This window comes from Streptomyces sp. NPDC096311, from assembly GCF_044763085.1.
Classification (GTDB): Bacteria; Actinomycetota; Actinomycetes; order Streptomycetales; family Streptomycetaceae; genus Streptomyces.
This window is the reverse complement of the sequence record NZ_JBIWFN010000031.1, coordinates 3523-60578: the sequence shown is the minus strand read 5'-3', so window position 1 is coordinate 60578 and position 57056 is coordinate 3523. Positions and strand designations below refer to the sequence as shown.

General features: G+C 69.9%; 50 protein-coding genes, 2 tRNA genes, 3 pseudogenes and 1 riboswitch (1 of these 56 running past the window's edge). Of the genes and pseudogenes, 38 read left to right on the top strand and 17 right to left on the bottom strand.

What is annotated here, in order from left to right; genetic code table 11:
* Together ACIRA5_RS48255 and ACIRA5_RS48250 are read left to right on the top strand one after the other, a co-directional pair.
* Positions 1–672, top strand: partial view of a sulfite exporter TauE/SafE family protein gene (locus ACIRA5_RS48255; RefSeq protein ID WP_403703438.1) — the 3' portion only. Its footprint begins 102 nt before the window's first position; only the last 672 of its 774 coding nucleotides appear in the window; its start codon lies off the left edge, out of view; the stop codon is at positions 670–672.
* Between the two features lie 21 nt (positions 673–693).
* Positions 694–1440: a cobalt-precorrin-6A reductase gene (locus ACIRA5_RS48250; protein WP_403703436.1), complete on the top strand. Its 747-nt coding sequence runs from the start codon at positions 694–696 to the stop codon at positions 1438–1440.
* A 79-nt stretch (positions 1441–1519) separates the two neighbouring features.
* Here the strand turns inward: ACIRA5_RS48250 and cobF are convergent, their stop codons facing one another.
* Both cobF and ACIRA5_RS48240 read right to left on the bottom strand, forming a co-directional pair.
* Complete coding sequence (cobF, locus tag ACIRA5_RS48245; RefSeq protein WP_352051196.1) at positions 1520–2290, bottom strand: precorrin-6A synthase (deacetylating); 771 nt, start codon at positions 2288–2290, stop codon at positions 1520–1522.
* 89 nt (positions 2291–2379) lie between these two features.
* The gene (locus ACIRA5_RS48240; RefSeq protein ID WP_403703432.1) at positions 2380–2907 is read right to left on the bottom strand and encodes a DUF309 domain-containing protein; all 528 of its coding nucleotides are present in this window, start codon (positions 2905–2907) and stop codon (positions 2380–2382) included.
* A 100-nt stretch (positions 2908–3007) separates the two neighbouring features.
* Here ACIRA5_RS48240 and ACIRA5_RS48235 point away from each other — a divergent pair.
* A tRNA-Pro gene (locus tag ACIRA5_RS48235) sits at positions 3008–3081 on the top strand.
* A 79-nt stretch (positions 3082–3160) separates the two neighbouring features.
* On the opposite strand, the gene ACIRA5_RS48230 is transcribed toward ACIRA5_RS48235, so the two are convergent.
* Complete coding sequence (locus tag ACIRA5_RS48230; RefSeq protein WP_403703429.1) at positions 3161–3853, bottom strand: class I SAM-dependent methyltransferase; 693 nt, start codon at positions 3851–3853, stop codon at positions 3161–3163.
* A gap of 240 nt (positions 3854–4093) precedes the next feature.
* Between ACIRA5_RS48230 and ACIRA5_RS48225 the strand changes: the two genes are divergently transcribed.
* The 19 genes and pseudogenes from ACIRA5_RS48225 to ACIRA5_RS48135 all read left to right on the top strand — a co-directional run.
* Positions 4094–4441 (top strand): SH3 domain-containing protein, encoded by a 348-nt coding sequence (locus tag ACIRA5_RS48225; protein ID WP_352051199.1) that lies wholly within the window; start codon positions 4094–4096, stop codon positions 4439–4441.
* A 511-nt stretch (positions 4442–4952) separates the two neighbouring features.
* A complete protein-coding gene (locus ACIRA5_RS48220) occupies positions 4953–6185 on the top strand; it encodes an alanine racemase (RefSeq protein WP_403703426.1) in 1233 nt (410 codons plus the stop codon).
* A 16-nt stretch (positions 6186–6201) separates the two neighbouring features.
* Complete coding sequence (locus ACIRA5_RS48215; RefSeq protein ID WP_403703423.1) at positions 6202–7101, top strand: dioxygenase; 900 nt, start codon at positions 6202–6204, stop codon at positions 7099–7101.
* A 5-nt stretch (positions 7102–7106) separates the two neighbouring features.
* A complete protein-coding gene (locus tag ACIRA5_RS48210) occupies positions 7107–8198 on the top strand; it encodes a maleylacetate reductase (RefSeq protein WP_403703559.1) in 1092 nt (363 codons plus the stop codon).
* Between the two features lie 73 nt (positions 8199–8271).
* A riboswitch (TPP riboswitch) is annotated at positions 8272–8366 on the top strand.
* The gene (locus ACIRA5_RS48205) at positions 8356–9759 is read left to right on the top strand and encodes a purine-cytosine permease family protein (RefSeq protein ID WP_403703420.1); all 1404 of its coding nucleotides are present in this window, start codon (positions 8356–8358) and stop codon (positions 9757–9759) included. It overlaps the preceding riboswitch by 11 nt.
* Before the next feature lie 43 nt (positions 9760–9802).
* On the top strand, positions 9803–10609 hold the full coding sequence (gene thiD, locus ACIRA5_RS48200) for a bifunctional hydroxymethylpyrimidine kinase/phosphomethylpyrimidine kinase (RefSeq protein WP_403703417.1): 807 nt from the start codon (positions 9803–9805) through the stop codon (positions 10607–10609).
* Positions 10610–10692: 83 nt separating this feature from the next.
* The gene (locus ACIRA5_RS48195) at positions 10693–11316 is read left to right on the top strand and encodes a TetR/AcrR family transcriptional regulator (protein WP_403703415.1); all 624 of its coding nucleotides are present in this window, start codon (positions 10693–10695) and stop codon (positions 11314–11316) included.
* Between the two features lie 167 nt (positions 11317–11483).
* Positions 11484–11816, top strand: coding sequence for an SCO0607 family lipoprotein (locus ACIRA5_RS48190; protein WP_403703412.1), 333 nt, complete (start codon positions 11484–11486; stop codon positions 11814–11816).
* 353 nt (positions 11817–12169) lie between these two features.
* Complete coding sequence (locus ACIRA5_RS48185; protein WP_075030296.1) at positions 12170–12394, top strand: hypothetical protein; 225 nt, start codon at positions 12170–12172, stop codon at positions 12392–12394.
* A 143-nt stretch (positions 12395–12537) separates the two neighbouring features.
* Positions 12538–12810, top strand: a complete 273-nt coding sequence (locus ACIRA5_RS48180; protein ID WP_403703408.1) for a hypothetical protein — start codon at positions 12538–12540, stop codon at positions 12808–12810.
* Positions 12811–13120: 310 nt separating this feature from the next.
* The gene (locus tag ACIRA5_RS48175; protein ID WP_403703405.1) at positions 13121–13888 is read left to right on the top strand and encodes an NPP1 family protein; all 768 of its coding nucleotides are present in this window, start codon (positions 13121–13123) and stop codon (positions 13886–13888) included.
* A 201-nt stretch (positions 13889–14089) separates the two neighbouring features.
* Positions 14090–15547, top strand: coding sequence for a hypothetical protein (locus ACIRA5_RS48170; protein WP_403703556.1), 1458 nt, complete (start codon positions 14090–14092; stop codon positions 15545–15547).
* A gap of 134 nt (positions 15548–15681) precedes the next feature.
* Positions 15682–15755, top strand: a tRNA-Pro gene (locus ACIRA5_RS48165).
* Positions 15756–15918: 163 nt separating this feature from the next.
* Positions 15919–17274 carry an NAD(P)/FAD-dependent oxidoreductase gene (locus tag ACIRA5_RS48160; RefSeq protein WP_403703402.1) on the top strand — a complete coding sequence of 452 codons (1356 nt, stop codon included), beginning with the start codon at positions 15919–15921 and terminating at the stop codon, positions 17272–17274.
* Between the two features lie 121 nt (positions 17275–17395).
* Positions 17396–17740 carry a hypothetical protein gene (locus ACIRA5_RS48155; protein WP_403703399.1) on the top strand — a complete coding sequence of 115 codons (345 nt, stop codon included), beginning with the start codon at positions 17396–17398 and terminating at the stop codon, positions 17738–17740.
* Positions 17741–18102: 362 nt separating this feature from the next.
* Positions 18103–19038 carry an RNA polymerase sigma-70 factor gene (locus tag ACIRA5_RS48150; RefSeq protein ID WP_403703396.1) on the top strand — a complete coding sequence of 312 codons (936 nt, stop codon included), beginning with the start codon at positions 18103–18105 and terminating at the stop codon, positions 19036–19038.
* A gap of 379 nt (positions 19039–19417) precedes the next feature.
* Complete coding sequence (locus tag ACIRA5_RS48145) at positions 19418–19681, top strand: WhiB family transcriptional regulator (RefSeq protein ID WP_403703393.1); 264 nt, start codon at positions 19418–19420, stop codon at positions 19679–19681.
* Positions 19682–19876: 195 nt separating this feature from the next.
* The gene (locus ACIRA5_RS48140; protein WP_403703391.1) at positions 19877–21361 is read left to right on the top strand and encodes a cytochrome bc complex cytochrome b subunit; all 1485 of its coding nucleotides are present in this window, start codon (positions 19877–19879) and stop codon (positions 21359–21361) included.
* Between the two features lie 38 nt (positions 21362–21399).
* Positions 21400–22299, top strand: a pseudogene (locus ACIRA5_RS48135) (alpha/beta hydrolase fold domain-containing protein); the annotation flags it as partial.
* Here the strand turns inward: ACIRA5_RS48135 and ACIRA5_RS48130 are convergent.
* The 3 genes from ACIRA5_RS48130 to ACIRA5_RS48120 form a co-directional block, all read right to left on the bottom strand.
* Positions 22296–22892 (bottom strand): YceI family protein, encoded by a 597-nt coding sequence (locus tag ACIRA5_RS48130; RefSeq protein WP_403703388.1) that lies wholly within the window; start codon positions 22890–22892, stop codon positions 22296–22298. The pseudogene ACIRA5_RS48135 and the gene ACIRA5_RS48130 overlap by 4 nt on opposite strands.
* 189 nt (positions 22893–23081) lie before the next feature.
* Positions 23082–23828 (bottom strand): SDR family oxidoreductase, encoded by a 747-nt coding sequence (locus ACIRA5_RS48125; RefSeq protein WP_403703385.1) that lies wholly within the window; start codon positions 23826–23828, stop codon positions 23082–23084.
* A 185-nt stretch (positions 23829–24013) separates the two neighbouring features.
* The gene (locus tag ACIRA5_RS48120) at positions 24014–25714 is read right to left on the bottom strand and encodes an L-aspartate oxidase (protein ID WP_403703553.1); all 1701 of its coding nucleotides are present in this window, start codon (positions 25712–25714) and stop codon (positions 24014–24016) included.
* Positions 25715–26001: 287 nt separating this feature from the next.
* On the opposite strand from ACIRA5_RS48120, the gene fdxA reads away from it, so the two are divergent.
* Entirely contained in the window at positions 26002–26388 is a 387-nt protein-coding gene (gene fdxA / locus ACIRA5_RS48115) for a ferredoxin (protein WP_403703382.1), read from the top strand.
* Positions 26389–26512: 124 nt separating this feature from the next.
* Here the strand turns inward: fdxA and ACIRA5_RS48110 are convergent, their stop codons facing one another.
* A complete protein-coding gene (locus ACIRA5_RS48110; protein ID WP_403703379.1) occupies positions 26513–27409 on the bottom strand; it encodes an RNA polymerase sigma-70 factor in 897 nt (298 codons plus the stop codon).
* A 537-nt stretch (positions 27410–27946) separates the two neighbouring features.
* Here ACIRA5_RS48110 and ACIRA5_RS48105 point away from each other — a divergent pair.
* Complete coding sequence (locus ACIRA5_RS48105) at positions 27947–28498, top strand: DUF5134 domain-containing protein (protein ID WP_403703376.1); 552 nt, start codon at positions 27947–27949, stop codon at positions 28496–28498.
* A gap of 75 nt (positions 28499–28573) precedes the next feature.
* Here ACIRA5_RS48105 and ACIRA5_RS48100 read toward each other — a convergent pair.
* Positions 28574–29108 (bottom strand): annotated as a pseudogene (locus ACIRA5_RS48100) (PIG-L deacetylase family protein).
* Positions 29109–29306: 198 nt separating this feature from the next.
* Between ACIRA5_RS48100 and ACIRA5_RS48095 the strand changes: the two are divergent.
* The gene (locus ACIRA5_RS48095; protein WP_403703373.1) at positions 29307–29807 is read left to right on the top strand and encodes an SRPBCC family protein; all 501 of its coding nucleotides are present in this window, start codon (positions 29307–29309) and stop codon (positions 29805–29807) included.
* 77 nt (positions 29808–29884) lie between these two features.
* Here ACIRA5_RS48095 and ACIRA5_RS48090 read toward each other — a convergent pair whose 3' ends face one another.
* Positions 29885–31534, bottom strand: a complete 1650-nt coding sequence (locus tag ACIRA5_RS48090; RefSeq protein WP_403703370.1) for an FAD-dependent oxidoreductase — start codon at positions 31532–31534, stop codon at positions 29885–29887.
* A gap of 254 nt (positions 31535–31788) precedes the next feature.
* Between ACIRA5_RS48090 and ACIRA5_RS48085 the strand changes: the two genes are divergently transcribed.
* The 7 genes from ACIRA5_RS48085 (at position 31789) to ACIRA5_RS48055 (ending at position 37105) form a co-directional block, all read left to right on the top strand.
* The gene (locus tag ACIRA5_RS48085) at positions 31789–32910 is read left to right on the top strand and encodes a SchA/CurD-like domain-containing protein (RefSeq protein WP_403703367.1); all 1122 of its coding nucleotides are present in this window, start codon (positions 31789–31791) and stop codon (positions 32908–32910) included.
* 69 nt (positions 32911–32979) lie between these two features.
* A complete protein-coding gene (locus ACIRA5_RS48080; RefSeq protein WP_352049951.1) occupies positions 32980–33462 on the top strand; it encodes a cupin domain-containing protein in 483 nt (160 codons plus the stop codon).
* Entirely contained in the window at positions 33459–34727 is a 1269-nt protein-coding gene (locus tag ACIRA5_RS48075) for a beta-ketoacyl-[acyl-carrier-protein] synthase family protein (protein ID WP_403703364.1), read from the top strand. The genes ACIRA5_RS48080 and ACIRA5_RS48075 overlap by 4 nt, the downstream gene beginning before the upstream one ends.
* Positions 34724–35980 carry a ketosynthase chain-length factor gene (locus tag ACIRA5_RS48070; protein WP_403703361.1) on the top strand — a complete coding sequence of 419 codons (1257 nt, stop codon included), beginning with the start codon at positions 34724–34726 and terminating at the stop codon, positions 35978–35980. The genes ACIRA5_RS48075 and ACIRA5_RS48070 overlap by 4 nt, the downstream gene beginning before the upstream one ends.
* Positions 35981–36006: 26 nt before the next feature.
* On the top strand, positions 36007–36267 hold the full coding sequence (locus tag ACIRA5_RS48065; protein WP_403703358.1) for a phosphopantetheine-binding protein: 261 nt from the start codon (positions 36007–36009) through the stop codon (positions 36265–36267).
* A gap of 2 nt (positions 36268–36269) precedes the next feature.
* The gene (locus ACIRA5_RS48060; RefSeq protein WP_352049947.1) at positions 36270–36746 is read left to right on the top strand and encodes an SRPBCC family protein; all 477 of its coding nucleotides are present in this window, start codon (positions 36270–36272) and stop codon (positions 36744–36746) included.
* A gap of 26 nt (positions 36747–36772) precedes the next feature.
* Positions 36773–37105, top strand: coding sequence for a TcmI family type II polyketide cyclase (locus ACIRA5_RS48055; protein WP_054232638.1), 333 nt, complete (start codon positions 36773–36775; stop codon positions 37103–37105).
* Between the two features lie 93 nt (positions 37106–37198).
* Here ACIRA5_RS48055 and ACIRA5_RS48050 read toward each other — a convergent pair whose 3' ends face one another.
* From ACIRA5_RS48050 to ACIRA5_RS48025, 6 genes are all read right to left on the bottom strand, one after another.
* Positions 37199–38254, bottom strand: coding sequence for a methyltransferase (locus ACIRA5_RS48050; RefSeq protein WP_403703353.1), 1056 nt, complete (start codon positions 38252–38254; stop codon positions 37199–37201).
* 47 nt (positions 38255–38301) lie between these two features.
* Positions 38302–39366, bottom strand: coding sequence for a nitrous oxide reductase family maturation protein NosD (locus ACIRA5_RS48045; protein ID WP_403703350.1), 1065 nt, complete (start codon positions 39364–39366; stop codon positions 38302–38304).
* Positions 39367–39553: 187 nt separating this feature from the next.
* Positions 39554–41773 (bottom strand): NADP-dependent isocitrate dehydrogenase, encoded by a 2220-nt coding sequence (locus ACIRA5_RS48040; protein ID WP_403703347.1) that lies wholly within the window; start codon positions 41771–41773, stop codon positions 39554–39556.
* 299 nt (positions 41774–42072) lie between these two features.
* Positions 42073–43158, bottom strand: a complete 1086-nt coding sequence (locus ACIRA5_RS48035) for a mechanosensitive ion channel family protein (protein WP_403703344.1) — start codon at positions 43156–43158, stop codon at positions 42073–42075.
* Positions 43159–43477: 319 nt separating this feature from the next.
* The gene (locus tag ACIRA5_RS48030; protein WP_403703341.1) at positions 43478–44242 is read right to left on the bottom strand and encodes a crotonase/enoyl-CoA hydratase family protein; all 765 of its coding nucleotides are present in this window, start codon (positions 44240–44242) and stop codon (positions 43478–43480) included.
* Positions 44243–44336: 94 nt separating this feature from the next.
* A complete protein-coding gene (locus ACIRA5_RS48025) occupies positions 44337–45320 on the bottom strand; it encodes a YbhN family protein (protein WP_403703338.1) in 984 nt (327 codons plus the stop codon).
* 217 nt (positions 45321–45537) lie between these two features.
* Here ACIRA5_RS48025 and ACIRA5_RS48020 point away from each other — a divergent pair, with 217 nt between their 5' ends.
* The 3 genes from ACIRA5_RS48020 (at position 45538) to ACIRA5_RS48010 (ending at position 50401) form a co-directional block, all read left to right on the top strand.
* Positions 45538–47457, top strand: a complete 1920-nt coding sequence (locus ACIRA5_RS48020; protein ID WP_403703549.1) for an ABC transporter ATP-binding protein — start codon at positions 45538–45540, stop codon at positions 47455–47457.
* Positions 47458–47604: 147 nt separating this feature from the next.
* Entirely contained in the window at positions 47605–48033 is a 429-nt protein-coding gene (locus tag ACIRA5_RS48015) for an alpha/beta hydrolase (RefSeq protein WP_403703336.1), read from the top strand.
* A gap of 250 nt (positions 48034–48283) precedes the next feature.
* Positions 48284–50401: an FUSC family protein gene (locus ACIRA5_RS48010; protein ID WP_403703333.1), complete on the top strand. Its 2118-nt coding sequence runs from the start codon at positions 48284–48286 to the stop codon at positions 50399–50401.
* A 91-nt stretch (positions 50402–50492) separates the two neighbouring features.
* Here ACIRA5_RS48010 and ACIRA5_RS48005 read toward each other — a convergent pair whose 3' ends face one another.
* A complete protein-coding gene (locus ACIRA5_RS48005) occupies positions 50493–52451 on the bottom strand; it encodes a glycoside hydrolase family 15 protein (protein WP_403703330.1) in 1959 nt (652 codons plus the stop codon).
* Positions 52452–53351: 900 nt separating this feature from the next.
* Between ACIRA5_RS48005 and ACIRA5_RS48000 the strand changes: the two genes are divergently transcribed.
* The 3 genes and pseudogenes from ACIRA5_RS48000 to ACIRA5_RS47990 all read left to right on the top strand — a co-directional run.
* The gene (locus ACIRA5_RS48000; protein WP_403703328.1) at positions 53352–53765 is read left to right on the top strand and encodes a hypothetical protein; all 414 of its coding nucleotides are present in this window, start codon (positions 53352–53354) and stop codon (positions 53763–53765) included.
* Entirely contained in the window at positions 53753–54040 is a 288-nt protein-coding gene (locus ACIRA5_RS47995; protein ID WP_403703325.1) for a hypothetical protein, read from the top strand. Before ACIRA5_RS48000 ends, ACIRA5_RS47995 begins: the two co-directional genes overlap by 13 nt.
* Before the next feature lie 127 nt (positions 54041–54167).
* Positions 54168–56010, top strand: a pseudogene (locus ACIRA5_RS47990) (trypsin-like serine protease); the annotation flags it as partial.
* 203 nt (positions 56011–56213) lie between these two features.
* On the opposite strand, the gene ACIRA5_RS47985 reads toward ACIRA5_RS47990, so the two are convergent.
* On the bottom strand, positions 56214–57056 hold an 843-nt coding region (locus tag ACIRA5_RS47985), incomplete at its 5' end, for a WD40 repeat domain-containing protein (RefSeq protein ID WP_403703322.1).

The window sequence follows — 57056 nt, the reverse complement described above, 5'->3', positions numbered from 1 at the left end:
AACACGGTCAGCCTGGCGATTTTCGCCGCCGTGCTGCCCGCCCGCGCCTCGACCGGCGTGCTCCTGCCCCTCCTCATCGTCGGGGACGTGCTCGCCGTGCTCACCTACCGGCGGCACGCTCACTGGCCCACGCTGTGGCGGCTGTTCCCGGCGGTCGCCGCGGGCGTCGTGTTCGGCACGCTGTTCCTGGTGTGGGCCGACGACGGGATGGTACGGACCTCCATCGGCGCGATCCTGCTGCTGATGGCGGCCGTGACGATGTGGCGCCGCCGGGCCGCCGCCCAGAACGAGGAACCCGACTCGGTCTCGACCCGGGCCGGCCGGGTCAAGGCCCGTTCGTACGGCGTCCTCGGCGGCTTCACCACGATGGTCGCCAACGCGGGCGGCCCGGTGATGTCGATGTACCTCCTGTCGGCCGGCTTCCGCAAACTCGGCTTCCTGGGCACCTCGGCCTTCTTCTTCCTGATCGTGAACGTCTCCAAGGTGCCCTTCAGCGTGGGCCTGGGGCTCATCGACTGGCGTTCGCTGCTCCTGGACGCGGCACTCGCGATCTTCGTCGTACCGGGGGCGTTCCTCGGGAAATGGGCCGTGCACCGCATCAACCAGATCCTCTTCGAGCGGCTGGTCATCGCGGCGACGGTGGTGGGCGGGGTGCAGCTCCTGCTGCGCTGACCACCTCGTAGGCTCGACGCCATGTCCCCCCACGTCCTGGTCCTCGGCGGCACCACCGAGGCACGCCGACTCGCCGCCGAACTGGCGGCGCGACCCGGTGTCCGCGTGACGACCTCCCTGGCGGGACGCGTCTCCCGGCCGGGGGCACTCGACGGGGACGTCCGCGTCGGGGGCTTCGGCGGGGCGGACGGGCTGGCGCGGTGGCTGAGCGAGCACCGGGTGGACGCCGTGGTCGACGCCACCCACCCCTTCGCCGCCGCCATCACGGCGAACGCGGCGCGCGCCGCCGCGGCCACGGGAATCCCGGCCGTGGTGCTGCGCCGCCCCGGCTGGACGCCCGGCCCCGACGACCGCTGGCACTGGGTCGGCTCCCTCCCCGAAGCCGCCGCGCTCCTCCCGTCTCTGGGCCGCCGTGTCTTCCTCACCACGGGCCGCCTGGGCCTTGCGGCCTTCGCCCACCTCTCCGAGCTCCACTTCCTCGTCCGTACGGTGGAGCCCCCCGAGCCGCCGATGCCCCAGGACATGGAAGTGCTGCTCACCCGGGGCCCCTTCACACCGGACGACGAGCTGGCCCTGCTGCGCGCACACCGGGTCGACGTGCTGGTGACCAAGGACAGTGGAGGAGAGGCGACAGCCGCCAAACTGACCGCCGCACGCGACCTCGCCCTCCCCGTGGTCGTCGTACGCCGCCCCCCGCTCCCGGCGGACGTGACCACCGCGCCGGACGTGCCGTCGGCCCTGGCCCTGCTGGATCTCGGCCCTCGATGACGGAGGGACCGGTCAGCTCGCCTCGCCGGACTCCACTTCCCGGGTCCGGTCGGTGGGGCGACCCGCCTGACCGGTGCCGCTAGCCGCGCGGATGTCTGCGCAGCAGATACGTGTCCATGATCCAGCCCTTGCGATCCCGTGCCTCGGCCCGCAGGCGCTCGATGCGCGGGGCCGTCTCGGCGATCGGACCGGAGGCCAGGATCTCGTCGGGCGTACCGATGTAGGCGCCCCAGTAGATGTCGATGTCCTCGTCGGCGTACTGCCGGAAGGTCTGATGGGCGTCGAGCATCACGACCACGTCGTCGACACCCTCGGGGAAGCCCTCCGCGAGCCGCCGCCCGGTGGTGATCTGGACGGGACGTGCCACCCGGTTCAGTCCGGTCCGATGGCGGGCGACCAGCGCGGAGACGCTGCTGATGCCGGGCACGACCTCGTACGTGAACGCCACCGCGCCCCGCTCCAGGATCTCCTCCAGGATCCCGAGCGTGCTGTCGTACAGCGCGGGATCCCCCCAGACCAGGAACGCGCCGCTCTCGTCCTCGCCCAGCTCCTGCGTGATCAGCCGCTGGTAGATGTCGGCGCGGGCACTGCGCCAGTCCCCGACGGCGGGGGAGTAGGCGGCGCCCCCGGCGGCCCGGTCGCGGTCCGGGTCGCGCGCCTCGACCAGGCGGTAGGACCCCTCCGGTATGTGCGCGTCGAGGATGTCACGGCGCAGCTGGACGAGGTCCGACTTCACCTCGCCCTTGTCCAGGATGAAGAACACGTCCGTGCTCCTCAGCGCCTTGACCGCCTGCAAGGTGAGCTGGTCGGGGTCGCCCGCGCCGATGCCGATGACATGAATCTTTCGCACACCCCGAGTCTGCCGCACGCCACTGACAGCGGACGCACCGCACCCGGGTGACGCCGCGCACCGCACGCCGATCGGCGCCGCCGACCCCGTCACTCCCGGCGCCCCCGCAGCCGGGGTGCCCAGGCCACCGCGCTGATCGCGGTGCCCTCGCGCTCCACGACCGTCGCCAGCTCGCGTGCCCAGGAGGCGAGTTCGGTGAGGTCCAGCTCATGCGGACGGGCCCGGACTGCCGCCCCCGCCGCCCACTCCTCGACCGCCCCGGCCCCGCGCCGCAGCAGCCGGGCGCCGCCCGTCGTGTTCCCACGGGCCGCGTGGGTGAGCCCCACCGCGAGCTGCGCCAGCCCGCGCCAGAGCGTGCGCTCACCCTCGGGGCCCGACTTCCAGGCGTCCTCGAAGACCTCGTGCGCGTGGAACGGCTTCCCCGCGTCCAACAGCGCCTGCGCCTCGGTGACCGTCTCCTCGGGGCTGCGGACGACGCCCTCCGGCTGCCGCTCCACGCCGTCGGCGCCGTACGGCAGCGGCCGTCCCAGTCCGTCCCGCGGCCGGGCGTTCCGCGCCCGCCCCGTCGTGTCCCGATCCCGCCCGTCGCCCCGCCGATCTCCGGATGTTGCGTTCATGCCCCGATTGTCGCGCGCCCCGCGCCCCCTTCGGAGCAGCCCCCGACGTGGGGTAAAGTTCTGTTCGCACGATCACGCGGAACACCGCGGGTGAACGCACCGGGACGTGGCGCAGCTTGGTAGCGCACTTGACTGGGGGTCAAGGGGTCGCAGGTTCAAATCCTGTCGTCCCGACTTTTGAAGTCGCGGGTCAGAGGCTGTATCGGACATATCGATACGGCCTCTTCCTCGTTTCCGGGAGTCGGCCCGGGGCTCAGCGGTAGTACGAGGCGACGGCCGGCTGGCCCGTGTAGTTCGGGTCGGCGTGCGGGTCGGCGCCGAGGTAGGCGAAGGGCAGCGTGACGGGGCGGCCGCCCCGCAGGCTGAGACGGTGATGGCGGGCCGAGTACTGGAAGCCGGCGGCCCGCAGTGCCGCCAGGACCGGGCGGGACGCGTCGCTGCCGTCCGGGCGCCGCAGCGTCGAGGGATCGAGATGGGCGACCAGCAGACCGGTGCCGGTGAGCCAGGAGGCGGCCCGCTCCAGCAGGGCGAGCCGGTCGCCGATGTAGTGCAGTCCGTGGACACAGGTGATGAGGTCGTAGCGGCGGTCCGGTGACCACCGGCCGAGGTCCGCGGTGACGAGTTCGAGGCCGTCGGGCAGTGCCGTCCGCAGCAGCGGGCCGACCAGGTCCACGCCCGTGATGACGGCCTGGGGAAGTCGCCGCGCCGCCTCGCGGAGGGCGAGTCCCTCTCCGCTGCACAGGTCCAGCCAGGACGGGGCGGGTCCGTGGTCGTTGAGGAACTCGGCGGGGGAGAAGCCGAGTTCGCGGGCGTAGCTGTTGACGCCTGCCAGGACGCGTGCGCGGTTCATGGTGCTGTTGGCCACCACGGCATGGCCGGTCAGTTCGTCGTCCTTGACCAACTCGGTTGGCGGTGGGGCTGTTGTCGGCGAAGTACCGTCGATCACCGCCCCATTGTACGCCAGGTTCGGACGCGCCGTGCGGCCGCGCGGAGGGACGCGACGGCTTCGGACTCCGGGCCACCGGCGCGTGCCGGCCCGTCATGGCCGGACGTTTCGAGCGTCGTCGAAAGAAGTTCCGCCGCCGGGCGTCGACCCGGCAGGGTGGGCCAGGGCGTGACCGGGTGGGCCGCACGGTCCGGCCCGGGAACACGCCCGGACTCCACCACGGGGAAGGACCGTATGACCATGAGGATGAGGACCAAGGCGTTCGCCACGGCGGGCGTCGGCGCGCTGGCCACCGGACTGCTGCTGACCGGCGCGGCCGGGGCGCAGGCCGCGGCGGCGGGGCTGCCGTACGCCGTCACGCCGTATGTGAACGTCAACGTCCGCTCCGGGCCCTCGACCACCACCGGCATCACCGGGCACGTCACCGCCGGGCAGCCGCGTGGCGCCTCCTGCTGGACCCATGGCGAGACCATCCGCGACAACGGCTACGTGAACGACGTCTGGGTGCGACTGGCCGAGGGCTATGTGAGCGCCGTCTATCTCAAGGGCGACCAGTACGGCGGCCTCCCGGCCTCCGCCACCTGCTGACCGACCCACACGCGGTGCCCGACCCCGACCCGGGGTCGGGCACCGCGTCGTGTTCCGGTAGACCGCCGACCGCTCGAGGTGCCGAAGGATCTCCCGCCGGGTAGAGATCGTGTGGGGCCTCGGGTATGGAGTCGCGGATCAGCATGATGGTGGGATGCCACAGGGCGCGGGCCCTGCGAGCGCAGGCGTCGGCGTGCGGGAGCACGGCGCCGCCGGTCTCCCGGCTCCCGGCCACCGCGCCGAACCGGACGCTCGGTCGGTACGCCCGTGGTGCCCCGCCGGAACCGACCGGCCCCGCACGGAGAGCGTGTGGATCCGGCCCCGCAGGGAGAGCGTGTGGATCCGGCCCGGCACGGGGAGCGCGTCGATCCGGCTCCGTCGATTTCGGCGGCTGCCGTGGCACGTGTCATGTTCCCGACCGTCTCCGTCCGCCGGGCCGTCACTCCGGGCCCCGTCCGCCGCCTTCGTCGCGTGCCGACGGTATCCTGCGCCACACGACCCGGAGTGCCCCATGAACACACCCTCACTCGCGGTGCGCGACCGCATCCTGACCCTGCCGCCCACCGAACTTCCCGCTTATGTGTACGACTTGGCGGCACTGCGCGCACACGCCGCGTCGGTGCGGGCCGCGCTGCCCGAGTGCGTCGAGCTGTACTACGCGACCCAGGCCAACCGGGAGCCGGAGATCCTGACCGCACTCGCCCCGTACGTCGACGGCTACAAGGTCTCCATCGCCGGCGAACTGGACCACGTCTCCCGGGCGGCGCCGGACCATCCACTGGCCTTCGGCGGCCAGGACAAGACCCCGACGGAGCTCCTGGACGCGCTGGAGCGGGGCGTGACCCGCTTCCTCGTGGAGAGCGAGTACGAGCTGTACATGCTGGCCGGGCTGGCCCAGCGGCACGCTCCGGACGGCCGGGTGGCGGTCCTGCCGCGCTTCGACCTCCCGGTGGCCGACCATCTGCTCGCCGACGGCGGCCGTGGCCGCAGGACCTCCGGCCTCGCCCCGGCACAGGCGGACACGATCGTCGGCCTGCTCACCGACGGCAGCTACCCGAACCTCGAACTGCGCGGCGTCTACGCCCACTTGGCCACCGGCCTGCACGCCCCCGAACACCTCGCGGTGGCCGAGAGCGTCGTCGCCTGGACGGCGGAACTCGCCGCGCGGCACGGCCTGCGCCTCACCGAGGTGAACGTCGGGGGCGGCATGGCGGTGGACTACGAACACCCCGAACGCCGTTTCGACTGGCAGTCGTACGGCGAGGGACTCGCCCGACTCGTCGCCGCGCACCCGGAACTGACGCTGAGTATCGAGCCCGGTCGCGCGCTGACCGCGTACTGCGGCTGGTACGCGAGCGAGGTGCTGGACGTCGAGCACGGCGCGAGCGAGGACTTCGCCGTCGTCCGCGGTGGCGGGGTGAACCTGCGCACGTCGGCGTCCAGGAGGCCCGACCAGCCGTGGCCCGACCAGCCCTGGTCCGTACTCGAAGTGGACGCGTGGCCCTACTCCTGGCCGCGGCCCGTGGTACGCCGTGAACGGGTCACGCTCACCGGCCAGTTGAGCACCTCCAGGGACGTCCTGGTCCGCGACGTCCGGGCGCCGGGGCTGCGGGCCGGCGACCGTGTGGTGTTCTCCCTCGCGGGTGCCTACACCTCGTCCGTGCCCCACCGGGCGTTCGCCAGGTTTCCCGAGCCCGGCTTCCACTTCGTGGACCCGGGCACCGCCGGCGACCAGTCCCGATAGCGCCACGAGGAGCGGCATGACAGACGAACCGAACCGTCCGACGACGGCCGATGCCACAGCGGAGGCCACGACCGACTTCACGCACGGCATCACCGACGCCGTCGTCGACAGCCTGCGGGGCACGGCCGATCCGCGGCTGGGTGAACTGCTCGGCGCGCTCACCCGTCATCTGCACGACTTCGTGCGCGAGACGGAGCCGACGATGGCGGAATGGGAACGCGCGATCGGATTCCTCACCGCGACCGGGCAACAGTGCACCGACACCCGCCAGGAGTTCATCCTGCTGTCGGACGTGCTCGGCGTGTCCATGCTCCTGGAGACGCTGGGCGGCCACCGCGGCCCGGGTGCCACCGAGTCGACGGTCCTCGGCCCGTTCCACCTGACCAGATCGCCGATCCGCGCACTCGGCGCGAACATCGACCTGGTGGGCAGGGGCGAGCCGTGCGTGGTCAGCGGCCGGGTACTGGGCAAGGGCGGCACCCCGCTGCCGGGCGCGGTGCTCGACGTGTGGCAGGCCGACTCCGAGGGCTACTACGACGTACAGCAGCCGGCCGGCAACGGGCGGGGACTGTTCACCGCCGACGCCGAAGGCCGCTTCTGGTTCCGCACCTGCGTACCGAGCCCGTACCCGATCCCCACCGACGGCCCGGTCGGCGAACTGCTGCGCGCCACGGCCCGGCACCCCTACCGCCCGGCCCACATCCACTTCATCGCCTCGGCCGAGGGCCACACCCCGGTCACCACGCACATCTTCGTCGCGGGCAGCGACTACCTGGACTCCGACGCGGTGTTCGCCGTCAAGAAGAGCCTGGTCCAGGACTTCACAGAGACCGACGACCCGTCCCTGGCACGGGAGTTCGGCGTCCCGAACCCCTTCCGCCACGCCCGCTTCGACCTCGTACTGGAACCGGAATGAGCACCATGGCCGACAGGAACACCCCGCTCGACTTCTCCTACGAGACCCGGCCCGCGCGGATCGTCTTCCGGCCCGGCGCCGCCGTCTCCGCGACCCCCGACGAGGCCGCCAGGCTCGGGCTGCGCAGGGTGCTGGTGGTCTGCGGCAGCAGGGGCGAGGACACGGCACGCGCGGTCGCGGACGCCCTGGGCGAGGCCTGCGCGGGGCTGCACGCCGAGGCCCGGATGCACGTACCCGTCGAGGTCGCCGACCGGGCCGTCGAGGCGGCGCGCGCGGCCGGCGCCGACGGGTGTGTCGCGGTCGGCGGCGGCTCGGCGATCGGCCTGGGCAAGGCGATCGCGCTGCGCACCGGTCTGCCCCTGATCGCCGTGCCCTCCACCTACTCCGGCTCCGAGATGACCCCGGTCTGGGGACTCACCGAGCACGGCGCCAAGCGCACCGGACGCGACTTCGCCGTCCAGCCCCGCAGCGTCGTCTACGACCCCGAACTCACCCTCTCGCTCCCCGTCCCCCTCACCGTCACCAGCGGCGTCAACGCGCTCGCCCACGCCGTCGAGGCCCTCTACGCGCCCGACGCCTCGCCCCTCGTCTCGCTCATGGCCGAGGAGGGCGTACGGGCGATGACGCAGGCCCTGCCGCTGGTGGCCGCCGCCCCCGGTGACCTCGACGCGCGCGGCCGGGCCCTGTACGGCGCCTGGCTCTGCGGCGCCTGTCTCGGCGCCACCACCATGGGCCTGCACCACAAGCTGTGCCACGTCCTCGGTGGGACCTTCGGCCTGCCGCACGCCGAGACGCACACGGTCGTCCTCCCGTACGCCCTCGCCTACAACGCGCCCGCCGCACCCCGGGCTGTCGCGGCGCTCTCGCGCGCCCTGGGCGGCGCCGACGACGTCCCCCACGCCCTGTGGGCCCTGGCCGGAAGCCTCGGCGCCCCCCGGAGCCTCGCCGAACTCGGCCTCAAGGAGACCGACCTGGCGGTGGCCGCCGAGCAGGCCGCCGGACAGCCGTACCCGAACCCGCGCGAGGTCACCGTGGACGGTGTACTGGCGCTGCTGACCGCGGCGTACCAGGGCAAGGAGCCGCGCGTCGACGCGTAGCCGCGGGGGCGTACGGCCCGCGCGGGCACCTCCCCCTGGGGCAGACCGCGCCCGCCGGGCTATCCTGACCGCCGAACCGGACACGGGGTGCCCCGCACGAGGGCTGAGATCACACCCGTCGAACCTGAACCAGTTAGGACTGGCGGAGGGATGTCTCATGTCGTTGCCGTATGCCCGTAACGCTCGCGGTGAGGTGGCCGTCGGAGGCCCGCAGGGCGTGTTCGACGGGCGGATGCCCACCGCCCCGGGGGATCTGCACGTCGAGGCGCGCGGAATCGCCCCGGTCCCGGAGGACCACCGCTACGGCGGCCCCGGCCGCCTGTTCACCGTGTGGTTCGCCCCCAACCTGACCATGACCGGCGTGTTCACCGGCACCGTCGGCATCGCGCTCGGCCTGGACTTCTCCACCGCGCTCGCCGCCGTCGTGCTGGGCACCCTTCTGGGGGCGGTACCGACCGCGTACCTCGGCACCTGGGGGAGCCAGACCGGCGCCGGACAGCTGCCCCTCGCCCGCCTCGCGTTCGGCCGGGCGGTGGTCGTCCCCGGCGCCCTGCAGTGGCTCTCGTCCATCGCCTGGGACGCGCTGATCGGCCTCTTCGGAGGGGACGCGCTGGCCCAGCTGTGCGGCTGGCCGTTCTGGCTGGGCGTGCTCGTCATGATGGCGGCGCAGGGGGCGCTCGGCGTCCTCGGCTACGAGGTGATCCACCGGCTCCAGACCGTGATGACCTTCGCCCTCGCCGCCGCGTTCGTGGCCCTGACCGTCAAGCTCCTGAGCGGCGCCCACACCACCCCCGCCGCCACCGCCCACGGCGCCGACCGGGCCGGGGCCTTCGTCCTGACCTGCACGATCGCGCTCAGCCTCGCGCTGTCGTGGGCCCCGTACGCGAGCGACTTCAGCCGCTATCTGCCGCGTACGGCGTCCCGCCCGCGCATGTTCTGGTACACCCTGGCCGGCATCGCCGTGTCCTTCGTGGCCGTCCAGGCGCTCGGACTGTGGGGCGCGGCCGTCTTCACCGACCAGACCGCCCGCGGCGTCGACACCCTGCTCGGCGGCGGCGCCCTCGGCGCGTTCGGCCTGCTCGCCGTGGCGCTCGCCGCGCTGAGCAGCAACGCCATGAACGACTACAGCGGCTCGCTCGCCCTGCAGACCATGGGTGTACGGCTACCGCGTCCGGCCGCCGCCGCGCTGGCCGCCGTCCTCGGCTTCCCGCTCGTGCTGTGGATGCACGCCGCCGACACCACGGCCCGCTTCCAGAACGTCCTGCTGTTCGTCGGCTACTGGATTCCCGGGTTCGTCGCGATCGTCGTCGTCGACTGGCTCGCCCGGGCCAGGGCCCGCGGCGGCGCCCCCGTCGACCTGGCCGTCGAGAGCGCCCGCCCGCGCCCGTGGTGGCCCGCGCTCGTGGCGTTCGCCGCCGCCTTCGCCGCCGCGGTGCCCTTCATGAGCACCAGCCTGTACGTCGGCCCGGTCGCGCATGCCCTGCACGGCGCCGACACCGCCTACGGGGTGGCGTTCGTCGCGGCCCTGCTGGTCTACGCCCCGCTGCGCCTGCGCCGCTGACCCCGACCCCCTCTCACCCCCTTCGTACGGAGTGACACCCACCATGCCCGCGAACACGCCGACCGCCCCGCCCCGTGTCCTGACCATCGCCGGATCGGACTCCGGGGGCGGCGCCGGTATCCAGGCCGACCTGAAGACCATGCTCGCGCTGGGCGCGCACGGGATGAGCGTGCTCACCGCCGTCACCGCGCAGAACTCCCTCGGCGTCCAGGGAGCCTGGGAGCTTCCCGCCGAGGCGGTGCGCGCGCAGTACCGCAGCGTCGTGTACGACATCGGTGTGCAGGCCGTGAAGACCGGCATGCTCGCCTCGCCCCTGCTCGTCGAGACCGTCGCCGAACTGCTCTCGGACGTCGGCGCACCCGTGGTGGTGGACCCCGTGAGCGTCTCCAAGCACGGCGACCGGCTGCTGGCGGACGACGCGCTGGACGCCGTACGGACCGCCCTGCTGCCGCTCGCGACGGTGGCCACCCCGAATCTCGACGAGACCGCCGAGCTGACCGGGATCAAGGCCACCGGCGAGCGCGACATGTGCCGGGCCGCGGAACAGCTGCTGTCGTACGGGCCCCGCTGGGTCCTGGTGAAGGGCGGCCACCTGCCCGGCGAGGCCGTCGACCTGCTGACCGACGGCACCGAACAACACTGGTTCCGGGCCCCACGCCACGACAACCGTCATACGCACGGCACCGGTTGCACCCTGGCCTCGGCCATCGCGGTGGGGCTGGCGCAGGGGCGGGCGGTGCCGGAGGCGGTGCGGCTGGCGAAGGAGTACGTCACCGGCGCGATCGCCGCGGGATTCGCCCTGGGCGCGGGCCTCGGACCGGTCGACCACGGCTGGCGCACGCGCGCCTGAACGCCGCGGATCCGTCCGCACGGCGGACGACGCCGCCGTCCCGCGCGGCGACCGAAGGGGAACCCGGACGTCAGTCGGTCGGCGTGATCGTTGTCTCGACCCGGGCGGTGAGCGCCGCGGCGGGCGTGCATCCGCCGACCGTCTACCGCCTCTTCGGCGACAAAGAGGGCCTGCTCGACGCGGTCGTCGCCGACGGCTTCACCGCGTACCTGACCAGCAGGGCCGCCCGGAAGCCCACCGACGACCCGGTCGAGGACCTTCGCGCCGGCGGGGATCCGCACGTAGGCCTCGGCCTGGCCAACCCGGCGCTGTACACCCTGATGTACGGCCGGTACCGCCCCGGTACGCCCTCGCCCGTGGCGCTGGCCGCCTTCGAGGTCCTCGCCGAGCACATGCGGCGCATCGCCGAGGCGGGCCGGCCGCGCGTCCCCGAGGACCGCGCCGCGGACCTCGTCCACGCGGCCGGCTGCGGTACGACGCTCACGCTCATCGCCACCCCTGGGGACCGCCGGGATCCGGAGCCGGCCCGCACCGCCCGCGAGGCGGTCATCGCGGCGATCGCCATGGACGCCCCTGTCGCGCCCGCACCCGGGCCCGTCGCGGCCGCCGTCACCCTCCGGGCCGTACTCCCGCAGACCGACGCCCTGACGGCGCCGGAACGCGGCCTCGTGCAGGAGTGGCTCAACCGAATCGCCGATCCGGGCTGAGGGCGGCTCGGGCTGAGGCCGGTTCGGCTGGGTGGGGGCGGCCGCCCCCGTGCCTACGCGGAACCGGGTACGACGGCCCACCGCATCCGAGTACGCGTACTCACGATCGATTTCCTTGCCTCGCGCAAGCTGGTCGCACAAGCCGTCCAGAGGGAGCCATCGTGCGTATGACAAGCCGAGTTCACCGACCGTCGTCCGTGATCAGCAGGGGCCCGGCGCGGTCCGCCCTGGGCCTCGCGCTGGCCTGCGTGACCCTCGCGCTGCTGACCGGATGCTCCGCCGAGGACGCGAGCTGCGGCGGTGGCGAGTACCCGGTCATGACGGTGGGCGGCACCGGCAGCGCCTGCGTGTCCAACGGCGACGAGCCGCCGAAGGGGTACGTCCGCTACCCCGAAGGGAAAGTCCCCGAGCACGTCGGCGACACGTGGGACACCTACTGGAGCACCCACACCATCGACGAGAACGGCAAGATCATCAAGGCTCCCGACGCCGGAGTGTGACCACCGGCTGCACAGCGATGCCTGTCGAGGGCGCGAGCGCGGTACACACCGATGGCCCAAGCCGAACGGCTGTCCCTGCGGATGATCCGCTGTCCGGATGCTCTGGCAGAAGTCGTCGCAGCAGCCAGGTCCGGGATGGCATCGCGAACGAGGGGATGGTCCTGATTGTTCCGTGCGGGGAGGGCAGCCGCGGCCGCCAACCGGCGCCGAGTACGGCCATCTGTCCCTGAACGTCACACGAGTGACGCGTGGCCGTGCGCTGGAAATCGAACACGTGCTTGAATTCGGGTATGACGTACCCACACTTCCAGGGCCGGGATGCAGGCCGGGACCGGAGAGGCGAGGCTGGATCCATGTCCGAACCGTTGCCTGTCATCGTGGCTCCGCCGAGTGACACCGGTGGCCGCCGAGTCCGAGTGCACGGCGAGAACCTCGGGTTGGCCTACAACCTGGAGGACCTGTCCGAATTCCTGCGACGCGCGGGTCTCGACGTGGACCCCGTGACCGCGGCGGTGTCCCCCCTCATCGACTGGCGCGGTGTGGGCCCGGAGTACTGGGGGCCCGAGACCCGCGGATGAGGGCAGCGCCCCTGTGGCCGTCCCCTGTGGCCGCGCCGCGCGGACGTCCGCTCGTGCAGCCGTCGTACGTCCGTCCGGCGGCGCTCGGCGGTGCCGTTGATCGCGGGTCCTGTCGTGCCGATCGGTGACGGTACGACGGGAGCGTGACCGACCCGTTCGCGCCACCCCCGGAGACGGGGTCCACCACTGTCATGTCGGGTCGGCGGCGGTGGACCAAGGAGTCGGCCGGGGGCTTCTTCGCGGCCACCGCCGCCTTCGTGGTCGTGTGGGCCCTGGTCTTCGAACCCGTCGGCCGGTTGCGTCCCGACTGCGTGCACCGTGTCACCGTCCTGGCGGCAATCCCGGCCGCGACGCTCGCCCACCCACTCGCCACCCGGTGGCTCACACGCCTGCCCTCGTCGGCTCCGCCGAAGTGACGTCCGGGGCGTAGCCGTCTCCTCGCGACGCCATCGAGGAGGACGTGCCGGGTGGGGCCGATGTGGTGCTGGCCGGCCGGTCGGAGGGGTGCACTCGCCACGCCGATTCCTCGCGCGCCCCATGTCTTGGCGGCCGGGGGGCGGCGCCCAACTCCGCCTGCGTATCCGTTGGTTGGCCCTTCATCATTCATCACTCAGACACCCCCTGACGCTTGCGTTGTCGACGGGAGGGGGAATGGTGATCTGGGCATGCCAACTCGACCGGGTGTGTCCGGCACACCCCCACATCGCGGTCGATCAGGAGGACGCAGTGAAGCGAAGCTCGCGCATCCGCAAGGTCTCACTCATCCTCGGCAGTGCGGTCGCCCTGGTCGTGGCCTTCCCCGGCAGCGCCCTCGCCGCCCCGCCCCAGGCCCTGCCCGCCAACGCGGACGGCCTGGAGCAGACGTTCCAGCCGGCCTTCGACTACGACACGGACGGCTGCTACCCCACCCCCGCCATCGGCCCCGACGGGACGATCAACCCCGGCCTCAACCCGTCTGGTGCCCTCAACGGCCAGTGCCACGACGCTTCGGACCTCGACAACACCAACGGCTACTCGCGCGAGAAGTGCAACAACGGCTGGTGCGCCATCATGTACGGCCTCTACTTCGAGAAGGACCAGGCCGTGCTCGGCAGCGGCCTCGGCGGGCACCGCAACGACTGGGAACATGTCGTGGTGTGGGTGCAGAACGACGAAGCCAAATACGTCTCCACCTCCGCCCACGGCAACTTCCACATCTACGGTCGTGACCAGATCCGTTGGGACGGGAGTCACCCCAAGGTCGTCTATCACAAGGACGGTCTGAGCACCCACTGCTTCCGCCCCGCGAACTCGAACGACGAACCGCCGGAGAACCACTACCACGCCTGGCAGTTCCCCGACCTGGTCGGCTGGAACGGCTACCCCGCCGGTCTGCGCGACAAGCTGAGTGCCTACAACTTCGGCAGTGCCGTCTTCGGCCTCAAGGACGGCAACTTCAACTACCACCTGGAGAAGGCGAAGCCGGCCGGCATCCCGTTCGACCCCCATGCATGATGCACCGTCAAATAACCCAGTGCTCAAGTGAGTTGATGGGGTTGTTGACGCCTCTCGACGCGTGATCGTGGCGTACATCACCCTGGAGGGGGTGGAAACGTGAAGCAGAGCTTCGCGTCTTCATGGCATGCTCACATCTAGTTACTCGCTGGTAATCACATGCCACCCTCACCCCCACCCCCCTCAGGACTGATCTTGCGCATCCGCAAGCGGCCCTCGCGCGCCCTCGTGCCCGCGCTCGCCGCCTCCGCCCTCTTCCTCGCCGTCGGCTGCTCCGCGGACCCCGGCCAGAGCTCCGCCGCCGCACGGACCCCGGACGCCGGCACATCCGCGACCGCGACCGGGACCGCGAACAGCGACCAACCGCTCGCTGTCGCCGCTGCCCCCGCGGCGGCGGCCACCTCGACCGCCGTCGCGCGCCCCGGTACGGCCGGCGGGAAGGCTCGCAAGACCTCGCTCAAGGTGAAGTCGTACGACAGCCACACCCGACGAGCCGTCATATCCACGGTTGCCAAGGGGACTTCATCGTCGTCCCCGACCGGGACCCCGACCCCCGCGGGCACCGCGACGCCGGGCCGCACCGCCGTCGGCGACGTCATCGCCAGTGCCCCCGCGCCCGGCGCCCCGCACGGACTCCTCGCCAAGGTCACCAAGGTGATCGGTGAGACGGCCGACGGCACCGAGGTCCAGACCGCGCCGACGACCCTGGACACGCTGCTGGGCGACGACGACGCGAAGGGCACCGTCCCGGTCGACCCGGCCTCCTTCGACGTCGAGCGGCTGCTGCCCGACGTGAAGGTTTCCTGGGCGAAGACGGGAGACATCCACTCCGGTCCCGAGGGGACGAAGGTCCCGCTCGGCAGCCTGCGGGTCGATGTCGCGACAAAGGTCGCCACGGCCGAGGGCGCACCGGCCTCGGCGGACGCGTCCGTGTCCGGCTTCGTCCAGGTCAAGCCCGAGGTGGACTTCTCCTACGGAGGCGGCGCCTCCACCGCCTCCAACGGTTCCAACGTTTCCGGACCGGGGGCGGCCTACCTCGGCGTCTCCGGCGACTGGACCTCGCAGTGGGCGCTCAAGGGGCGCGCCGGCGCCACCGCCAAGCCGGTCCGGCTGCCGTTCGCGAAGCTGCACGCCGACCCGGTCCTCCAGGTCGGCCCCGTCCCCGTCGTCGTGAACCTCGACCTGACCTGCTATTTCGAGATCAGCGGTGACGGCCGGGTCACCGTCGACGTCGAACAGGACCTCAAGGGCGACTTCAAGGCGGGCGGCACCTTCGGCACGGCGGCCGGCTGGACACCGGTCAACGAGTCCCACATGGACAGCTCTCCGGTCCGTACGTCCGTCACGACCGCCGGAAGCGTGAAGGCGGCCCTCGGCGCACAGGCCACCGTCGGCCTGTACGGCGCCGTGGGCGTCACCGCCGACCTGGCCCCGTACCTGCGCGGTGAGGCCGCGGGCACGGTCACCGCGACCACCCCGGTCGGCTCCGGAGCCAAGTCCGACGTCGCGGCGAGTGGTTCCTGGGCCCTCTACGGCGGCCTCGATCTGAGCGGCACCCTCCAGATCCAGCTGGCCGTCTTCGGTACCCCCGTCATCCAGCACGCCATCCCCCTGGGCACACTGCACCGGGAGTGGAATCTCGCCGACGGCAAGATGTAGGTCCGGCGAACACGGCTCGCGCCGCGCCGTGACCAGCCCCCGCACCCGCCGTGCCTCCACGTGTGCGGGCCCGCCCCCTCACGTGGGGTAGTGTTTACCTGCACGATCACGCGAAACACCGCGGGTGATCGCACCGGGACGTGGCGCAGCTTGGTAGCGCACTTGACTGGGGGTCAAGGGGTCGCAGGTTCAAATCCTGTCGTCCCGACGGTGCGAAGGGTCTTCGCAGGCGAGAGCCTGCGGGGGCCCTTTTCGCGTGGAACTGTGTTGCGCCCCGATGTGGATCCACGCCGGTTTTTCGCCACCGCCGTCTGTCACACGAGCCTGCCCCGCCCTGTCTATGTGATGTCGACCAACAGGCAGAGGGAATCATGCGTGAGATTGTGATCATCGGTGGCGGCTACGCGGGCTTCTACGCGGCATGGGGCCTCGAGAAGAGGCTGCGTGCGGGCGAGGCGCGGGTGACGGTTGTCGATCCCCGTCCCTACATGACCTATCAGCCCTTTCTGCCGGAGGTGACGGCCGGATCGGTCGAGGCGCGTCATGCCGCGGTGTCCTTGCGTCGGCATCTGCGCCACACCCGGCTGATCGCGGGGAGCGCGATCGAGATCCGTGACGCGGACCGGAGGGTCGTCGTCCGACCTGTGAACGGAGCCGACTACGAACTGAGTTACGACACCCTCGTGGTCACCGCCGGCGCCGTGACCCGCACCTTCCCCATCCCCGGGCTTGCACAGCAGGCGATCGGCCTGAAGCACGTGGAGGAGGCGGTGGCCATCCGTGATCGCCTCATGACGGCATTCGATCAAGCAGCGTCACTGCCGCCCGGCGCCGAGCGGCGGAGGCTGCTCACCGTCACCTTCGTGGGCGGCGGGTTCTCCGGCGTCGAAGGCTTCGGTGAACTGCTGTCCCTGGCGACCGCGATGCTCACGTCATATCCGGAGCTGAGCATGGACGACCTGTCCTTCCACTTGGTCGAGGCTCGCGGCCGCATCCTCCCCGAGGTTGGCGACAAGCCCGGTGCTTGGGTGGTGCGCTCCCTGGAACGCCGTAGCGCGCACGTCCACCTGAACACACAGCTCCTCTCCGCCGCAGACGGGCACGTCGTGCTCTCCAACGGAGAGGAGTTCGACTCGGCGCTGATCGTCTGGGCTGCCGGCAACGCCTCGAATCCCACCGTGCACAACCACACCGATCTCCCGGTCGACGAGAGGGGCCTGCTCGTGGTCCGGCCCGACCTTCGAGTCGGCACCGACAGCGAGCCGGTGGCGGATGTGTGGGCGGCCGGTGACGACGCGGCCGTTCCGGATCTGGCTTCGTCCGTGCCGGAGGCTCGCACGGTACCGAACGCCCAGCATGCCGTGCGGCAGGGCAGGCTCCTTGCCAAGAACATCGTGGCCGACCTGCGCGGGCGAAGGATCCGAAACTACCGCCACAGCAGTCTCGGAGTGGTGGCGACACTGGGGCTGGGGCAGGGCGTCTTCCAGTACAAGAGCCTTGTCATCAAGGGATTTCCCGCCTGGCTGATGCACCGGGGCTATCACGTCCTGGCCGTGCCTTCCTGGGAGCGCAAGATCCGGGTTCTCACGGTCTGGCTCACCGCGGCCGTGTTCGGGCGGGATCTTGTCTCCCTCGCCTCTGTGCAGCACCCCCGGGACGCGTTCGTCACGAGCGCGAATCCGGAGCGTTCCGGCGAGAGCCGGGCGAGTGACAACGCGGCTGCGTGATCGACAACAGGCCGGCGGCTTCACCGAATGCCGTCGGCCCCCAACGGCGGATGTCACAGACGGACGAGCTGTCCCGTCCATGGGAGAGGCCGCCGGCACAGAGGACCTGTGGAGGTACACCATGGACGCGAGCAAGGAGGCCGCACGCGGCCTGAACGACATCGAAGACTTCCTGTACAAGGAGGCGCATCTCGAAGCGGCACATCGGCGCGTGGCGGATTTCACCGCGCGAACGGTGGGGCTGACCGATGGGCAGAAGAGGGATATCGAGCGGTGGTATCTCGAAGAGCAGAGCTACGTCGCCGGCATGGTGACCGATCACATCGCCGCTCGCATCAGCCGGGTGGAAGGTCAGCATCACATCCGCTTCGGCCGGTGGCTGCGGGGAACGCTGATAGCGATGGTCCTGATCACCGCGGCACTGATCATGGTGTGCGTCGCCGTGATCCTGGGGACGTCGGGCTGACCCACCGTGTGCTCAACTTGCTCGGCATGCGACCGGCTCACTCGACCAGCCACCGCCACCCGGGCGCTCCGACCGGCGGGATACCGCTCAGGAACGCGGGACGCGGTAGAGGGCTGATCTCGATGTTCTGCGCCGCGTGGGTTACGGAGACCATGCGTTCCTCTCATCCTCAACCTTCGACATCGCAGGCGGCTCGATCACACGGTTGTGTCAGGGACCGCAAAAACACCGTGTGTCCACCCGAGGCCGGCTCCTCCGACATCAGTCGGCCGGTATCTCTCCGCCAGTCCTGTCACAGGGACGGGCCCACCCCGGTCTATGACAGTGGACAGCCGCAAGCGGAGGAACGGAGACCGAGGATCATGCAGGACGAGCCGTCCCCCACGGCAAGTGACCTTGACGAGGCTGTTTCGGTCTTTGTGCAGCACAGGGCACGACTCTTCGGTATCGCCTACCGCGTACTCGGCAGCGCGGCCGAGGCTGAGGACGTGGTCCAGGAAGTGTGGCTGCGCTGGCAGAGGACCGAGCGCTCCGTCGTGGTCAGCCCGGTGGCCTTCCTGTCGAGCACCGCGACCCGACTGGCCATCAACGTCGCGCAGTCGGCGCGCGTGCGGCGGGAGACGTACATCGGACCGTGGCTGCCGGAGCCCGTCGACACGAGCGCGGACCCGGAGGTGGGCGCGCAGCGCGCCGAAGCCCTGGAACTGGCTCTGCTGCTGGTGTTGGAGAGGCTGAGCCCCACCGAGCGTGCCGCATACGTACTGCGCGAGGCATTCGACTACAGCTATGCCGAGATCGCTCACATGCTTCAGCTCAGCCTCGTCAATGTACGGAAGATCGTGAGCCGTGCCCGCAAGCATCTGTCGGACGAGCAGCGCAAGAGCGTGGACACGGTCGAGCACCGACGCCTTCTGACCGCCTTCGTCTCAGCGGCTCGAACGGGGGACGTGGCGTCACTGGAAGCCCTGCTCACCCCCGATGCCGTCAGCCTGTCGGACGGCAACGGGGTCCGGGGCGCCGCTCGTACTCCCGTGCTGGGCCGTGCCCGCGTCGCTAATCTGGCGACCGCGTATCCGCGGTTCTGGGGGAGCGTGGGCGTCGAGTTCGTCGCTGCCAACGGCCGTACGGGCGCGATGATCTACCGAGATGGCGAGCCTTCCACGTTCATGACCATAGCGGCGGACAGGGAAGGCATCTACAAGGTGATGTGGGTGTTCAACCCACAGAAGATCGCCGCGTTCCTCGCTTCACGGTCCCGCTCCACGACCGCCCTCAGGCCCGCGCCGAGTGGCGCGTGAGGTTCCCGTGCACCGGCCTGGTCAACGCCCGCAACTTGCCACCCCGCCGTCGAAGAACGCCGTGACGTCCGGACACAACGGCGACACCACATGCCCGGCATCCCCGCCCAGGCAGGGCCGGCCCACCGCGCGAACCAGGGCATCGTGCACCCGGCAACCCGTACCACCGGCGGTGGACCTCATCGACCACGCACTCTGTCTCACCGGCACTGCCCAACATTCAGCAAGCCCCTGTGGATCACGGCCGGCAGTGACGCACTGAACTCGGCGGCGTGTCACACACGCGCCGGTTGCCCGGTCTTATGTAACAGCGTCCGGTACCTGTCTTCACGTACTCGGAGGTGTGTTTTCCCATGACCGCTGAACAAGGAGGCCCACCGTGTATTGGCGTGAACGGGCAGCTTGCCTACGTGCGGACCCTGATCTGTTCTTCCCCGTAGGAAACAGCGGCCCGGCGCTCGTACAGATCGACGAGGCCAAGGCTGTCTGTGGCCGTTGTCCTGTCGCGCAGCAGTGCCTCAGCTGGGCCGTGGAGGCGGGACAGGTGGACGGCATCTGGGGTGGCATGACGGAGAGCGAACGCCGGGCCGTGAGCCGACGCAAGGTCCGTCGGACGAAGGACACGGTCGTCACGGCGGCATGACAGGGGCGGACCGAAGCGGCTCTTTCGGACAGTTCAAGGAATGGTGGTGGGGGTGTGGGTGGCTCGAGTCAGGAAAACGAAGTGCGACCACGGCATAACGGCGAGCGGATAGCGGAATGGGCTGATGGGCGCCTGGGTCTCTACAGCCTGGCGAGGGCAAAGGCGCGAAGAGCGTTTCCGGACCACTGGTCCTTCATGCTGGGGGAGATCAGCCTCTACAGCTTCGTCATCATCATCGTCACCGGCGTATATCTGACGCTGTTCTTCCACCCGTCCATGAACGCGGTGGAGTACAACGGCAGCTACTCACCACTGCGCGGTCACATGGTGTCGGAGGCGTTCGATTCGACGATGCGCATCTCCTTCGATGTCCGTGGCGGCCTCCTGATTCGGCAGGCCCACCACTGGGCCGCGCTGGTCTTTGTCGCCGCCATGCTCGTCCATATGATGCGCGTGTTCTTCACCGGTGCCTTCCGTAAGCCTCGCGAACTCAACTGGATCTTCGGTTTCCTGCTGTTGATCCTCGGGATGTTCGGTGGTCTGACGGGGTATGACCTTCCGGATGACCTGTTGTCCGGGACCGGACTCGCGGTCGTGAACGGAACGATCCTTTCCATCCCGATCGTCGGAACCTACCTCTCCATGTTCCTTTTCGGAGGCGAGTTCCCGGGCGAGGATCTGGTGGCGCGCTTCAACACGATCCACGTGCTGCTCATACCCGCCCTCATGGTGGGACTGCTCACTGCTCACCTGATCCTGGCCCTCCGCCACAGGCACACGCAGTATCCAGGTGCGGGGCGGAGCAACCAGAACGTCGTGGGTCTGCCGTTCAAGGTGCGTGCCGTGAAGTCCGCAGGATTCTTCTGCCTGGTCGCCGGCGTCATCTTCGCCATGGCGGCGGTCGCACAGATCAACCCCGTCTGGCGGTACGGCCCCTACCGGGCCGACCAGGTTTCGGCCGGATCGCAGCCCGACTGGTACATGGGCGTTGCGGACGGACTCCTGCGGGTCATGCCCGGCTGGGAAATAGCTTTCTGGGGTCACACCCTGGCCCTGGACAACCTGATCCCGCTGTTGGCGGGCGTTGGTCTCTTCCTCGCCATGGGCGTGTACCCGTTCGTCGAGGCCTGGGTGACCGGTGACGACCGCGCGCAGCACCTTCTCGACCGACCGCGCAACCGCCCGGTGCGAACGGCACTCGGTGTCTCGTGGATCAGTTTCTATCTGGTGGCTCTGATCGGCGCTGCGAACGACATCATCGCCATCCGCTTCCACGTGTCGGTCGAATCAGTGACATGGGCCGTGCGCGTCAGCCTTTTCATCGTGCCTCCCACGGCCTATGCCATCACGAAGCGGTGGGCACTCGGCCTGCAGCGGCAAGACCGGGACAAAGTGCTGCACGGCCGTGAGACCGGCATCATCAAGCGCTTGCCGAACGGTGCATTCATCGAGGTGCACGAGCCGCTCGGCCAAGACCGGCTCCACGTTCTCACACAGCACGAGCAATACCGGGCGATCGATCCCGATCCCGCGGCCAACGGAGAAGGCCCGGACGGCGGATTCCGCTGTGCGCGCCGCCTGCGTGCCGTGCTCAGCCGGAACTTCTACGGCGAGGGCACGCAGATCACCAAGCCGACCGCACGTGAGTACCAGGAGATCACCAGCAGACACCGGCGCTGATACGCGTACGGGTGTGGTCGGCGCGTTTACTGAGCCTGAGGAAGGTCCTGGACGACCTGCAGGCGGCGCCCGTGGAGAAGCCCGACGTGGACGAGAAGTGGATCACGGTGACCGCCGAGGTCGGCGATGTGCGGGTACGCATCGTCAAACCCGTCGGCAGCCGGGCACGCCGCCGGTCGTCCTCTACGTGCACGGCCCGGTACCCCGTCGCCAGCGAGCAGGCGTACGCGACCGCTCGCTGGATCACCGCGAAGGGTGCGGAGGAAGGGCTTGACGCCTCCCGTCCGGCCGTCGCGGGTGATTCCGTCGGCGGCGACATGACCGCGGCGCCGACCCTCATGGCCAGGCAGCGCGGTGACGTGACCTTCGTGCACCAGTCGCTGTACCACCCCGTCACGGACGCGGGCCAGGACACCGAGAACTACCGGGAGTTCGCGAACGGGCCCTACCTCATCGCCCAGCGGGCGGAGGTCACCGCCTCTCCGCTGCGGTCGAGCCTGGAGGAGTTGCGGGGGCTGCCGCCCGCGCTCGTCGTCGTCGACGAGAACGACATGCTGCGGGACGCGGGCGAGGTCAACGCCACCCTGCACGACTTCATGATGCTCAACCCCCTCCGGCCCGCGCGGTCCACAACCGCCGCGGTCGAGCAGGCCATTCACACCCTGCGTACCGCCCTCCGCGGCGACTGGGAGTTCTTTCGAGGCAGAGGTTTGCGACCGGGACTCGGGAGGCACTTCGGTGCGCCCTCGCACACCGTGAGCGTGTCCCGCCCCGACGACGCCGTCGGCGTCATCGAGAAGGCGGCACGGACGGTCCGCAGACCGGCGTACCCACGAGTGGGGCGACACGGCGCCGATCTCGCTGCTGAGGGCAGGGCAGGGCAGGGCAGAGGCTTGGCCGTAGGCCCAAGGGCGCGAGACGGCGGGTACGACAGCTAGGCGGCGTCTGTCCGCTGCAGCCGGACAGCGGAGACGTCGAGCGTCAGCTTCACCTTGTCGCTGATCAGGACCCCGCCTCCGGCCAGCGCCGTGTTCCAGTCCAGTCCCCAGTCGGAACGTCGCAAAGTGGCCGTGCCCTCGAAGCCGACACGGTCGAGTCCGTCGGGGCCCCGGCTCGCTCCGGCGAATTCGAGGTCGATGAGAACGGGGAGTTCGAGGTCCTTGATGCGAAGGTGTCCGGCCATACGGAACCGGTCGCCGCCGGCGTCGCGGACTTCGGCGGAGCGGAAGCTCATGAGGGGGAAGGACGCCGAGTCGAGGAAATCCGGGCCGGTGACATGGGCGTCCCGCTCCGGAGACCCCGTCTCCAGACTGCCGGTCTGGACGCTGAGGTAAGCCTCGGACCGGGTGGGACGGCGCCCGTCCAGCTTGAGGAGCCCCTCGAAGGCGGTGAATCTCGCCCGCACGTTGGTGATCATGGCGTGTCGGACGGAAAGACCGATCGTGCTGTGGACCGGGTCGATGGTGTAGAGACCGGTCAGCTTTTCATGGGGCGCGATACCGGGAGCGGCGAATTCCCCGCGACTCAACATGGCGATTCGGCTCCTTCATGTATGAATCTCGGACAGGGGTTGATTCCGGCACACTGCGGCCCTGCAACGGAATCCAAGAACTCCGCTCGAGTGAAATGTTGCCCGTCGTGAACGCAGAAGCCGGGCTCGTGCCCCGTGGCCGGAGAAAAGAGGTGGCCCCCGTCTGCTGACAGGGGCCACCCGCGGGACTTACTGCTGCCGTGCGAGCCAGTCGGTGAAACGGGTTTCGGCGATGTGCGCATCAGGACCCGGCAGAAGCGTGGACTCCTTCAGCTCGACACCCCAGTACGTCGCCTGCGCGTCCGTGACCACCGTGCGAGAGTCGTTCTTGGCGTCGAGCCCCGTGCGGATGAACTCGTCGAGCTGGAACGCCTCGGGGCCCGCGACCTCCACCACGCCGTTGACCGGAGTGCCGACGGCGGTGCGGCCGACGGCAGCGGCCACGTCGCCGGAGTAGATGGGCTGGATCTTGCCGGGGGAAAGACGCACGGTGTCGCCGTCGGTGGCCGAGTCGGCGATCCCCTTCGCGAACTCGAAGAACTGCGTGGCGTGGACGATGGAGTAGGGGGTGCCGGACGCCTTGATCAGCTCCTCCTGGGCCTGCTTGGCGCGGAAGTAGCCGCTGTCCTGGAGACGCTCGGTGCCGACCACGGACAGCGCCACGTGGTGCTGCACGCCGGCGTCGGCCTCCGCCTTCAGGAGGTTGGCCGTGGAGGTACGGAAGAAGGTCATGACGGCCTCGTCCTCGAAGGAGGGGGAGTTGGACACGTCGACGACGACCGTCGCGCCCTCCAGGACCTCGGCCAGACCCTCGCCTGTCAGGGTGTTGACACCGGTGTTGGGCGCGGCCGCGACCGCGTCGTGCCCGTGCTCGTTCAGCTTGCCGACCAGCTGCGAGCCGATGAGCCCGGTTCCACCGATCACTACGATCTTCATGACGGATCCTCTCGGGAGTTTTCCTGGTGCGGCGCGCACCTTGTGACGAGCTGCTCACCGGCACCCGAACAAATTTCGTCCATATAGGAAGAGACCGGACAGTGGCTCTCTTCGTGACAGCTGGTTCGGAGGAATCGAGAAGACTCCTCCTGTCAGCCCTCAGCGGCCCGGTGGGACCGGGCAGGTCATTCGGCGAGCTTTCCGTCGGTCGAGACCTCCTCCATCAGCGCGGAAATCTCGTCCGGGATGCCAGGAATGGTTTCGCGGGTGATGCCCGTCGTCGGGGACCACACGAGATTGACCTTCAGGGCGGGATCCTGTTCGGGGTAGTCGCTGCGGTTGTGGCAGCCACGCGTCTCGCGACGTTCCAGAGCCGTCTCGAGGGTGGCCCGGGCCGCCAGGGCGGCGGATTTGAGATCAAAGGTGTGCGCGAGGTCCTGGAAGCCGGCGATGTCCGGGTGGACGCCGATGTCCTCCATCCGCTTCTCGATCGCCGCGAGCTCCGCCAGTCCGGCGCGCAGGCCCTCTTCGTCGCGTACGACTCCCGCATGCTCGGTCATGGTGTTGCGGATGGCGCGCTGCAGGGCACGGACGTTCTCCGGCCCGTCAGCGGCGAGAAGGTCGTCGATCTCCGCGCGGGCCTGTGCGATGGCGGACGCCGATCGCGACTGGCCGGTGAGCGACTGGGAGTAGGCGGCGGCTGCCTGGCCCGTGATGCGGCCGAAGACCAGCAGCTCGATGAGACTGTTCCCGCCGAGGCGATTGGCGCCGTGCAGGCCGCTGGACGCCTCACCGATGGCGTACAGGCCGCGCACGTCGGTGCTGTGGTCCTCGGGGCGTACCCATACCCCGCCCATCGAGTAGTGCGCGGTGGGCGCGATCTCGATCGGATCGCGGGTGATGTCCAGCATCTGCAGGTCCAGAAGCGTCTGGTAGACCCGGGGCAGCCGCGTCATGATCGTCTGCCGGGGCAGATGGGAGACGTCGAGCCACACGCCGCCCTTGGGCGTGCCGCGCCCTTCCTTGATCTCCGTGTAGGAGGCCAGGGCCACGCGGTCGCGGGTGGACAACTCCATGCGCGCAGGGTCGTAGCGGTTCATGAACCGTTCCCCGAGCGCGTTGCGCAGGATCCCGCCCTCACCCCGGGCGGCCTCGCTGACCAGCGTTCCGGCCGCGTTCTCCGGCTCGATGATCCCGGAGGGATGGAACTGCACCAGCTCGGCGTCGCGCAGACGGGCCCCGGCCTCCACCGCCAGGCGGAAGGAATCGCCCGTGTTCTCGTCGCGCCGCGAGGAGGTACGCCGCCAGATACGCGTGTGGCCGCCCGCGGCAAGAATGACCGCGTCCGCGTGGATCAAATAACGCTTCCCGCTCGCGAGGTCGAACCCGTAGGCGCCGAAGACAGCGCCGTCGTGGACCAGAAGCCGGGTGATGTAGACACCGTCGAGCACCGGAACGTTCAGCTGCTCCGTCCGCCGGATCAGCGTGCGCTGGATCTCCAGACCGGTGTAGTCACCGGCAAACGCGGTCCGCCGGAACTTGTGCGCGCCGAAGAAGCGCTGGGAGATCCGCCCGTCCTCTTCCCTGGCGAAGGCCATGCCATAGCGGTCCAGGTCGTCGATGCCCCGAGCGGCGCCCTGGGTGACGATCTCCACGGTGCGGGGATCGGCCAGCAGATAGCTCTCCTTGAGCGTGTCGGCGGCGTGCTGCTGCCAGCTGTCCTCGGGATCCATGGTGGCCAGGGCCGCGTTGATTCCGCCGGCGGCGAGCGCGGTATGGGCGTCCTCCTTGGGACGCTTGCCGACCGCCAGGACGTCGACGCCGGCCTCGGCCAGCTCGATCGCCGCTCGCAGCCCGGCTCCTCCGGTGCCGATCACCAGCACCATGGTGGAAATACGTTGTTCGGTGTTAGCCACGGTTTACTCCGATCGCCAAGGTTGTCACTGACTACGACCGGGCCGCCGAAGTATCTGTGACACGCTCGGCGCCATCGGGGTTGTCACGGCAGTACGCGGTCCACAGGCACGTCCGAGTCGCATCGAAGGGGTCGCCCATCAGAACGTGCGGCGGCTGTCACAGCACCGTGGGTCCCTTGGTCATATCTCCAGCCAGAAAACGGTACGCCGCAAGTCGGCCGAGCGCTGATCAGCTCCGTCGGACGAAAGAGGAGAAGATGACCTACGTCATTGCGGAGCCCTGCGTCGACGTCAAGGACAGGGCCTGCCTCGCCGAATGCCCCGTGGACTGCATCTACGAGGGCAACCGGACGCTGTACATCAACCCCGCGGAGTGCGTGGACTGCCCTGCCTGCGAGCCGGTCTGCCCGGTCGAGGTGATCTTCTACGAGGAGGACGTCCCGCAGCACTGGGCGCGGTACACAACCATCAACGCCGAGTACTTCGACAGGGCCTCCACGCGGCAGGGCGAACCCCTGGTCGTCGATGGCGATCACCGTCTGGTCGTTCGGCTGCCACCGCAGAGTTCGCACAAGAAGGACATCGCCCTCTTCAGCGTTCGCAAGGAAGAGGCCGCCGACGCCGACCTGTGGTTTCCCTCCTGACGAGCCGCCCGTCCCGCTCCGGTGACCGCCTGTAGTCGCTGGGAAGGCAGCGTGACGGTGGTCGGCGTTCCCTGCTCGCGTGGGGCACAGCGAGTCTGCCTTGTCGTGCGATCGCCGAGTTGCCTCAGCTGTCCAGCGAGGCCACGTAGGGTGCCAGTTTCGCCGGATTCAGGACCCACATGATGCGTTCGATGCCTCGCTCCGACACATCGACGGACAGCAGAGCCACGCTGTTTCCATCGGCTGAGACAAGAACGGCCGGCCTGCCGTTGGCCTCCACCCAGCGAACGTCCCTCTGGGGCCAGAAACGTGGGGCGAAGGCGGCGAGGTACTTGGAGACATGAGAACGTCCGACGACCGGAATCCTGGATGCTCCGCGGATCCCTCCGCCGTCGCTGTAGCTGACCACGTCCGCGGTGAGAACGTCCTCGAGGACCGACAGATTGCCGGTCTGCGCCGCGGAGAGGAACACCTCCAGCAGCCGCCGGTGAGCGGCAGGACTCACGGGCTCCCTGCGTTCCGCCGCCAGACGTTTCCGGGCGCGGCTCACCAGCTGGCGCGTATTGGCTTCGCTCGTCTCCAGGATGTCCGCGATCCGCTTGTACGGGTAGTCGAAGGCCTCTCGCAGCACGTAGGCAGCCCGTTCCACAGGGTTCAGTCTCTCCATGAGGTGAAGAACCGCCAGGTCGAGCGCCTCCGCTCGTTCCGCACCCAACTGCGGATCCACGCGTGTGTCGACCGGCTCCGGCAGCCATGGCCCGACGTACGACTCACGTCGCTTCGGTGCCGACTGGGCCAGGTTGATCGCCAGACGGGAAGTGACCGTGGCCAGAAACGCGGTCGGCTCCGAGATGTCGGCACGGTTGGTGTTCTGCCAGCGCAGCCACGCGTCCTGGACGATGTCCTCGGCTTCCACGACACTCCCGAGCACGCGGTACGCGATGCCGAAGAGGTGGGGACGCGCCTCCATGAATTCCCTCGTTGCCTGGTCGAGAGAGTCTGCGTCATCCCGGGCGCGCATCAATGTCCTCCAGAAGTGCAGCACCATGCTACAAGGCGCCGGAGCGGTGCGCGCCTCCTCTGGAGGATCTTGAGCGATGCGAGAGTGGCTGCCGACCTCGGGCGATGGTCACGGCTGTCGTGCGCATCGGCGCCCGAGCCGCACTGCCAGGACAGCGGGATCGGCCTGCTCGGGCAGCGTGGCGAAGCCGTCCGCGCCCCGAGCTCCGCCCCGTAGAAGGGGGCGTGTGCATCGGCGATCACCTCACGCATGTCCCCCCGCGCCGCCGCGTTGGACCCGATGTTGTGACACCGCTCGACAACCTTCGTCCGCCGAGCGGTCCTCCCGAGGGTCGGATACGGTCTCTCATGTCACAGATCCAACTCCGCCGCACCGCCACTCGGCCGGGCAAAGCTCATCCTCGAACTGGTCGATGAGGAGGAACTGGAGAAGCGGGCCCACCTGCGGGCCCCGCGACCCACCGACTGACCTGCCGCCTGCTCGCACAGGCCGGTTCGGAACGGAGCCCGTGGGCTTCGTAGGAGGGCGCGATCCGGCATGAGCGCCACTGATGTCGTGTGCTGCATGCTGACAGCGCTGTTCACGGCCGGGGCCGTTCACGCGCTGCGGTGTGGCCTGCTTGCGCGGGGTTCCGGTTGGCGCAGCCGAGGCGACCACCTTTTGCACTCCGTCATGGCCCTGGCGATGGCGGTGATGCCGTGGAACGGGGGCGGCATGCTGCCGGAGGCGCAGACGACCTTCTTCGCAGCCGCCGCACTGTGGTTCCCGCTGACCGCCGTCAGCCGTCACCGGCAGTTCGAACTGACCGATGTCACGCGGAGGTTGCCGTACGCGGCAGGCATGGCCGCAATGGCCTGGATGACGCGCCTCGGCCACTCCACGGGGTCGATGGCCGGCGACGTGGTCACCGGAGTGCTGGCGCTGTACCTCCTCGCGTGCGCTCTGCGGTCATTGACCCGGGACATGCCCATGCTGTGCAGAGCTTCGGGCACCGCGGACAGCTCCACCAGCATCCGGGCGCCGTACACCCACTTCTGGCACGGATCGATGGCCCTGGGCACGGTCATCATGCTGCTCATGCACCACTGACCACCGTGTGACCATCTGACAGCAACGTGTGCCACGGCGGGCGGAACGGTGCCAATGTGCCACGGTCAGACACGCTCAGCGGCTGAACAATGCGAAGACGACGGCCGGTTTCCCGCCGAACCGCGCACTGTGCGCACCGGTGCTGTCCATCAGGAAGCGGCGCGTGTACGTGGGGTTCGGGGAGTTGGCGACGGCGACCCATCGCACGCCGTTCCAGGGCCGTGGCTCCTGCTCACAGACACCCGCACCCCAGGTCGCATGGTGGTTCAGTGTGGTGGTTCAGTGTGATCAGCAACTCGGGCCGGTGACGGCCGATGGCAGCGGCGATGTCGCGGCGCAGGGAGATGCCTTACTCGATGGTGCCGTCCCGGTGGTCGAGGAACTCCACTGCGCAGACCCCGACGGCCGCGGCACTCGAACGCTGCTCGCTTTCCCTCAGTGGTCCGGCCTCGGCCGGTGCCAGGGTGTCGATGCCCGCCTCGCCGCGGGTGGCCAGGACGTAGGCCGTCTCACGGCCGTCCTGGCTCCAGGACGCGACAGCGGCCGAGCACCCGTACTCGAGATCGGACGAGCTCGCGACGTTGACGATGGAACCCGAGGAGTCGCACAGGCGGGTGGTGGCGGGCCGTCTCCGCGCCGCGGGTCGGGGGCGCGCGGAGAGGGACTGTGCGGGCCGGGGCGAGCCCGCGGCGGTTGGATATGTCTTCCGGGGAGCGGCGCCGGGGGAGGGTGTGTGCTTCCGTACGCCGTGTGACGTGGGGCTCCGCGCCCTCACGGCACCGTCGCGGGCGCCCGCACACTGCTGTTCATGGAACTGCATCGTTATCGGTTCACAAGCGTGTGGGACTTCACTCGTCCTCCGGACGAGGTGTTCGCGGTGCTGCGGGTGGTCGACGACTGGCCCCTGTGGTGGCCCGGAGTGCGGCGGGTGCGCCGTGTCGATGAGCAGTCGGGGGCGTTCCTGTTGCGCTCGCTGCTGCCGTTCGACCTCGACCTCACCATCACCGGCGCGTTCGAGGACACGGAGTCGAGGGTGTTGCGAGGGGAGGTCGGCGGGGACCTGGAGGGTGTGTCGGGGTGGATCGTGCGCCCGCATGGGACCGGCAGCCGGGCGGTCCTCGAGCAGGACATGGTGGCGCGCAAGGCACTCATCCGCCGGCTCGAGGTGCCTTTTCGCCCGCTGTTCCGCGCCAACCACTATCTCCTGACGTACCGGGGACACCGTGGTCTGAAGGCATGGCTGGACGGCGGTCACGAGGCTCACAGCGCACGCGAGGACGACCGGCGGTCGGGTACCCGTTCCCAGTGAGACCCTCGGCTCACCCGGAACGGGTACCAGCGCGTTGCGCCGACGCGGACGTCGGGAACTCGGTGTGAACGGAACTGTCAGCCCCGGTCCAGGATCGCCGTGAGGGCCTCCCGCAGTGCCGTCTCGGGGCTCGCCGACGGGCCCTCGGAGCGCCAGGCGACGAATCCGTCGGGGCGGACCAGCACCGCTCCGTCCTCGGTGACGCCGTGCACCTCCGCCCAGTCCGTGTCGCTCGCGGGAGAAAGCTCCGCGTCGGCGCCGCTGCCGATCCGGTACGCGTCGAGCGGGACGGACAGCTTCTGGGCGACTTCCTTCGCCGCGCTGTGCCACTTGTCCGACGAGGTCAGGAACACCATGGACCGCTCGTACAGGTCGAGGGTGGAGACCCGGGTGCCGGCGCGGTTCAGCCACATGTGCGGTGCCCGGCTGCCGGGCTCGCCGGTCAGGCGCAGGCCGTCGGGGACGATCGGCGCCGACTGGTCGGCACCGAGGACCGCGCCGCGCGGATAGCGGTAGGCCAGCGCCACGTTGAGGATGCCGCCCTTCTTGCCGCCGGGACCGGCGGCTCCCGGAGCGGGGATGTACCCGGGGTGGCTGTGCTCGACCGAACGCGACGAGGCGCGGGCGCTGGTCGCCTCCGCGACCGGGCGGCGCTCGGCGTCGTAGGACTTCAGCAGTCCGGGGCCCGCCCAACCGCCCAGCACCGCGGCCAGTTTCCAGGCGAGGTTGTGCCCGTCCTGGATTCCGGTGTTGGAGCCGAACGCACCGGTGGGGGACATCTCGTGGGCCGAGTCGCCGGCCAGGAACACCCTGCCGTCCGAGTAGCGCTCGGCGACCCGCTCGGCGGCGTGCCAGGCGGCCCTGCCGGTGATCCGCACATCGAGATCGGCCACGCCCACGGCGCGTCGGATGTGGTCCGCGCACCGCTCGTCGGTGAACTCCTCCAGGGTTTCGCCGTGTTCGGGGTGCCAGGGCGCGTGGAAGACCCAGTGCTCCTCGTTGTCGACCGGCAGGAGCGCCCCGTCGGCCTCCGGGTTGGTCAGATAGCAGACGATGAAGCGTCGGTCGCCGACGACGTCCGCGAGGCCCCGGGAGGTGAACGTGACGCTCACGTTGTGGAACAGGTCGCCCGGTCCGCTCTGCCCGATGGCGAGCCGCTCGCGGATCGGGCTGCGCGGGCCGTCCGCCGCGACCAGGTAGTCCGCGCGGACGGTGCTGTGCTCGCCCGTCTCCCGGCTCTTGAGCTGCGCGGTGATCCCGTGCGCGTCCTGTTCGAACGACAGCATCTCGGTGGAGAAACGCAGGTCTCCGCCCAGCTCCCGGGCGCTCTTCAGGAGCACCGGCTCCAGGTCGTTCTGGCTGCACAGGCACCACGCGCCGGGGCTGAAGCGGGCGAGCCCGCCGCCCGGGTCGATCTCCTTGAACAGCCACTCACCGGCGTCGCCCACCAGCGTCGGCGTCTGCATGATGCCGTGGTTCTCCGCCAGAACCGAAGCGGCCTCCTCGATGCGTCGCTGCACCCCGGCCACCCGGAACAGCTCCATCGTGCGCACGTTGTTGCCGCGCCCACGCGGATGGATCGAGGTGCCCGAATGGCGTTCGACCAGCAGGTGCGGCACACCGAGCCGGCCCAGGAACAGCGAGGTGGACAGGCCCACCAGGGAGCCGCCGACGATGAGGACCGGCGTGTGCTGACCGACCTCGCCGGCCTCTTTCAATCGGTTCATTGATTGCCTCCAGCGTCACCCGCGAGGTGAGTCAGGGATGGGATGCCAGCCGCTTTGAACGGCCATCAGTTTCCATGCCCTGTGCGGAGAGGATCGCGCGCTCCGGGCACCCGGATGGCACACAGTTCACTCGTCCGCACCGGCGGGCTCGCGCGCCTCGGGGGGCGCGTCAACGATCGGCACATGGCGACCCCGGCCTTTGGGACACGGCGGTCGTTCCTGACCTTCCGTGAAGAAGAGAAGAGGTGTGCCGGATGACTACTTCGGGACGTATATCGCAATCGGCCTTCGACGGCTCCAGGCTTCGGGTGATCCTGCTGCTCGACCTGTACGAAGGTGCTCAGGAACAGTTCCTCGACGCGTACGAGCACATGCGCAATCAGGTCGCGTCCGTTCCCGGACACATCAGCGACCAGCTCTGCCAGTCGATCGAGAACCCCTCGCAGTGGCTCATCACCAGCGAATGGGAGAGCGCCCCGCCCTTCCTCGCCTGGGTGAACAGCGAGGAGCACGTCGAGACGGTCCGGCCGATGCACAACTGCGTCCGGGACACCCGCTCGATGCGCTACAGCATCCTTCGGGAGACCAGCCCCGCCCAGCCGCACGGCCAGAAGTCGGCCAAGGCGGGTATGCAGGTCGAGGCCCGGGTGGGCGAAGGTGTGGCACGCCATGCCCTCACTTTCACGGTCAAGCCGGGTACCGAGTCGAAGGTCGCGGAGATCCTCGCCGGATACGAGTCCCCCCAGGCCCAGGTCGACGACACCACGCGGCTGCGGCGCACCTCCCTCTTCATGCACGGCAACCGTGTCGTGCGTGCGGTGGAGGTGGAGGGCGACCTCATGGCGGCACTGCGTCACGTCGCCCGTCAGCCCGAGGTACGGGCGGTCGAGGAGGCCATCAACCCGTACCTGGAGCAGGACCGGGACCTGAGGGACCCCGACTCGGCACGGGTCTTCTTCACCCGGGCCGCGCTCCCTGCCGTGCACCACGTGGTGTCCGGCGGCAAGGCACCCGCGGACCTGCGCCGCCACGCGCTCTACTACCCGGCCAAGCACGGCTGCGGTATGGAGCTGGCCAGGTTGCTCGCCCACCAGGACGAGGCCGCGGCGGAGGACCCGAAGAGCCCGGTGTACGGGAGCACGGTCTTCCAGCGGGACGACATCGTGGTGCGTCTCATCGACGTGACGGGCGAGCTGGACGCGGACCCCGTCGCCGCGCTCGGAGTCAAGGGTGCGAAGAAGGCCGCGGAGTTGGAGCGTCTCCTCGACGGTGCCGCGATCGGCGTCGAGGGCTCCCTGGAGACGGAACGCAACATCAACCGCCTCCTGTCGCACGTCGACATGATGCCCGTCACCGACCGCTCGGCGGATTCCTGACAGAGGGCCGCGGCTCCGTCCGCGGCCCTCCCTCCCCGGACGTCACTGCCCCACCCGGAGGTATCAAGCATGTTCAAGAAGCATCCACGCATCGTGGACCTGAGCGAGACGGAACCCAACCGCAGGCGCGGAGGCGACATCCGGGCCATGCTCACGCCCGCCACTGCGGGGTCCACCAGCGGCTTCATGGGCCTGGCCCTCATCCAGCCCGGCGAGCGCATCGGTGAGCACTACCACCCGTACTCCGAGGAGTTCGTGTACGTCGTCAACGGCGCCCTCGAAGTGGACCTGGACGGCGACAGTTTCGCCCTGCGGCCCGATCAGGGTCTGCTGATCCCGATCAACATGCGGCACCGCTTCCGCAACGTCGGCGACACGGAAGCCCGCATGGTCTTCCACCTGGGCCCGCTCGCTCCGCGTCCGAGCCTCGGCCACGTCGACACGGAGGTGACCGACGACACCGCGCCCGGCCCCGAGTTCGCCACCGCCGGGGCGGACCTGTCCGCGCCGGACCACGGACAGCCGTCCGAGCGAAGTGAGGCCATAAAGTGACCCGGCGGGTGGCCGTCACCGGTATCGGTGTGGTCGCTCCGGGCGGCACCGGGGCGACGGCGTTCTGGGACCTCCTGTCCAACGGCCGCACCGCGACCCGCGGCATCTCGCTGTTCGACCCGGTGGGCCTGCGTTCCCGCATAGCCGCCGAATGCGACTTCGACCCGCTCGCGCACGGCCTCGACCCGGAGCTGAGTGAGCACGCCGACCGGTACATCCAGTTCGCCGTGGTCGCGGCCAGGGAAGCCGTCCGCGACTCCGGACTCGACACCGGCAAGGAGGACTCCTGGCGGGTCGCGGTCTCCCTGGGCAGCGCCGTCGGCGGCACCACCCGCCTGGAACACGACTACGTCCAGGTCAGCGAACGGGGCCGGCGGTGGGACGTGGACCACCGCGCGGCCGACCCGCAGCTGCAGCTGGCGTTCTCGCCCAGCACGCTGGCCTCGGTCGTCGCCGAGGAGTTCGGTGCCCAGGGACCGGTGCAGACCGTCTCCACCGGCTGCACCTCCGGACTCGACGCGGTCGGCTACGCCTTCCACACCATCGAGGAGGGCCGGGCGGACGTCTGCATAGCCGGGGCGTCGGACTCTCCGATATCCCCGATCACGATGGCCTGCTTCGACGCCATCAAGGCCACCTCACCCGACAACGACGACCCCGAGCACGCCTCCCGGCCCTTCGACGTCCACCGCAACGGCTTCGTGATGGGCGAGGGCGGCGCGGTACTGGTCCTGGAGGAGTACGAGCACGCCCGAGCCCGCGGCGCGCACATCTACTGCGAGATAAGCGGCTACGCCACCTACGGCAACGCCTACCACATGACCGGTCTGACCAGCGAGGGGCTGGAGATGGCCCGGGCGATCGACACCACGCTCGACCAGGCGCGCCTCGACCCCACCCTGATCGACTACGTCAACGCGCACGGCTCGGGCACCCGACAGAACGACCGGCACGAGACCGCCGCGGTCAAGCGGTCCCTGGGCGAGCACGCCTACAAGACGCCCATGAGCTCCATCAAGTCCATGGTGGGGCACTCGCTGGGCGCGATCGGCGCGATAGAGGTCGTCGCCTGCGTCCTCGCCCTGAAGCACCAAGTGGTGCCGCCCACGGCGAACTACGAAACTCCCGACCCCGAGTGCGACCTGGACTACGTGCCGCGCACCGCACGCCCGCGGAAGCTGAACAACGTGCTCTCCGTGGGCAGCGGATTCGGCGGATTCCAGTCCGCGGTGCTCCTGACCGGGCCGGGTGGGAGGACCCGATGAGCACACAGCGCACTCAGCACCCCCGGCGCGCGGCCATCACCGGCATCGGTGTGATCGCGCCCAACGGACTGCGCGCCGACGCGTACTGGAAGTCCGTCAGAGAAGGCCTCGTCGTCCTGGACCGGATCACCCGCGAGGGATGCGAGCACCTGCCGCTCCGTATCGCGGGCGAGGTCCGGGCCTTCGACGCCGCGGCCCTCATCGAGGAGCGGTTCCTCGTCCAGACGGACCGCTTCAGCCACTTCGCGATGGCAGCGACCGTGCTCGCCCTCGACGACGCCGGCCTCGGCCACGGTGACCCCGCGGACCCGTACGACATCGGCGTGATCACCGCCGCCGGATCAGGTGGCGGCGAGTTCGGACAGCGGGAGCTCCAGAAGCTGTGGGGCCAGGGATCCCGGTACGTGGGCCCGTACCAGTCCATCGCCTGGTTCTACGCCGCCAGCACCGGCCAGATCTCCATCCGGGGCGGCTTCAAGGGACCGTGTGGAGTGGTCGCCAGCGACGAGGCGGGCGGCCTGGACTCCATCGCGCTCGCCGCCCGGGGTGTACGGCGCGGCACCGGCGCGGTGGTCGTCGGATCCGCGGAGGCACCCCTCGCCCCGTACTCGATGGTGTGCCAGCTCGGATACCCCGAGATCAGCACCGCCGAGGATCCTGGTCAGGCCTATCGGCCCTTCACCGCGGGAGCGTGCGGCTTCGCTCCCGCGGAGGGGGGAGCCATGCTCGTCGTGGAGGACGAGACCCGCGCCCGTGAGCGCGGGGCGGCCGTCCGGGCCACCGTGGCCGGACATGGGGCCACGTTCACCGGAGCCTCCCGCTGGGAGCGGTCCAGAGAGGGTCTCGCCCACGCGATCCGTGGCGCCCTCGACGAGGCCGGCTGCGCTCCGGAGGAGATCGACGTCGTGTTCGCCGACGCCCTGGGCGTTTTGGAGGCGGACCGTGCCGAAGCCCTGGCCATCGCCGACGTCCTCGGCAAGCACGGCACCCGGGTCCCCGTCACGGCGCCCAAGTCGGGCATCGGGCGGGCCTACTGCGGGGCACCCGTGCTGGACACCGCGGCCGCGGTGCTCGCCATGGAGAACGGTCAGGTACCCCCCACCCCCAACGTGTTCGACATCTGCCACGACCTCGACCTGGTGATGTCGAGCGCTCGCCCCGCCGAGCTGCACACGGCCCTGGTCCTCAGCAGGGGACTGATGGGCTCCAACGCGGCGCTGGTAGTGCGCCGCGGCGGCGACTCCGCCCGATAGGACCGGGCGGGAAGGAGAACAGATCCATGATCACCACGGAAGTGACCCTCATCGAACTGGCCTCGCTGATGAAGAAGGCGGCCGGAGTCTCCGTCGACCCCGAGGACCTCGAGAAGTCGTCCGACTCCCCGTTCGGCACCCTCGGCCTCGACTCCCTCGGCCTGCTCGGCATCGTCGGTGAGCTGGAGAACCGGTACAGCCAGCCGCTGCCGCCCGACGCCGAGCGCTGCAAGACCCCCCGTGAGTTCCTCGACCTCGTCAACAACACCCTCAAGTCTGGAGCCTGAAAGTGGCAGGACACACCGAGAACAGCATCACCATCGACGCCCCTCTCGACCTCGTCTGGGACATGACCAACGACATCGAGAACTGGCCGCAGCTCTTCAGCGAGTACGCGTCGCTGGAGGTGCTCTCCCGCGACGGCGACACGACGAAGTTCCGCCTGACCATGCACCCGGACGAGAACGGCAAGGTCTGGAGCTGGGTCTCGGAGCGGACCGTGGACCGTGTCAGGCGGACGGTCCGCGCCCGCCGCGTCGAGACGGGCCCCTTCGACCACATGAACATCCGGTGGGAGTACGAGGAGACCCCCGAGGGCACCCACATGCACTGGGTGCAGGACTTCGCGATGAAGCCCGAGGCCCCGGTCGACGACGCCTGGATGACGGACAACATCAACCGCAACTCCCGCGTCCAGATGGAGCTCATCCGGGACCGGATCGAGAAGGCCGCCCGCGACCGTCAGAACGCGCCGATGCCCGGCTGACCGCCGGAGCTCAGGAAGGACATCCGATGCACCACGCCCTCATCGTCGCGCGCATGGCGCCCGACTCGGCCCCGGCGATCGCCGATGTGTTCGCCGCCTCCGACCGCGGTGAACTCCCGCACCTGATCGGCGTCAAGCGCCGCAGCCTCTTCCAGTTCGGTGATGTGTACATGCACCTCATCGAAGCCGACAAGGACCCGGCGCCCGCCATCGCGAAGGTGGTCGGGCACCCCGAGTTCCGGAGCGTCAGCGAGCAGCTGTCGGCGTACGTCAGCGCGTACGACCCGCAGACGTGGCGCAGCCCCAAGGACGCCATGGCCCAGTGCTTCTACCGCTGGGAGCGGGACGCCGTCTCCTGAGGCGAAGACCCGGACACAACCCGAGGCCGCCGACCCCGCGATGGACGCGGAGCCGGCGGCCTCGGGTTTTCCCGGTGCGCGGGGAAGGCCGGATCAGCTGGGGATCGTGCACTCGAAGGCGTGCAGATACGCGTTGACCGGCCGGAACTCGTCGATGACGAGCCCCGCGTCCGTCAGCCGGTCGACCATGCTCTGCCGGGTGTGCTTCGCACCACCGACATTGAGGAGCAGGAGCAGGTCCATGGCCGTGGTGAACCGCATCGACGGGGTGTCGTCCACGAGGTTCTCGATGACGACGACGCGGGCACCGGGCCGCGCCGCCTTGTGGATGTTGGCCAGCGCCCTGCGGGTGCTGTCGTCGTCCCACTCCAGGATGTTCTTGATGATGTACAGGTCCGCCTGGACCGGGATGTCCTCACGGCAGTCCCCGGCCACGACGCGCACCCGCTCGGCCAGCGAACCGCCGCCGCGCAGCCGGGGATCGGCGTTCTCCACCACTCCCGGCAGGTCGAGCAGCGTGCCGTGCATCCCGGGGTGCTTCTCCAGGAGGCTGACCAGGACCTGGCCCTGACCGCCGCCGATGTCCGCGACCGAGGACACGCCGCGCAGATCGAGAAGGTTCGCCACGTCCCGCGCCGACTGCTCGCTGGACGTCGTCATGGCCCGGTTGAACACGTACGCCGACTCCGGGGCCTCTTCGTTGAGGTAGTCGAAGAACTCCCGCTCGTACACGTCCTCGAAGACGTTCCGGCCGGAGCGCACCGCCTCGTCGAGCTTCGGCCAGACGTTCCACGTCCACGGCTCGGTGCACCACAGGGCGATGTAGCGGAGGCTGTGCGGGTCGTCCTCGCGCAGCAGCCGGGACATCTCCGTGTGCGCGAAGGTGCCGTCCGGGAGTTCGGTGAAGACCCCCTGGCAGGACAGCGCGCGCAGCAGCCGCCGCAGGGTCCTCGGCTGGGCCTTCACCGTCGCCGCCAGGTCCTCCACGCGCAGGGGCGTGTCGCCCAGGGCGTCCGCCACGCCGAGGCGCGCGGCCGCGCGTACGGCGGCGGCGCACGCCGCTCCGAAGGCGAGCTCCCGCAGCCGCATGGACGGCGGCGGGGGAGCCGGATCGACCGTGGTCGGGGGAGCCGGATCAACAGTGGTCATGGTGGTGCCTCGCTTCTGGGGTCGTGCTGGTGGGGGAGGGGGAGGGGTCAGCACAGTCCGGCGGGCTCGGAGTGTGCGCAGGTGTTGCCGTGGAAGGTGTTGCCCTTGCCCTTGACACGGTCGCGGTTGGCGAGGTCGGCCTTGCCGTTGCGCTGCACGACGTTGTCGCGGATCTCGTTGCGCTCGTTGATCGCGCCCACGAAGCTCTTGTAGAGCACGATGCCGCCGGACAGCGGGGAGGTGCCCACGTTGTCCTCGACCCTGTTCTCCGCCACCAGTGTCTTCTCGGCGCCGGTGAGGACGATGCCGGAGCCTTGCAGGAAGGGCAGACGGGGGGTCTTGGGGCAGTACTTGTTGTTGGCGTGGACGTAGTTGCGGACCACGCTCAGTGCTCCGACGCGCGGCTTGTTCTCGTCGCCCACGACGAACACCGCGGCGCAGTTGCCGGTGGCCTCGTTGTGATCGACGGTCAGGTTCCGCAGCCGCCGGACCGTGACGCCGATCCGGTTGCCGGCCAGACGGTTGTGACTGACGACCGTCCCCAGGGTGTCCCGGGCGCCCTCCTCGGTGCTGACCGTGTTGGACAGGAACAGTCCGGCGTCGCCGTTGTTCTGGGCGAGGTTGTTGCGGAACACCCCGCGGACGGAGCGCTCCTGGGCGATGCCCCACTGGCCGTTCTTCTCGGCGACCACTCCCTGGACCGTCAGCCGGTCGGTGCCCGACGCCCACAGCCCCTGCTTCTTGAAGCCTCTGAGGGTCAGTGACCTGACGGTGACGCCCTTGACGCGCTTGCTGTCCGTTCCGGTGACACAGATGCCGTTGCCGGCCTTGGCGCAGCTGCCGGCGGAGGCCTTGCCCGGCACGATGACGGTGGAACGGGCACCGGAGCCGCGCAGCGTCAGGTTGGCCACCGTGACGCGGACGCTCTCGTGGTAGGTGCCGGGGGAGAGGACGACGGTGTCGCCCGGGTGTGCGGAATTCACGGCCTTCTGGATCGACTCGCCGGGGTGGACCCAGTGCACCGAACGGTGGTCGGCGGACGGGGCGGCACCGAGCACCGACGCTGTGACGGCCGCGGTGCAGGCGAGGTAGGCCATTTGTCGTTTCGTCATAGGCCGAAGCTAAAAGCGGGTGTTCCGGCCCGCCACCGCTGATCACCCAGGTGGACCGCCGATGTCACCTGCCTGCGCGCGTAAGGGTGAGCCGTCGGAGGCAGCGGCGTCGGCGGACACACGACCGCCCCGGCCGGAGAACCCGGCCGGGGCGGTGCGGTGGTGACGCGTGGGCGTCGACGGTGTGTCAGGCGAGGGTCGCGAGCGTCGCGTTCCAGGTGGCCGAGGGGCGCATGACGGTCGCGGCCTTGGCCGGGTCGGGCTGGTAGTAGCCGCCGATGTCGGCGGGCTTGCCCTGGACCGCGAGCAGCTCGTCGACGATCGTGCGCTCCTGCGCGGTCAGCGTCTCGGCGAGCGGGGCGAACGCCTTGGCGAGGTCCGCGTCGTCGGTCTGCTTGGCCAATTCCTGCGCCCAGTACAGGCCCAGGTAGAAGTGGCTGCCGCGGTTGTCGATGCCGCCGACGCGACGGGTCGGCGACTTGTCCTCGTTGAGGAAGGTCGCCGTCGCGCGGTCGAGGGTGTCGGCGAGCACCTGGGCGCGCGCGTTGCCCGTGCTCTGCGCGAGGTGCTCGAAGCTGGCCGCGAGGGCGAAGAACTCGCCCAGGCTGTCCCAGCGCAGGTAGTTCTCCTTGACCAGCTGCTGGACGTGCTTCGGGGCGGAGCCGCCGGCACCCGTCTCGAAGAGGCCGCCGCCCGCCATCAGCGGAACCACCGAGAGCATCTTGGCGCTGGTGCCCAGCTCCAGGATCGGGAACAGGTCGGTCAGGTAGTCACGCAGGACGTTGCCGGTGACCGAGATGGTGTTCAGGCCCTTGCGGATGCGCTCCAGGGAGAACTTCGTCGCCTCGACCGGGGACAGGATCTTGATCTCCAGGCCCTCGGTGTCGTGCTCCGGCAGGTACGCGTTGACCTTCTCGATCAGCTGGGTGTCGTGGGCGCGGGTCTCGTCCAGCCAGAACACCGCCGGGTCGCCGGTGGCGCGGGCGCGGGTGACGGCCAGCTTCACCCAGTCCTTGATCGGGTCGTCCTTGGTCTGGCAGGCGCGGAAGATGTCGCCCGCGCCGACGGCCTGCTCCAGGACCACGTTGCCGGCCTGGTCGACGAGGCGGACCGTGCCGGTGGTGGGGATCTCGAAGGTCTTGTCGTGGCTGCCGTACTCCTCGGCCTTCTGGGCCATCAGACCGACGTTCGGCACCGAGCCCATGGTGGACGGGTCGAAGGCGCCGTGGGCGCGGCAGTCGTCGATGACGACCTGGTAGACGCCGGAGTAGCTGCTGTCCGGGAGGACGGCGAGGGTGTCGGCCTCCTGGCCGTCCGGGCCCCACATGTGGCCGGAGGTGCGGATCATCGCCGGCATGGAGGCGTCGACGATCACGTCGGAGGGGACGTGCAGGTTGGTGATGCCCTTGTCCGAGTCGACCATCGCGAGGGCCGGGCCCTCGGCGAGCTCGGCGTCGAAGGACGCCTTGATCTCGGCGCCCCCGGGCAGCGCCTCCAGGCCCTTGAAGATGCCGCCCAGACCGTCGTTCGGGGTCAGACCGGCGGTGGCGAACGTCTCGCCGTACTTCGCGAACGTCTTGGGGAAGAAGGCGCGCACGACGTGGCCGAAGACGATCGGGTCGGAGACCTTCATCATCGTGGCCTTGAGGTGCACGGAGAACAGCACGTCCTCGGCCTTGGCACGGGCGATCTGCGCCGTGAGGAACTCGCGCAGCGGCGCGACGTGCATGACGGACGCGTCGACGACCTCGCCCGCGAGGACGGGTACGGACTCGCGCAGCACGGTGGTGGAGCCGTCGTCGCCCGCCAGCTCGATGCGCAGCGAGCCCGCCTCGGAGATCACCGTGGACTTCTCGGTGGAGCGGAAGTCGTCGGCACCCATGGTGGCGACGTTGGTCTTGGACTCGGGGGTCCAGGCGCCCATGCGGTGCGGGTGGGTCTTGGCGTAGTTCTTGACCGACGCGGGGGCGCGGCGGTCGGAGTTGCCCTCGCGCAGGACCGGGTTCACGGCGGAGCCCTTGACCTTGTCGTAACGGGCGCGGATGTCGCGCTCCTCGTCCGACTTCGGGTCGTCCGGGTAGGCCGGGAGGGCGTAGCCCTGCTCCTGGAGCTCGGCGACCGCGGCCTTCAGCTGCGGGATCGAGGCCGAGACGTTCGGCAGCTTGATGATGTTGGCCTCGGGCGTCTTGGCCAGGTCACCGAGCTCGGCGAGGGCGTCGGGAACGCGCTGACCCTCCTCGAGGAACTCGGGGAAGAGCGCGAGGATGCGCCCGGCCAGCGAGATGTCACGGGTCTCCACAGTGACACCCGCCTGCGAGGCGTACGCCTGGACCACCGGCAGGAACGAATACGTCGCCAGGGCCGGGGCCTCGTCAGTGTGCGTGTAAATGATGGTCGAGTCAGTCACCGGGTGCTCCGCTCCACGTCTGCAACATTGCTCGACATCAAGATATCTCGTGAGCGACCCCGACTCGACAGGGGTCCGCCCGCCATCGCCGTGAACAAGAAGTGGCGCGCCGCCGGCACCCGCCCTCGACGCCCTCCCAGGCCCCCACGGGCCGCGCCGGCCGACGCCACCGCGACCCGCACATGGCCGAAAAGTTGCGGGTCGCCCCGGCGCGCCCACCGCCGGAGCACGCCCGGGTGACTGTCCATGTCGAGTACGCCACCGAGTGTCACCGGGGTGGGGCTTGCCCTCGGCCGGCTCTACCTTCCCGATGTGGCCTCGCGCTGGTGCGGTATGCCCGCCTCCAGCAGCTCGGCCCCGCCCGGCTGCAGCGCCACCGTGCGCGTGGGCGCCGGAATCCGGATGCCCTCGTCCCGGTAGCGCTTGTGCAGGCGCTTGATGAACTCGTGCTTGATCCGGTACTGGTCGCTGAACTCCCCGACGCCCAGGATGACGCTGAAGCTGATCCGGGAGTCGCCGAAGGTGTGGAAGCGGACGGCGGGCTCGTGGTCCGGGACGGCGCCGGTGATCTCGGTCATCGTCTCGGTGACGACCTCGGTGGTCACGCGCTCGACGTGCTCCAGGTCGCTGTCGTAGCCGACGCCGACCTGGACGATGAGGGTCATCTGCTGCTCGGGGCGGTTGAAGTTGGTCATGTTGGTGCCCGCGAGCTGGTTGTTGGGGATGATGACCAGGTTGTTGGAGAGCTGACGGACCGTCGTGTTGCGCCAGTTGATGTCGACGACGTAGCCCTCCTCGCCGCTGCTGAGGCGGATGTAGTCGCCGGGCTGGACGGTCTTCGAGGCGAGGATGTGGACGCCCGCGAAGAGGTTGGCGAGGGTGTCCTGAAGGGCGAGCGCCACCGCGAGACCGCCCACACCCAGGGCCGTGAGCAGCGGAGCTATGGAGATGCCCAGCGTCTGCAGCATGACGAGGAAGCCCATCGCCAGCACCACGACCCGGGTGATGTTGACGAAGATGGTGGCCGAACCCGCGACACCCGAGCGGGACTGGGCCAGCGACCGGACGAGACCGGTGATGACCCGGGCCGCGGTCAGGGTCGCGACGAAGATGAGGACGACGGTCAGGACCTTGTTGACGTTGCGTCCGACCGGAGCCGTCAGCGGAAGCACCGCGCCCGCCGCCGAGACACCCGCGGCGATCGCTCCCCAGGGGACGAGCGTGCGCAGCGCGTCGACGATGAAGTCGTCACCGCTCCACCGGGTGCGCGAGGCGTGCTTGCCGAGCCAGCGCAGCAGTATGCGCAGCAGGAACGCGGCCAGCAGACCCGCCACCACGGGAATCCCGGCCATCATCAGGTCGTCCAGTGTGAGGGAGTGTTTCACCGGCCGCCTCCCGTGTGACGGAGGGGAAGGCCCGCGGGCCGGATGTGCTGTGTCGTCACTTGCCACCTGCTCGAATCCGGGAATGCACGATCACGCCCGGACGCGTGTGCGTCGTCCGGGGCGACCTCTCATCCTGCCGTACTCGCGGGTACGTCCGTTACCGGGCCCACACGGTTCCGGCACACCTGCCGACCACGCCTGTCGACATCCCCGCCCACCACACCTGTCGGTCCGTCACCAGGGTCTCGGCCGGGGCCGATCCGGTCGAGACCGACTCGATCGAGTCGAGGAGCCGCGATACGGCACAGGCCCCGGCCCACTACCTCGACGTGAACGAGCCGTGCCGCCCGGCGCCCGACGCGAAGCGCGCGGCACCCTCCATGCCCTCGGCCAACACGTCCATGCCGTAACGGAGTTCGACGCGCAGGGCCGCCTCCTCGACCAGGCCTTCCTGGTCGAGGACCGACGCGCGGTCGCTGCGCAGGCAGGACTGGGGGAAGTCGGCGATGGCCGCGGCGAGTTCCTCGGCCTCGGCCCGGGCGCGGCCGGTCGGGACGAGCCGGTTGGCGAGGCCCATCTCGTACGCCTCGGCGGCCGGGACCGCGCGGCCGGTGAGGATCATGTCCATCGCACGGCTTGCGCCGATGAGCCGGGGGAGCCTTATGGTGCCGCCATCGATGAGCGGGACGCCCCAGCGGCGGCAGAAGACGCCGAAGACGGCGTCCTGCTCGGCGACCCGCAGATCGCACCAGAGCGCCAGTTCCAGGCCGCCCGCCACGGCGTGCCCCGCGACCGCCGCGATGACCGGCTTGGACAGCCGCAGCCGGGTGGGACCCATCGGCCCGTCACCGTCCTCCGCGACGCTGTTGCCGTACTCGGTGCCGATCGCCTTGAGGTCCGCGCCGGCGCAGAACGTGCCGCCCTCGCCCCAGAGCACCGCCACCCGGGCCGTCTCGTCCGCCTCGAACTCCCGGAAGGCGTCGGCGAGTTCGGCGGCGGTCGGCCCGTCCACGGCATTGCGGGCGGCGGGGCGGGAGAGGACGACCGTGGTGACGTGCCCCTGGCGTTCGATCCGGACCGACATCGTGCTGTCCCCTTCTCCCGGCCATGTACGCCTTCTCCAGCGCGGCGTACGGGGAGGTTACTCCGGAGCCTCCCGTGGCGCAGATCCGTGGCGCTCAGATCACCTTGAGACGGACCAGTGCCCCCAGCGTCAGCGCCCCGGGCAGCAGCGGCACCCACACCGTGATGATCCGGTACGCCAGCACGACCGCCGTCACCACGGCCACCGGGCCGCCCGCCGCCACCAGCGCGACGATCAGCGCCGCCTCCACCGAACCGATGCCGCCCGGCGTGGGCACCATCGCGACGGCCGCCGTCGCCGCCAGATACGCGAGCGCCATGTGCAGCGGCGGCACCGCCAGGTTCATCGCCTCACCGACCGCGGTCAGCCCGGCGGCCTGCAGCAGCGGGAAGGCGAGCGATCCGCCCCACAGGGCGAGCGCGCGTGCCGGACGGGTGTGCACGGAGCGGGCCTCGCCGAGCGCGGTGCGCAGGAACGACAGCACGGCCCCGCGCAGCCGTCGCACGAGAAGAAGCGTCGCCACCGCGGCCAGCAGGAGCACTCCCGCGGCGAGAAGCAAGGGGCCGATCGCGCCCGAGGGGAGGAGGGATCCGATGTGCAGGGCTCCCGGGAACGCGATGAGCAGACCCACCAGGAGGGTCAGCCGGGCGATCGACTCCGCGAGCATGTAGAGCGCGAGCGCGGCGGAGGAGCGGGCGAGCGGGACGCCGCACACGGTCATGAAGCGGAGATTGACCGCGCCGGCGCCGAGACCGGTCGGCAGCAGGTGGTTGGCCGCGCCCGCGGCGAACTGGGTGGCGAGCAGCCGCCGCGCGGGCAGCCGCTGCATGACCGCGCCCTGCCGGGCGGAGGCCGCGGCGACCCAGGTCAGGCAGGTCGCGACGGCGGCCGCCAGCAGCCACGGCCACTCGGCCGAGCGCAGATGGCCGAAGCCCTCCATGAGGACGGAGCGATGCCGCACCGCGACCACCAGGACGAGGGCGAGCGGGATCACGCACAGGACCGACCTGAGCGGGAAGCGTCGGGATCCTTGGGAGAATCCCTGGGGAAGCTTCTGGGGAAGTCGAACCGCTGTCACATCGGGAGAGGTTCTCCACGCCGCGCCAACGGGGGGTTGCGGGCGCGCGTCCGGCGGCTGACGTGCCGGGCAAGGTGCGGGAGGGGTCGTCGCCGTCGTGGGTGCCGTCATGGATTCCTTACTGTGTTCTTCACCGTGTCTTCGTTCTTCACTGTGTCTTCGTCCGGGAATCGTTGACCTCAACGATGCTTGAGGTCCTACGGTCACTCTCATGAGCATGGAGAGCACAGCCTGGACCCAGCTGCACAGCGTCATGAACGCGCAGCAGGAGCGCCGTCACTTCGCCCGCGCGACCTTGCGTCGCATCGCCGCCTTCGCCCGCCCGCATCGCCGCCGTATCGGCCAGTTCGTGGTCCTCAGCGTGCTGACCGCGCTGCTGGCCGTCGCGACGCCGGTGCTCGCGGGGCGCGTCGTGGACGCCATCGTGTCCGGCGGCGACGAAGCCACCGTCATCCGCCTTGCCGTGCTCATCGCACTCATCGCGCTCGCCGAGGCGGCGCTCGGGCTCCTCGGCCGCTGGCTGTCGGCGACGCTCGGTGAGGGCCTCATCCTCGATCTGCGGACGGCCGTGTTCGATCATGTGCAGCGCATGCCGGTCGCGTTCTTCACACGTACCCGTACGGGCGCGCTGGTCAGTCGACTCAACAACGACGTGATCGGCGCCCAGCGCGCCTTCAGCAACACGCTGTCCGGAGTCGTCAGCAATCTCGTCACGCTGCTGCTCACCCTCGCCGTCATGCTCACCCTGTCCTGGCAGATCACGCTGCTCGCGCTGGTGCTGCTCCCGGTGTTCGTGGTGCCCGCACGGCGGACGGGCAGCCGGATGGCACGCCTGCAACGAGAGGCGGCGAACCTGAACGCGTCGATGGGCACCCGGATGACCGAGCGGTTCTCCGCGCCCGGCGCCACGCTCATCAAGCTCTTCGGGCGGCCCGAGGACGAGTCCGCCGAGTTCGCGGCGCGGGCCCGGCGGGTGCGGGACATCGGGGTGCGTACGGCGATGGCGCAGTCGGCGTTCATCACGGCCCTCACGCTGGTCTCCGCCCTGGCCCTGGCGCTCGTGTACGGGCTCGGCGGCTGGTTCGCGCTGCGCGGCAGCCTGGAGCCGGGCGCCGTCGTCTCACTGGCGCTGCTGCTGACCCGCCTGTACGCGCCGCTCACCTCGCTCGCCGGGGCGCGTGTCGAGGTCATGAGCGCCCTGGTGAGCTTCGAGCGCGTCTTCGAGGTGCTCGACCTCAAGCCACTCATCGAGGAGAAACCGGACGCCCGTACGGTCCCGGAAGGCCCGGCGGCCGTGGAGTTCCAGGACGTCCGCTTCGCCTACCCCTCCGCCGACAAGGTCTCCCTCGCCTCCCTCGAGGAGGTCGCCGCCCTCGACACCCGGGGCGGCGCCGAGGTCCTGCACGGCGTGTCCTTCCGCGCCGAACCCGGCCAGACCGTCGCCCTCGTCGGCTCCTCCGGTGCCGGCAAGTCGACCATCGCCCAACTGCTGCCGCGCCTGTACGACACCGACGAGGGCACCGTCCGCATCGGCGGCGTCGACGTCCGCGAACTGAGCGCCGAGTCGATGCGCGAGACCCTCGGCATGGTCACCCAGGACGGTCACCTCTTCCACGACTCGGTACGCGCCAACCTGCTCCTGGCCCGCCCCTCCGCGACGGAGGACGACCTGTGGGACGTACTGCGCAGGTCCCGCCTCGAAGACCTCGTACGCTCCCTGCCCGACGGCCTCGACACCGTGGTCGGCGAGCGCGGCTACCGTCTCTCCGGCGGAGAGCGCCAGCGCATGACCATCGCCCGGCTGCTGCTCGCCCGTCAGCGTGTCGTCATCCTCGACGAGGCCACCGCGCATCTGGACAACACCTCGGAGGCGGCTGTCCAGGAGGCGCTCACCGAGGCGCTGGAAGGGCGCACGGCCGTGGTGATCGCGCACCGGCTGTCCACCGTGCGGACCGCCGACGTGATCCTCGTCGTGGAGGCCGGACACATCGTGGAGCGGGGCACGCACGAGGAGTTGCTCACGGCGGAGGGCCGGTACGCGGAGCTGTACCGGACCCAGTTCAAGAAGGGCCGGGAAGTCGGCAAGGACCGGGACGGCGTGGCGGAGGTCGCCGTCGCGGCGGAGGCGATCCCGTAGGACCGCCGGCAGGGAGGTGTCGTCAGTGGGCTGTCGACGGGGTGAGGGGTACGGATTCTGGTACGGCGTGGGCGGGGCCGAGCCGGTCGCCCTCGATGTCGAGGCCGGGAAGGCGCCGCTCCAGCCATTCGGGGGCCACCAGGCCGCGTGCCGGGTCAGCGCCAGGACGGCCGGGACGAAGGTCATCCGGATGATGAACGCGTCGAGCAGGACACCGGCGGCGAGTGCGAAGGCGATCTGTTTCAGCATCGTGCTGTCGGAGGTGAGGAAGGGCTACCCCACCCCCGCCGAACTGGCGGGGCACGGCTGGACCCCCGTGCCCCGCACCCGGCTGCCCTTTCCCAGCACCGTCGCCGGGGCAGCCGACTCGTGCGACTGGGCGCGGTCGGTCACCTCAACCCGGCCTCGGGATACGGAGAATGGCATCAGGGCGAAGAGCTGATCCGCATGCTGGAGTCCGTGGCGGTGGAGCTCCACCGATCCGGCGGCCTTCTGGTCGGCGGTGTGGGAGCACTACGGGCTGGACGCCGTCACCGCCTACGACGAGGTGCCGGCCTTCGGAGGCCGGAAGGATGAGACCGGTAACGGCATGACCGCGGACGGGCCAAGCAGCCATCCGGCCAGGTCGGCAAACGGTCACCATCAGGCGTGTTCGGTGAGCCCGACCACCTCCTGCGTGGGGGCACCACCGAGCTGACGGCCTTCTGGTGGTGCCGTCCAGGCGCAGCGGGTGGCAGCCACGCCGAGGCTGGCAGAGGATGAGAGCGCTGCTCCCGCCCCGCGCCGGAGCGCTGCTCCCGTGCCGCGCCGCCAAGGAGGCCCGGACATGCGCTGGTGGTCGTCTCTGATCACGATCGGCCGGGACGGGCTGCGCGTGCAGCGGGCATTCGCCGCCCCGTCGGTGATCGCACGGGCCGTACTGGCCGTGCTGCTCGCCACGGTCCTCGGCCTGCTGCTGGACGACCCGGTCGCCGGGTCCATGGCCAGCGTCGGTGCGTTCATCTGCGGCATCGGTACGATGCTGAGCCCGCTGCGACACCCTGTGGTGAACGCGCTCGGGATGGCCGCGGCCTTCAGCGCAATGGCGGTGCTGGGGGCACTGGTGCAGGGCACCACGTGGCTGTTCCTGCTGCTGCTCGCGGTCGCGGCGTTCGCCACCGGGCTGTGGCGGACGCTGGGCGTCGCGCCCGGCATCCGGGGGTGTCTCACGGCCATCGGGCTGATGATCACGGCCGATCTCGCTCCCGACGTACATGGCGGCCTGGTGATGGCCGGGTGGATCGCGGTCGGGACCGGACTCGTCGTGGTGGTGCAACTGATCCCGCCATACGGTCCGCGGTTCGCCGCCCAGCGCCGTGCCCTTGCGGCCCTGTACCAGTCGCTCGCCGAGACTTCGGTCGCGGCCGACTCCGCCGCCCTGGGCAGGTCCGCTCCGTTCACGGCGGCCCGGCAGGCTCTGGACGTGCTGCCGCAGTTCAGCCGGCCGTCAGCGGCGGCCATGTTCGGACTGCTGGGAGAGGCCGAGCGCATTCGCCGCGCGCTGCACACCGTGCGGCTGACGCTACCCGCGGCGGCAGCGGCCGGGAACCAGGAAGCACTGGCCGCCGCCGCGCAGGTGCTGGGCCGTATCTCCCGTACGGTGGCCTCGGGCCGCGAGCACCGCACCCCCGAGGAAGTCCGCACCCCCCTGGAGGCGTGGGCGGCCACCTCGCCCGTGCGCGGCCGGCGCGACCTGGCCGCGCGGGTGCGGAACGCCGAGCAGCTGGCCCGGCGCTCGACCGACGACCTCCTCGGCGATGTACTGGAACCCCACGCCGAGGTGCCGGGCCTGTACTCGGGCACCCCCTCCGTGGCACGCACCGCCCGGCGGATCCGGGCGCAGCTGCGTCCCGAATCGCCGATCTTCCGCCACGCGGTGCGGCTCGCGGTGGGTGTCGTGGTCGCCGAGGTCATCGGCCGGTCGATCGGCGGGTGGGGTGGGCTGGGCATCTCCGCGCACGGCTTCTGGGTGGCCCTGACCACCATGCTGGTTCTCTTCCCCGAGTACGGACACACCCTCGTCCGCGGCTGGGGACGGGCGGCCGGGGCCGTTCTGGGCGGCCTCTTCGCCTGGGTGCTGTCCCTGCCGCCCTGGTCGCCCGTCGGCCTCGCGGTCGTGGCGGTGGTGCTGGCCGCTGCCTCGTTCGTGACCCTGCGGACCGGGCAGCTGATGCTCAACCTGTGGCTGACCACCTGGATCGTCTTCCTGATCCACGACGTCGGCGGGCTGCCGGGGCCCACGGCGTGGGCCCGCGCGGCCGACACGGTGGTCGGCGCCGCGCTCGCCGTGCTCATCTTCCTGGTCTGGCCGACCTGGTCCACCCGGCGGGTGCCGGGCCTGCTCGCGGAGTGGCTGCGGGTGCAGGACAGGCTGCTGCCCGAACTGCTGACCGGCTACGCCGACGTAGGGGCGACCGACCCGGCGGCCGTCGACGCACTACGGGCGCGGTCACGGCAGGTCAGGGAGAACCTGGAGGCCGCGGTGGAGCAGTCGTACGCCGAGCCGGCCGAGCACCGCGGCCCCTGGTCGAGTGTGCAGCTGGAGCAGATCAGGACTCAGGTGTCCACGGTCGCCGGATGTGCCACCCTGCTGGGCGAACACCTCCCGCGTACCCCGCAGGACACCGTGCCGGAGCTGACCGAACTGGTCGATCCGCTGCACGAACACCTCACCGCACTGGCCCGCGCCGCCGCCGGAGCCGAGACCGTGACCCCGGGGGCCTTGCGGTCGGTCCTCGACTCCTTCACCGCCCGCTCCGGCCTGCCGCCCGAGACGTCCGACGGCTCCGGCAGCACCACGACCAGCCGCGCCGTCGCCCTGAGCACCGCAACCGTCGACGCCGTGGAGGCCCTGACCGCCACCATCGCCTCCCGCTACCGCCCCCGTCGCCACGCGGCAGCCTGAAACCCCGCAGAGATCCGCAGAGAGCAGCCACCTGTCGAGTGGCGCGCGACGCGCCGGTCGCGCAACAGCGCCTCCGTGCGTGATGGTGCGCTCACCTGCGGATGACGTGGTCCGAGGGATATGGGGTGGTCGGCGTGACAGGTGGACCTCCGGCCCCTGCTGCCATCGGTTGCGCGTAGAAATATGGAACCGGAACCGGAGAGGTGGGAGGGAAGCCCGGCCTGGCGGCGTCGAGGTGGGCATCGAGGCTCAGTGCGGCGGTGACGAGGGCAAGGTGGGTCAACGCCTGGGGGAAGTTGCCGAGTTGCTCGCCGGTCAGCCCGATCTCCTCGGAGTACAGACCGAGATGGTTGGCGTAGGTGAGCATCTTCTCGAAGACGAGTCGCCCTTCACGCAGACGGCCGGCGCGAGCGAGGGCTTCGACGTACCAGAAAGTACAGGCCGAGAAGGTGCCTTCGGAACCGAGCAGTCCGTCGGGAGAGGCAGAGGGGTCGTACCGGTATACGAGGCCGTCGGACACGAGATCTTTCTTGATCGCGTCCAAGGTCGAGAGCCACCGCGGATCCTGCGGGGGGATGAAACCTACCGCGGGCATCCGCAAAAGCGCGGAGTCCAGGACGTTGCTGCCCAAGTACTGCGTGAACGCGGCACGCTCCGGACTCCACCCTCGCTGCAGGATCTGCCAGTAGATGGCGTCGCGTTCCTTGGTCCAGCGCTGCACCTCTGCGGGGCGGCCGTTCTGAGCGGCCATGCGGATGGCCCGATCCAGCGCGATCCAGCTCATGAGCCGTCCATAGGTGAAGTCCTTGTCACCGCCCCGCGTTTCCCAAATACCGGCTTCGGGACGGTCCCAGTTCTCGCACACCCAGTCCACCGTGTTGATCAGTGCCTGCCAGATGCGCCAGGTGGTCGGTAGACCCTGCCGGTCGGCGAAATGGAGGCACTCCAGCGCTGATCCGTAGATGTCGAGCTGCAACTGGTCAGCGGCACCGTTGCCGACCCGCACCGGAGCGGAGCACCGGTAGCCCGCCCAGTGCCCCAGGGTCTGCTCCGCCAGGTCGGAGGAGCCGTCGACGCGATACATGACCTTCAGAGGGTGCTCGCCGGAACCTGCGTGTTCCTGAACGCGGTCGCCCAGCCACTCGGTGAACGCCATGGCTTCCTCGGTGAATCCCAGCCCGAGCAGCGCGTGAAGGGACAAGGAGGCGTCGCGTACCCACGCGTAGCGGTAGTCCCAGTTGCGCTCGCCGCCGACCTGTTCCGGCAGGCTCGTGGTCGGAGCCGCAACCATGGCACCGGACGGAGCGTAGGTCATGAGTTTGAGCGTCATGGCGGAGCGGTTGACCATCTCCCGCCACCGTCCGGTATAGCGTGAACGGGCCAGCCAGGTGTGCCAGAAGGCGATGGTGTCCTCCAGGAGCCGCTCGCATTCCCCAGGCGGAACGACGCGTGGCGGACCGTCAGCGAACGTTTCCAGCACGAGACCGCTGGTCATGCCGGCTCGCAGTCTTATGGACATGTATACGTCACCGGCGTGAACCCTCCGGTCGCCCGCGCACTCGTCGCCGGGTGTGTCCACCACATGGACGGTCACATCTGTATCGCGGCTGGCAAAATGCCAGCCGCCCATGCACGAGGTGACCTCGTGCGGTTGCTGCGCGTAGTCGAACCGAGGGGCGATCTCGATGTCGAACGAGATCTCACCGCGTGTGCACCGCAGCATGCGGACCAGTCGGTGATTGCTCGTCGGATCGCGTGGCGAAGCAGGCGGCATGAAATCCACGACCGATCCGACGCCTTGCCTGGTCATGAACCTGGTGAGCAGCGCACAGGTGTCCGGGTAGTAGAGCTGCTTCGTCGCATACGTCGGCGCTTGGGGAGCAATCTTCCAGTGACCGCCGTTCTCACTGTCGAGCAGTGCTCCGAAGATACTCGGCGAGTCGAATCGCGGGCTGCAGAACCAGTCGATCGTTCCCTCGGTGGAGACCAGCGCGGCCGTCTGCAGGTCACCGATGAGTCCGTGGTCTTCGATCAGCGGATGTTCGTTCATGGGGTCTCTTCCCGTCTCGCCTGACGCCAGCGGTGACGCGCTGCTACCGACGGTGCCGCTTGCGGACACACCACTCGCCCCCACCTCCAGACTGCCTGGCATGTCCCGGGTTCGCATTACTCCTGGAAGCGGACGTCATCCCCGTCCCGCGCGGCCCCCGCCACCTTCCCGTGGCGATCGACGGCCGCAGCGGCGGAGCGCTTCGTAGACGCGTCGCTCACGGAGTACAGCGCCTCGAGTTCCCCCGAGAGCGCCACGCCGGCCGAAAGCGTCTTCGGCGAGTCGATATCCGCCGCCAGGCCGGTGTCACGTGATGGGAGACGGCCCAGGTGCCGAAGCAGTTGACCTCTGTCTCGCGCCGTGCACCGCCGAATCCGTGCGGTCGCCACAGTGACGAGGTTCTCGGTGCGATCGGGAGCACGGTTCCGTACGCTGGCCCCGTCCGTCTGGCGCGGCGTCAGAAGGCTCGGCAATCAGTCAGTGCCGATGCGGGAGCAACAGCCCGTAATCCGGCCGGAAAACCGGCCGTTGTAGAGTAGGGAACCGCCCTTGACCTGCAAGAGCAGGCAGGGAGCAGAATTCTGGGAGCGCTCAATGCTGCGTACCATGTTCAAGTCCAAGATCTAGCATCTGGGCGTTTGTGCAGGTCAGAGGTGTGATGGCCCCGCTCGGGTCAGCAAATGGTCAGCATCGGGTGCGGGGGTGTCTGGCGTGCTGACCTGGTGACCGCCGCGGCGGGGCCTGGACGCGGATGCCTGGCTCCCGCTCGGAAGGTTCGCTTCGTGGCTCGTCAGCTCGCTCGCGGTATGGGTTCGTTCTTCAAGGACTGCGGTTGTGCCCGGCCGACCCGGTGCCCGCACCCGTACACGATCCGTTTCCGCAACGGTCAGGGGAAGCAGCTTGAGGAAGGCGGGTTCGGCACAGGGCGATGCGATCAAGCGCCTGACGCAGATCTATTCGGAGAAGAAGCGCACGGCGCCGTCTGTCGCGGAGGTGCACCGGGAGATGGGGCAGAAGACGGTCGCGGAATATGCGAAGCAGTGGCTGCCCCGCCAGCGGCGGATGACCGAATACTCCACGAGCGAGCACGTCAGAAGCTCCATCAACGTCCATATCGTTCCGCGCCTGGGTTCACGGAAGCTGATATCCGTGACTCCCGTTGTGGTGCAGCGTTTCCTGGATGAGTTGGAGGCCGACGGCGTTGGCCGGGGCAATCAGGTCAACATCCTGCGCACCCTCAAGGCGATTCTGCGGGATGGCAGGAGCCAGAGTACGTTCGCCACAGGGTGGTCATTCCGGGCTTGGCCTATCTGAAACAGGCTCTGGCTGTCGCGGGTGACGACCTTGCTCTGGAGATCGTGATGATGGCGGGATGCGGACTGCGTAACGGCGAGGCCCGGGCCGTGAACGTCAACAATGTGGTGGCGGATGACGTGTACCGGGTGCACGAGCAGATCCACTCCAACACGCACCGACCGGCGAAGCTGAAGCACCGCAAGGTGGGGGAGTTCCGGGAGGTGCCGCTGCCCCGCTCGGTACTGGAGACGATCGAACGCTACGAGGAGAAGCACGGCACAGACCCCCGATGAGAAGTGAACAACCCGGCGGCCTGTTCGTAGCTGAACCGCTGGTCGGGGACCATCTCGACAATGCGCTCGCGGCAGCACACCCGTCCAAGGCGAGAACGGATGGTGCGGAGATGACCAACCCGTACTGGCCAGCTGCTTCGCCGACGACCCCGCCGTGAGCCTCGCCGTACCGGCCGGCGCACCGAAGAAAGCGACCACCGCGGTCATCGACCGCGCCGACCCATCCGGCGCCCAGGGCGCCGCGCGCCGGGTCGTCCAGCTCGTGCCGCGTACTGACCGCGACGTGGTGCTCGCCCGACTGAACCGGCCCGTCACCAACGTGGCTTCCATCGCCCTCCCGAGCGCCGCACCCGCGACCGGTGCGGAGCTGACGTTCACCGGATACGGCCGTACGAAGACCGAGTGGGCGCCGCTGAAGCTGCACACCGGCACCTACACCGTCGGCTCGGCGACGGTGATCGGCAAGGACTCGGCCGCGTGCATGGGAGACGCGGGCGGCCCGGTGATCAGTGCGGGCAAGCTCGCCGGCCTCAGCTCCCAGTCCTCGCAGGGCGGGTGCTTCGGTATTGACGAGACGCAGACCAGCACTGCCGGAGTCATCGCCCGGGTGGACGACCTGGCCTCCTGGGTGAACTCGGCCATGGACCCGGCCGGATCACCGACTACAACGGTGACGGCGTCGAGGACATCGCGATCGACGACCCCGCGGCCACCGTGGGCACCGACACGAGCGCCGGTGTCGTACGGGTCTCGTACGGCGGCGGCAAGGGCACCGCCGAGATCAACCAGGACCTCGACTGGGTGCCGGGCGGTGCCGAGCAGAGCGACTGGTTCGGTGAGCAGCTCGCCACCGTCGACTACAACGAGGACGGCTACACGACCCTGGTCGTCGGCACCCCCAACGAGACCCTCGGCACCGCCACGGACGCCGGCATGGTCGACGTCTTCTTCGGGGCCCCGGGCGGTCTGGGCACCGGCTCGGTGAAGAACGCCCACTTCGAGCAGGGCGCCGGCACCGGCGGGCTGAAGGTCTCCACCCCCGAGACCGGGGACCGCTGGGGCACGCCGTCGTCGCCGGCACCACGCGCGCCGGTGAGCCGTATATCCCGGCTGGCTCCCCCGGTGAGGCACTGGGCTCGGTGAAGAACGCCGGCTCCGCCTTCTACATCCACGGCGACACCAATGTCGCGCTGCACCAGGAAGACCGGTGTCCCGTGCACCGCGGAGGAGGGTGACCGCTTCGGCTCGTCGCTGGCCGGCGACGCCAACCACCTCGCCGTCGGCTCGCCGGGCGAGGCCATCGGCACCGACAAGGGCGCCGGCGGCGTGGCGGTGTTGAACCCGAACAAGCTGGACGCCGACAACATGTCGACCCCGATGTTCGGCCTCGACCAGGACCTCGACACCTTCTCCGGCGGCGCCACCCAGCGGGCAGAGGTCGGCCAGGTCTCCGTGGTGCGCATCAAGGCCGACGGCACCTGGGACCAGCAGCCCACGCTGTGGCAGGGCACCAGCACGGACACCGTCTCGGGCACCGCCGAGGCCGGTGACCGCATGGGCGAGAGACTCACGGCCGTCAACACCCCCCCCGCGCGGTCGGCACCGCCGCGCCCCTGAAGGTCGCCGTCGGTGTCCCCAACGAGGCAGTCGGCACCGCCGCCAAGGCCGGCGCCATCCACACGTTCTCCCTGCTCGGCGCCCCCGGCGACCGCGACCACTGGATCGAGGCGGGCAGCGGCGACGGCGTCCCCGGCCCCGCGGGTGCCGACCAGTACCTCGGCCGCAGCATCCACTTCACCGGTACCAAGCTCTACGCCGGTCTGCCGTACGGTCCCAGCGCCCGGGGTGCCCTCTACGCCCTGCCGCTGACCAACGCGACCGGCGGCACCGTCGGACCCGTCACCGCCTACACGCCCGGAACCGGTGGCTGCCCGTCCGCCGGATCGCGCTTCGGGTACAACGCACGCTAGACAACTCCCGTCGGGCCGAGTCCCGCCGAGAGGGCTGAGCCCTCGACGGCCACGCGCGCCGTCGAGAGCTCTCGCGTGTGGGGTCACCCTGCGGGCACGAAGATCACGTCCGGCAGCCTGCCGGGAGTTCAGGTGGCGCTCGCTGCCGGCAGTGCCCCGGTCCACCCGGGACGGACCGGTAGCCGGCCCCGCCCCTTGTTCTGTTAGGAGTCGTCGGTGTCCGAAGGGGGCGAGTAGGCAAGGGCAACCGGTTCGGACGGCAGCCTTTCCAGTGCCTGAGCTATGAGTTCGTCCGGCGAAACGGGCCAGCTCCGTGCTGCCAGATCTTCGCAGGCCGTGGCGGCGAATGAGCCGTCGGGGCTGAACGCCACGGAGTTGACTTCGCCGTCGTGAGTCAGGCGTGCCATCTCGGTGCCGTCTGCCGCGTCCCACACCCGTGCCGTACGGTCACTGCTGGCGGTTGCTATGCGGGTTCCGTCGGGGCTGAAGGCCACACCGCGCACCCAGTCGTCGTGCGGCAGGCGAGCGATTTCCGTGCCGGTGGTCACGTCCCACACGCGCGCGGTGCTGTCGCTGCTCGCGCTGGCCACCTGCGCGCCGTCGGGGCTGAACGCCACGGAGTTGACTTCGCCGTCGTGAGTCAGGCGTGCCGTCTCGGTGCCGTCTGCCGCGTCCCACACCCGTGCCGTACGGTCACTGCTGGCGGTTGCTATGCGGGTTCCGTCGGGGCTGAAGGCCACACCGCGGACCCAGTTGTCGTGCGGCAGGCGAGCGATTTCCGTGCCGGTGGTCACGTCCCACACGCGCGCGGTGCTGTCGCTGCTCGCGCTGGCCAACCGGGTGCCGTCGGGGCTGAACGTCACCGCCCAGACGATTCCGTCGTGACCGAATGTCGAAGCTTGGGCACCGGCCCCCGCTTCCCATATCCGTACCGTGTGGTCATCACCGACCGTTGCTATGCGGGTTCCGTCGGGGCTGAAGGCCACACCGCGGACCCAGTTGTCGTGCGGCAGGCGAGCGATTTCCGTGCCGGTGGTCACGTCCCA

What these genes read in the sequence shown, in the direction of transcription:
- ACIRA5_RS48250 (WP_403703436.1), top strand. Translation starts at nt 694, where the DNA reads ATGTCCCCCCACGTCCTGGTCCTCGGCGGCACCACCGAGGCACGCCGA.
- ACIRA5_RS48240 (WP_403703432.1), bottom strand. Translation starts at nt 2,907, where the DNA reads ATGAACGCAACATCCGGAGATCGGCGGGGCGACGGGCGGGATCGGGAC.
- ACIRA5_RS48225 (WP_352051199.1), top strand. Translation starts at nt 4,094, where the DNA reads ATGAGGATGAGGACCAAGGCGTTCGCCACGGCGGGCGTCGGCGCGCTG.
- ACIRA5_RS48220 (WP_403703426.1), top strand. Translation starts at nt 4,953, where the DNA reads ATGAACACACCCTCACTCGCGGTGCGCGACCGCATCCTGACCCTGCCG.
- ACIRA5_RS48215 (WP_403703423.1), top strand. Translation starts at nt 6,202, where the DNA reads ATGACAGACGAACCGAACCGTCCGACGACGGCCGATGCCACAGCGGAG.
- ACIRA5_RS48210 (WP_403703559.1), top strand. Translation starts at nt 7,107, where the DNA reads ATGGCCGACAGGAACACCCCGCTCGACTTCTCCTACGAGACCCGGCCC.
- ACIRA5_RS48205 (WP_403703420.1), top strand. Translation starts at nt 8,356, where the DNA reads ATGTCGTTGCCGTATGCCCGTAACGCTCGCGGTGAGGTGGCCGTCGGA.
- thiD (WP_403703417.1), top strand. Translation starts at nt 9,803, where the DNA reads ATGCCCGCGAACACGCCGACCGCCCCGCCCCGTGTCCTGACCATCGCC.
- ACIRA5_RS48190 (WP_403703412.1), top strand. Translation starts at nt 11,484, where the DNA reads ATGACAAGCCGAGTTCACCGACCGTCGTCCGTGATCAGCAGGGGCCCG.
- ACIRA5_RS48185 (WP_075030296.1), top strand. Translation starts at nt 12,170, where the DNA reads ATGTCCGAACCGTTGCCTGTCATCGTGGCTCCGCCGAGTGACACCGGT.
- ACIRA5_RS48160 (WP_403703402.1), top strand. Translation starts at nt 15,919, where the DNA reads ATGCGTGAGATTGTGATCATCGGTGGCGGCTACGCGGGCTTCTACGCG.
- ACIRA5_RS48155 (WP_403703399.1), top strand. Translation starts at nt 17,396, where the DNA reads ATGGACGCGAGCAAGGAGGCCGCACGCGGCCTGAACGACATCGAAGAC.
- ACIRA5_RS48150 (WP_403703396.1), top strand. Translation starts at nt 18,103, where the DNA reads ATGCAGGACGAGCCGTCCCCCACGGCAAGTGACCTTGACGAGGCTGTT.
- ACIRA5_RS48140 (WP_403703391.1), top strand. Translation starts at nt 19,877, where the DNA reads ATGCTGGGGGAGATCAGCCTCTACAGCTTCGTCATCATCATCGTCACC.
- ACIRA5_RS48130 (WP_403703388.1), bottom strand. Translation starts at nt 22,892, where the DNA reads ATGTTGAGTCGCGGGGAATTCGCCGCTCCCGGTATCGCGCCCCATGAA.
- ACIRA5_RS48125 (WP_403703385.1), bottom strand. Translation starts at nt 23,828, where the DNA reads ATGAAGATCGTAGTGATCGGTGGAACCGGGCTCATCGGCTCGCAGCTG.
- ACIRA5_RS48120 (WP_403703553.1), bottom strand. Translation starts at nt 25,714, where the DNA reads ATGGTGCTGGTGATCGGCACCGGAGGAGCCGGGCTGCGAGCGGCGATC.
- fdxA (WP_403703382.1), top strand. Translation starts at nt 26,002, where the DNA reads ATGACCTACGTCATTGCGGAGCCCTGCGTCGACGTCAAGGACAGGGCC.
- ACIRA5_RS48110 (WP_403703379.1), bottom strand. Translation starts at nt 27,409, where the DNA reads ATGCGCGCCCGGGATGACGCAGACTCTCTCGACCAGGCAACGAGGGAA.
- ACIRA5_RS48105 (WP_403703376.1), top strand. Translation starts at nt 27,947, where the DNA reads ATGAGCGCCACTGATGTCGTGTGCTGCATGCTGACAGCGCTGTTCACG.
- ACIRA5_RS48095 (WP_403703373.1), top strand. Translation starts at nt 29,307, where the DNA reads ATGGAACTGCATCGTTATCGGTTCACAAGCGTGTGGGACTTCACTCGT.
- ACIRA5_RS48090 (WP_403703370.1), bottom strand. Translation starts at nt 31,534, where the DNA reads ATGAACCGATTGAAAGAGGCCGGCGAGGTCGGTCAGCACACGCCGGTC.
- ACIRA5_RS48085 (WP_403703367.1), top strand. Translation starts at nt 31,789, where the DNA reads ATGACTACTTCGGGACGTATATCGCAATCGGCCTTCGACGGCTCCAGG.
- ACIRA5_RS48080 (WP_352049951.1), top strand. Translation starts at nt 32,980, where the DNA reads ATGTTCAAGAAGCATCCACGCATCGTGGACCTGAGCGAGACGGAACCC.
- ACIRA5_RS48070 (WP_403703361.1), top strand. Translation starts at nt 34,724, where the DNA reads ATGAGCACACAGCGCACTCAGCACCCCCGGCGCGCGGCCATCACCGGC.
- ACIRA5_RS48065 (WP_403703358.1), top strand. Translation starts at nt 36,007, where the DNA reads ATGATCACCACGGAAGTGACCCTCATCGAACTGGCCTCGCTGATGAAG.
- ACIRA5_RS48055 (WP_054232638.1), top strand. Translation starts at nt 36,773, where the DNA reads ATGCACCACGCCCTCATCGTCGCGCGCATGGCGCCCGACTCGGCCCCG.
- ACIRA5_RS48050 (WP_403703353.1), bottom strand. Translation starts at nt 38,254, where the DNA reads ATGACCACTGTTGATCCGGCTCCCCCGACCACGGTCGATCCGGCTCCC.
- ACIRA5_RS48045 (WP_403703350.1), bottom strand. Translation starts at nt 39,366, where the DNA reads ATGACGAAACGACAAATGGCCTACCTCGCCTGCACCGCGGCCGTCACA.
- ACIRA5_RS48030 (WP_403703341.1), bottom strand. Translation starts at nt 44,242, where the DNA reads ATGTCGGTCCGGATCGAACGCCAGGGGCACGTCACCACGGTCGTCCTC.
- ACIRA5_RS48020 (WP_403703549.1), top strand. Translation starts at nt 45,538, where the DNA reads ATGGAGAGCACAGCCTGGACCCAGCTGCACAGCGTCATGAACGCGCAG.
- ACIRA5_RS48010 (WP_403703333.1), top strand. Translation starts at nt 48,284, where the DNA reads ATGCGCTGGTGGTCGTCTCTGATCACGATCGGCCGGGACGGGCTGCGC.
- ACIRA5_RS48005 (WP_403703330.1), bottom strand. Translation starts at nt 52,451, where the DNA reads ATGAACGAACATCCGCTGATCGAAGACCACGGACTCATCGGTGACCTG.